A 52610-nucleotide genomic window follows, 5' to 3' on the forward strand; every position below is an offset into this window, starting at 1 on the left:
ATCCCTTTCTCAACCAGGAGGTCCATTACAGTGTTCAGTGAATTTACTGGTATTTCAAAGTCTAGCTCTGGCATTAAGCAACCCTCCTGCTTTGCTAGTTCTTTTTAAAATATTTTAAAACTTTTGTCTTTGATTTTCTTGTAACAAATATATAAAGAAAACAGTACAAAACGTACATCTTCTTCCACTCAGTTCTCCCGGAGGGTCGGGCCTTATTTACAGCACGGTGATTTAACCCCCATATTCAAGACGGGGGTGCCCCCCGCTTGTTAAGTTTTGGTCTTCATCGTATATAAGCTTTTTCCCGAAAATTGTGGGATTTTTAATATTTGCTAAAAACTTTTCCAATTTGATAAAAATTATTCAAGATCTCTGACTGCGTCTTCTTCGAACTTTTTAATTTCCTCTTTTGTGCCCACCCACACGACTATAACCGGCTCCACGGTTATCATTCCATCCTTAATCATGGGCTTTATCTCGCATATCGCCTTCTCTATTTTGTGTCCCCTATCAACGACTTCGATAACTACCGGAAGATCCGTTGAGAGCCTCATTATGTCCGCCGAGTGAACCCTGCTCTTCTTTCCAAACCCGTAGATTCCTCGATACACTGTGGCGCCTGCCATCCCCATCTCGCGGAGTTTCTCAACTATGGCCTTGTAGAGGGGTTTTCCATTCCAGCTGTCGTTCTCTCCTATGTAAATTTTAAGCCTGAGTGTGTTCCAGTGCTCAACCTCAACCATTAGATCACCTCCTGGCCAGAACAAAGCCCACAAAAACTAGGGCTATCGTTATTATAACGTTTGCCAGAATGTTTAGGGTTGCGAGTAGATATTCCCGGTCGCGGATTAGAGAGAAAGTCTCGTATGAAAACGTTGAAAACGTGCTTAAAGCGCCACAGAATCCCGTTCCAAAGAAGGCCCTCCATGAGCTGGGTACATCAATCCCCCAGAACAGGAGACCGTAGATATACCCCAAGAGCAAGCTGGCCGCACTGTTTACCATCAGCGTACCCAGAGGGAAGCCTTTGTAGACTGGGAGAAGCCCCGAGATATAGAATCTGAAAAGGGCTCCAAGTGCTCCTCCTGCAGTTATTGCCAGTATTATTCTTAGGTTCATAGTGTTCACCCCTGCTTCAAAATCCACGTCAACTCGTCAATAACGGGAGGCTTAAAAAATTTTGAGTGAATTTCATACTAACTCAAAACTTCACCCGTCAATAACCCTCGAAAAGCCTCTCGGCCAGAAACCTTGGTAGGCCCGCCTCAATTATTTTTCTCGCAGCCTCTTCAACGTCGTATTCAACGCGGTGGAATTCCACGTTGTCGGGGGGCTCTTCTTCCGTGTCAATAGTCGCATAACTTGCCCTCCAGTCACCGTCGCGGGGCTGGCCTACCCCACCGGGGTTGATTATCCTCCTGCCGTCTATGACTTTCAGCATCGGAACGTGGGTGTGACCCACCAGCAGGTCGTCCTGCCTGACGTAGCTCAGAACTGCCTTGAACTCGCTATCGGGGAGCCATGGGAAGAGGTACTCATCAAGGGGTGCCCTAGGGGAGCCGTGGATTAAAAGGTAGCTCCGCCCCCTATCGTCAGTGAAGAGCTGCCTCACGGGGAGCCTTCTCAGAAATTCAAGGTTCTCGATGCTCATTACCCGCTGGTGCCACCTCACAGCTTCCCTCGCGTAGGGGTTGAAGCCCCAGTCGGCACCGAAAGCGACAGCGTTGTCGTGGTTTCCGCGAACGCAGAGGAAAGTTCTCTTTTCCATCTGCTTTCTCACGAACTCAACGACCTCGTTTGGAGAAGCTCCGTAGCCCACTAAGTCCCCCATGCAGAGGATTGCATCGGCTTTCTTAACTTCCTTCCAGACGGCTTTAAGGGCTTCCCAGTTTGAGTGGATGTCTGAGATGAGGGCGATGATCATGGTATCACCAGTTTAGTGTCTGGTATAATAAACTTAACCCTACTTGGAAAACGTTATTAATGCTAATGCATTTCTCTACTAGGGGAGAATGGTGAGTAAAGTACGAGAATGGATTGCAGAAGTAACTATTAAAGAGGCCATCAGAGGGATAATGTATTTCATATTTGCTGCAGTAGTACCTGCTGCAGTAGCAGTATTGTACCATAACGAGACTTTGAATTACATGATGATAACTTTGATCAGTGTAATTTTTATCATTTTGGTATTTTGGCTAATTCGAAAAGAGAACCAGAGGAGACGAGGAGGTATTTATTTCCCTTGCTTTCCGATGGATGAAGAAAGTTTGAATCATATAAAGAATATCAAAGAGTTTGGGGTTATATGGCCAATCTACATAAACCCCATAGAATATCTTGATCCAGATATCACCCTAGGAATTCGCACTCCCCACTTATACATTGGACGGCCCAAATGTCCAGAATGTGGCGCAGAACTAGAAGAAAAAAAGAGAAGATTGGGAAAAAGATACTTATGGAGTTGCCCCAATCCTCAATGCTCTTTTAAAAAAGACAGTGAAATAAGCATGTGCGTTGCAAAGAAAAAGGTGGAAAAGATACACCTAAAAAGGCTCCCAATAGGATGAATGTTTACTCCTTCTTCTGCTTTGCCTTCCACCTGCTCCAGCGGTAGAGGGCCGCCAAAGCCTTTATCGCCCTCTCCGGCTCTGGATAAGCCGGAATGCCCTCCTCGTTGAGCCTGTCAATAGCTTCTTTGGCCTCTATTCCGCCGACGATGGCAACGACGAGCGGCTTCTTCCTTCCGCTCTCGTTGTACTCGCGTATCACTATGTCCGCTAAGTCCCTCGGGTCGAGAACGGCAGTCTGGCAGTAGAGGACGGCTATGCTGTGCATATCGGGGTGGGCGAGTGCATCTCTGATAGCTCCTTCATAGCTCTCGGCCCCGGCCATACCGGTCAAGTCAACTGGGTTCTTGTAGCTTCCGAAGGGCGGCATGTGGTTTGCAAAGACCTTGAGCTCCTCCAGGTTGTCGTAGAGGTGCAGGCCTGCCTCCTCAGCGGCATCTGTGGCCATAACACCTATTCCACCGCCGTTGGTGATTATGACGAGGTTCTCGCCGGCAGGCTCAGGCAGGTTGCTCAAAGTTCTCGCATAGTCGAAGGCCTCTCCGATGGTGTAGGCCCTTATTATGCCCGCCTGCTTGAAGGCCGCGTCGTAAACCTTGTCGCTTCCGGCCAGCGAACCGGTGTGTGAGGCGGCCGCCTTTGCACCGCGCTCGCTCCTTCCGGCCTTGATGATGACTATCGGCTTTACCTTGCTGACCTTCTTTGCAGTCTCCATGAACCTCCTTCCGTCCTTGACACCCTCCATGTAGATGAGGATGGCCTTGGTGTTCTCGTCCTCCTTGAAGAACTCGAGCAGGTCGGCATCGTCTATGTCACTCTTATTTCCAACACTGACGACTGCCGAAAGACCGACTTTCTCAAGTATAGTCCAGCCCATAAGGGCTATTCCCAGAGCCCCGCTCTGGCTGATAAGAGCAAGCGGTCCGGGGAGAACGTCCGTTGGACCAAAGGTGGCGTTGAGCTTCTCGGGTGTGTACACAACGCCGAAGATGTTCGGGCCCAGGATTCTCATACCGTATTTTCTTGCGGTCTCGACGAGCTGCTGCTCGACCTTCTTGCCCTCCTCACCAAGCTCGCCGAAGCCAGAGCTGATTATCGGAAGAACCTTGACACCCTTCTTTCCAGCCTCCTCAACGACCTGTGGGACGAACTTGGCCGGGACGACGATGACAGCCATGTCAACCTCGTCGGGAACGTCGAGGATGCTCTTGTAGACGGGGAACTTCCTTCCGCTGATCTCTATCTCCCCGCCCTTTACGTTGACGGCGTATATCTTGCCCTCATAGCCGTACTCAACGAGGTTCTTCATAATGGCATAGCCTATCTTCCCGGGCTTTCCTGAAGCGCCTATAACTGCGACGCTCCTCGGCCTGAAAAGGGCTTCAATGTTTGGGTCAGCCATTTTTATCACCTCGGATGACATTCACGCTTTTACGTCTGTAAAAGGCAGTTAAAACCTTTCCCTTCTCTTTTTGCCGATGAGAAAATCGACGGAAGTTAAAATCAAAAAAGAATTTGTGATCAAGAGTTTTTGGCCAACCTAACTCAAATTGAGTCTCGGCAGGTTATACCTTTTACTGGAAATTGCTCGGAGTGTTGGTGTTGGAGTGAGAAAATCTTTAAAAGCGAACTAACAAAAAAATTAGGGTGATCTAATGGCAATACTACCTAAGCCCAAGAAAGAGCTAACGCCGCTTGAAAGCACTGCCCTCAAGTGGATGAACTTTTCTTTCGACCTGGTTGTGATAGTCTTAGCCCTTCTAACGATGGCCTATGTGATCTACGCGATATACGACCTCATTGAAATCATGTTTCATGGTTTTGACGTCGAGGAGGCGCTTCACGAGTTCCTGCTCGTCATCATACTCTTGGAGCTGTTTGAGCTTCTCACCCTCTACATAAAGGAGCACCACGTTAGCATGCGCCGTGTGGCCGAGCTGGGCGTGGTTGCCATAGTGAGGAAGCTCGTGATAACAGTTGATTACAAATCCCTCGGCTGGGAAGTCATGCTTGGAATGGCCGCCCTGATATTTGTCCTTGGCTGGATATACGTCCAGGAAAGGCGGAGGGTTTCAGAGGAGGAGAAGTTCATCGTCGAGCATGGGCTGGACCGATGATGACCCTTCCCCTCCCCGAGCGGTGAGGAGCAATCCGGTAGGCTGAGGCAAAGGCTAAATACTTCCCTTCCCTATCTTTTTCGGTGGTGAGCATGGGAGTTCAGATAGGTGAGCTTGTGCCAAGGAAGGAGATCGAACTTGAAGCTCTCTACGGGAAGAAGGTTGCGATCGATGCCTTCAACGCCATGTACCAGTTCCTCTCAACGATAAGACAGCGCGATGGAACTCCTCTAATGGACTCGAAGGGCAGGATAACCTCCCACCTCAGCGGCTTCTTTTACAGGACGATCAACCTCATGGAGGCCGGAATAAAGCCCGCCTACGTCTTCGACGGAAAGCCGCCGGAGTTCAAGAAGAAGGAGATAGAGAAAAGGAGAGAGGCAAGGGAAGAAGCCGAGGAGAAGTGGTACGAGGCCCTTGAAAAGGGTGACTTGGAGGAAGCGAAGAAGTACGCGATGAGGGCAACCCGCGTTAACGAGCAACTCATAAACGATGCCAAAAAGCTTCTCGAACTGATGGGGATTCCAGTCGTGCAGGCGCCGAGCGAAGGTGAAGCTCAGGCCGCATACATGGCCGCCAAAGGAAAGGTCTACGCCTCCGCCAGTCAGGACTACGATTCGCTCCTCTTCGGCGCGCCGAGACTTGTAAGGAACCTCACGATAACGGGAAGGAGAAAGCTCCCCGGAAAGAACGTCTACGTCGAAGTGAAGCCCGAACTCATCGTTCTGGATGAGGTTCTCAAGGAGCTCGGCATAGACAGGGAAAAGCTGATAGAGCTGGCGATTCTGGTTGGAACCGACTACAACCCCGGCGGGATAAAGGGTATCGGGCCCAAGAAGGCCCTGATGATAGTCAAGAGAACCAAAGACCCGCTCAAGAAATACCAGAAGGAGAGCGACGTTGACCTCTACGCTATAAAGGAGTTCTTTCTCAACCCGCCTGTTACCGACGACTACGAGCTGAGATGGCGCGAACCCGACGAGGAGGGGATTCTGAAGTTCCTCTGCGACGAGCACGACTTCAGCGAAGAGCGCGTTAAAACCGGCCTTGAAAGACTGAAGAAGGCGGTAAAGAGCGGAAAACAGAGAACACTTGAAAGCTGGTTCACACGGTAGTCAGGTCGTGGGGACCTTCAGGTTCAGTTTTTCGACCAGTTCTTTGTACCTGTTTCTTACCGTTACTTCCGTGACCCTTGCCACCTCGGCAACTTCCCTCTGGGTTCTGCGCTCTCCTTCCATCAAGCCCGCTATGTAGAGAGCCGCCGCAACCAGGCCAGCGGGGCTCTTTCCACTTGTTAGTCCTCTATTGTAAGCTTCCTCGAGCAGTTCTATAGCCCTCTTTCTGACCTTTTCACTCAATCCCAGTTCGTCCGCAAATTTATTGACGTAGTCGCTGGGCTTGACGAAGAGCTTCTTGGGAGTAAGGTTTAGGTGCCTCGCTATGAAACGGAAGCTCCTTCCTATCTCTTTCTTATCTACTTTTGAAACCTCTGCTATCTCGTCCAGAGTGCGTGGTATTTTGAGAAGCCTGCAGGCGGCGTAAACACAAGCAGCTATGACGCTCTCTATGGACCTTCCCCTGATGAGGCCTTTTCTAACTGCCTCACGGTAGAGCCTTGCTGCCTCTTCCTCGACGTGCCTCGGGAGGGCTAGATGGCTTGCCAGTCTGTCCAGTTCGCTTAGGGCGAAGGCGAGGTTTCTCTCGGCGGCGTCGCTCACCCTGAGCCTGGACTGCCACTTCCTGAGACGGTACATTTTCTCCCTCATTAAGCCCGTGAGGGAGCGGTCAATGCCAATGTCAGTGGAGAGTCCTTTATCATGGAGAAGAATGCTTTCGGGAGCACCAACGCGCGCCCTTTTTTCTCGCTGTGCGGGGTCGAAGGCTCTCCATTCGGGGCCCTCATCTACAACGTTCTCCTCGATAACGTAGCCACACTTGGCGCAGACGATTTCCCCCCTACTGGGGTCGTATATAAACTCTGTGGAGCCACAAACAGGACAAACCCTTCTTTTTTCCACCCCAACACCCCCACGGCGGGCCCTATCTGGATGCACCTTATAAACCTTCTCCCCTCTTGGGGATGTAGCGGAGAATCCAGACTAAGTCCTCTTTCTTGAAAGTGATCTTCTCCAGTATTCGGACATCCGGCCCGTCTTCGTCGACAACGTTGGCATACACCCACAGGAAAACCGGATCGTCATCTGATCCAACGTGAAGGTTCTTATAAAGTATATCAACTGTGCCGTCACCGTTCTTTTTGACGGAGACGGCCTTCCACGTTTCCCTGCTTACAAGGTTTCTCTGGTAGATTAGCTCAACAATGTCTCTGGCGTCCATGAGGAGGCGTCACCACCCGCTCTACCATTTTATCCTGAATTCCTTTCTAGTTCTTGCTTCTATCTGGGCCAGTATTCTCTTCAGCTTTTCATCACTTAGAGGTTCCCTTATCTGACCTGCCTGATAGAGCTGAGCTAAAAGGAGTTCAACCTGTCTGGCTAGTTCGGGCCTCACAAGTTTGACTCTCCCAAGCCTTTCCCGGGCCTCAGGAGTTAAAACCCTCCTCATTATGGCGTTGAGCTGTGCTTCAAGTTCCATCTCCTGCTTTATCGCTTCTTCCTGAGCCTTTTGCTGTTCGAGGTACTTCTTCTGAAGCTCCATGAGTTTTCGCTTTCTAATTTCCTCTATGTCTTCCGCCATTCTCTCACCTCCATGCTAAGGTTAGGGATTGGGTTAAAAATGTATTGCATCTGCGTTAGCCATTTAAAGGAGAACGGAACTAAGAGGTTGGGAGGAGGTATGGGGGTTCTCCTCAAGGGCATCATAAAGTTAATCCTCGTGATCCTCATAATCTCGGCCATCATCTACGATAATCAGACGGGCGTAATCACCGTGAAGACTTCTGTTCTCCTCCAGAAAGCGGGGATAAACACCATCGATCACGACGCCTATCTCAAGAAATACTCCGAGGCCTTTGACTGCTCAAAGCCCTACTGGAGGAATTGGGGGCCGGGAATAATCAAGTGCGACATCAATGAAAGTGAGATTAAGGCGATAATGCCCGTTGCGGAGAAGGTAAAGGGCCGGGACATCCTTGAGACAGCATGGAACCTCCACAAATGGGAAGTCGAGAACACTGAATACGACTACGAGAAATTCATGACGCTCGAAGGGGGCACCCTCCTTCCCCACGAGTTCCTTCAGAAAAAGAAAGGAGTATGCAGGGACTACGCGGTTTTCAACTACGCGGCTATGAAGGCCCTGGGTTACAGGGATATATACCTGGCCCATATCAGTATGTCAAGTTCTATTTGGGGCCACGCGGTTTTGGTCTTTAAATACAACGGAACCTACTACGCGCTCGACTGGTGGGGACCGCAGAAGATAGGCGCACATTACGCCGAGAGATGGGAGGGGAGCCTTCCGATAGTCATCTTCAACGATAAGGGCGAGGTTGTTTCGTACGTTGGGGTTACGCCATCGGAGGTAATCAACAGGCTGCCTCAGCTGACTGTGATGGTGGTTGGTATATTGCTAATTGTCCTGGTGTTAAAATACTAAACCGAAAGCTGCAAACAAGAAGCAAGAATAGAGGAGCTCAGTACTTCTTGAGCTCCGGAATCTGCTCCTCGAGCTCCTTCTTGAGTTCGGTGGCTATTTTGTCAAGGAAGCTCTGGCCCTTCGGAGTTACGACCCTTCCCTCGCCCGGAACCTTTTGGACGAAGCCAGCCTGTTCAAGCTGCTGGAGGGCCTTCCTGATTATGCTTCCGCCGGCCTTGTAGAAGTGCTCCGGAGCGTGTCCGCGGTTCTTCCTGCCGCCGTACCAGGTGCGAAGCCTCTCGATTCCGACGGGGCCGTCTATGTAGACCTTCCTGAAGACGCTAGCAACGCGGTAGTACCACCAGTCTTCCTGCTCTGGAAGTCTCTCCTTGTGCCTGCCGGTCTTGACAAACTTGGCCCACTCTGGGGGCTTTATCTCCTCAATCTCCTTGAGCTTTTCCGCGACCCTCTCAACGAGCAGGTCACCGGGAACATCATAAACCGTAGCCATCCTTCAATCCCTCCCCTTCTTGAACTTCTTCCTAAAGTTAGCGATATCGAGCCTGACTTTACGGACGGGCTTTTCTTCCCGCTTTTCTTTCGAAAGCTCCTTTCTCTGGAGCTTCCTTAAATACTTTTCCCAGCCTTCCCTCGGCTTGAACAATATAAACCTTTTGCCCCTGACCTCGATGAGCTCACTGTCCGTAAGTTCAGCCACCCTCTCCGCGAGGGCTTTTCTGTCGAGACCCGTGGAGATGAGCGCGCCCTTTCTTATCTCAACCTTTAGAATGCCGTCTTTCTCAAGCTGAGTGTTGATTTCCTCTATTACACTCTCAGCTAAACCTTTCTTGCCAATCCACGCTCGCGGTTCTATATCGTAATACCTCGCGCGGATTGCTCTCCTCACCTTACCGGGTAAGCGTTTCTCCATGACTCTCACCACTAACCCCTCGCTGGAGATGGTCTTATAAAAGTTGGCCTTTTAAAGGTGTTGGAGCGTTCAGCTAGACCCAAACTTTTCCATGAACTCAGCTGGTGTATAAACCTCGGGAAGCCACTCGAAGTGCTTTTTGTTGTTGGTAACCAGTGGAGCGTTGAGTTTTACCGCGAGCGAGCCTATCATGTAGTCCCTCGCATTCTTGGAGAAGTCCCATCGACCGAGGGCGCTTTGGACAACGATTTCCGCCGATTCCTCGTCAAAATCCATGATCTCCAGAGAGATCGATTCAAACACTGCCTTCACCTTGCTCTTGGCTTCGAGCAGTCCTTTTCTTCGCGCATACCTGTAAAGAACCTCCATGTAGACCCCTGAACTCGTCACGGGTTGAAACGGAGACTCTATAAGCCACTCAAGAAACCTTCTGTCATTGAAAACGTTGGTATCGAGTACGACTTTCACTTTTCTCCCTCCAGCTCCTTTAGAGTCCTTTCGATGCCCCTGGCGAGACCTTCTCTCGTTTCCTCTATGGTCTCGTCGATGTCTTTCATTATCTCCGTAAACTCCTGAAGGAGATCCTCAAACTTCATCAGGACATACGAATTCCCCTGGCGCACAAAGACAACCTCATCTCCTGCCTTGATCCCAAGGGCTTCCCGAACTTCTTTCGGGATCGTTACCTGGTATTTCTTCGTCACAACTGGCATTACGTTCACCATTAGGGTATTACATATTTCGGCTTAATAATACTTTCGTGGGAAAGGGTTTAAGAGACCAAACCCAAAACCACGCCGGTGGTAGAATGCTCGTCCATCATCTCTACTCGGGCGGTAAGGACTCCAGTCTGGCCGCTTGGATACTAACAAGGCTCGGCTATGAGGTAGAACTTGTAACAATCAGCTTTGGTCTTCTGGATAACTGGAGGTACGCAAGGGAAACCGCCGAAACACTGGGCTTCAGACACAGGGTTGTTTATCTGCCCGGAGAAATCCTTGAAAATGCCGCAAAGATGGCAATTAAAGACGGCCACCCAAACAACGCTATACAGTTTATCCACGAGAGGGCTTTGGAGTACGTCGCCTCGATGCCGGAAGTCGAGAGAATAAGTGACGGCACCAGGAGGGACGACAGGGTTCCGCTTCTTGACCTGCCAAAGGCCCGCTCACTGGAGGACCGCTTTGGCGTAGCCTACATAAGGCCCCTCCTCGGTCTCGGCTACAAGACGATTAGAGAACTCACGGAGAGGCTCTTCGTCGTTGAAATCCGCGAGAGTGAGCAGCTTAAGAAGGCCGACTATGAAGTAGAGCTGAGGCACCTTCTCCGCGAGAAGGGCATCGACCCGCTCACAATCTTCCCAAAGAGCCATTATCAATCGAGGGTTTTGGGCTGGAGGGAGCAACTGTGATCTTTGACCTCAAAAAGACGGTTCACGAGATGATAAGGAACGGCACCTGGAAGTTCGAGGGTGGTGTATTCTACCAGGCCCTCCGCCTTCCCAGTGGGAAACTCATCGTTGCTGGCTACGACGGTGAAGACTTTCTGCTTCCCGGCGGGCTTGGGAAAGAGGACAAAAAGTTCGCCAAGGAAAAGCTCTCCTTCATCCTCGGCCTTGACACTGACTTGGACTCCTTCTATGCGGAGATAAGCGATTCGCCCTTTGCATTCCTTGCGGAGGAGTTCCGGGGTTTAACCGTCCCTGCCGCCCCAAGCCCGTACCAGGCGCTGATGGAGGTCATAGCACAGCAACAGGTGAGCTTTGACTTCGCCCAGAAGACGATTGCAAACCTCGTGAGGCTCGCTGGAAAGCGGGTTGGAGAGGTCTACGCCTTCCCCACTGCTGAGGACATAGCGGGACTGAGCGAGGCAGAGCTTAGGGAGACGAAGCTCGGCTACCGCGCCCAGTACATAAAGAACCTGACGGCACTCTACCTTAAGGAGAAGCTCAACCTCGACCTGTGGGAGTGGAATGTGGAAGAGGCCATAAAGTACCTCACGAAGTTCAGAGGAATAGGAAAGTGGACGGCCGAGCTCTTTTTGGCCTACGGCCTGAGGAAGAATGTCTATCCTGCTGGCGACCTCGGGCTTAGAAGGGGAATAGCTAAGATCTTCGGGAAGAGAGTGAAGGACGTGAAGGAAAAAGATGTGCGGGAGATAATCGAGCCCTACGGGAAGTGGAAGGGCCTGCTGGCCTTTTACGTGACCTGCTACGACAGGAAGACGGAGCCGGAGAGGAGGAAAAAATGAGCGAGATGATTGTAGTTCTGCCAAAGGAGAGGTTCAAAGCCATCAAGGGCAAAGATATAAACGCCCTCCTCAGAGAAAACCTGCCGAAGGCGGAGGAGACACTAAAGGCCGAGCGGGAAGAGTTCCTCCGTGAGAAGGTTGCAAAACTGGAGGAAAAGCTCCGCGAGATGGAAAGTGAGATTGAAGAGCTCAGGGAGTTCTACGAGAAAGCCTTGAAGGATAAGGAGTTAATGATGTCTGAGCGCGAGGGGCTGAGAAAGGAGAACGCCGAGCTGAGGGCGAAGGTTGAGGAGAGGAGAAGTGAACTGGAGAAAGTTCACAAATCGTGAACGAATCGTTCATGGAGCGTGAACGAAATGAAGCTCATCATCAGACCCGAGAAGGGCCTTGGTAAGATCGAGGTCGAGCTAGATGAAGGGCTTGAAAGGGAAATTCTAGAGCTGGCAAAGCGCTACGGCGTTCCCCCTGAAAGGGTTATCGAGGTTGCTTTAACCCAAGAGTTCAAAGAAGCAAAGGAGAACGTTGACGAGCTTGTGAAAAAGGCCCGGGAACTTGAAAAACGGGTGTGGGAGCTGGAGACGGAGTACGCCCCGCTTAGATACAAGGCCTATGGCATCAGTGAAGATAACAAAATCCTCGCCATCGAGCTTTCTGGCCTGATAGCGGAGAACAACCAGCTGAGGCGCTTCTTAAGGCTTCCTCTGAACAGGAACCCCGAGCTGAGAAAGCTTATATCCTACTACCTCCAAGGCTAAACCGCGGATGATGACAGCGAATTGCACTGATGTTGATGACGAGGACTGGCCCTGACGCCGTCCCGGGCGGGCCGTGAGGAATCCAAGACGGGATGAGCGAAGGCGATGATATACCCTATGAGCGCCGAGCCCGTCCGGGGCGTTAAACTGCCCCGGCCTTCTCCAGGACTCTGGGAATCTCGGCAGGCTCAAGTGCGCTCTCGACCATGTAGCCCTTCTCAACGAGTATCCTTGAGATGAGCTCGTCCCTCGTGTAGCCGTCGAGCGTTTTATCGCCGTAGAACATGAGCTCTGGAAGAAGTATCAGGCCGATGTCTACCTCGGGAAGGCCTTTGACGGTTCTCAGAACGTCCCTGCCGGTGAGGAGGCCTGCCGTCCCAATGTTGCCCCCGAAGAACTCGTTCTTCACTATAACCACTGGAATCCTCGGGAAGATTCTCCTGAGCTCTGGGTATGCCAGCTCGCCGGTGAGGATGTAGGTCGGAATGGTCGGCTCAACATCAAAGGGCCCAACGTCGAGCCTCAGTTCCCCGAGGAGGGCCTTGAATACCGGCGGAATGACGACCTTTATGCCCGTTTCCTTTCCAGCTTCGAGAGCCCTTTCCTTAACGAAAACCAGCTCTTCCTTCGTGAGCGGTCTGACGTCTTTGTTGTACTTTGTTACGCCAACGGGAAACAGCCTGACCTCAGCGACATCCATCGAGGCCAGATCCCTTATTATCTCGCCTATGTCGTCAACGTTGTAGCCCGGGGTGAGGATTATGTCCGCTATGACCCTGAAGGTTCTGGCAACCAGCGGGAGAAAGTCTATAAGCCTGCCCGCAAGCGGGCTTCTCATCAGCGCAATCCTCTTCTCCTTCTTCGTCGTGTGGATTGAAATCTGCATCTCGTCGAGGCCTGCCCTGGAGAGGCTCTCAACCCTCTTCTCGTCGAGCCCAACGTTTCCAGCGGTATCTGTAACGCGAATCCACAGTTCCGGGTAGTGCTCGCTGACGTAGGCTATTCTCTTCTCAAGCTCCGGGTCGTTGAGGGTGTCGTGGAAGGAGACGCGGTAAATCATCTCTGGCGGATTCTGGCGGAGGTAGCAGAAGAGGCAGTAGCTCCCGCAGGGGCCGGCCCTGCTCGACGGAGGGATAACTACTAAATCCTCCCTCTCATCAACCCCATCGAGCTCGTACTTCGTGATCTTTCTGAGTTTAAAGTCCTCGGTGAACTCGTACATGGTGGGAACTCCGGGCAGGCTTTTAAAAGCTTGAGGGTAAAGACCTCCTGGTGATGGCATGATAATAGCGGTAACTGGCACACCCGGAGTTGGAAAAACGACGGTTTCAAAGCTTTTGGCTGAAAAGCTCGGCTATGAATACGTAAATCTCAGGGACTACGCGATAGAAAAGGGGATCGGCGAGATGAAGGGCGATGAGCTTGAGGTTGAGGTCGATGAGCTGGCCTACAACTTCGAGAAGGACTTCGCCGGAAAAGATGTTGTCGTTGACGGCCACCTGAGCCACTTCCTCAAGGCGGACCTCGTGGTTGTTCTGCGCGCCCATCCGAAGCTTGTAGGAGAGAGGCTGGAGGCGAGGGGTTATCCGAAGGAGAAAGTTGGGGAAAACGTTGAGGCTGAACTCGTTGATGTCATCCTTGTCGAGGCTCTTGAGGAAAACGAGAACGTAATCGAGGTTGACACGACCGGAAAGACGCCGGAGGAAGTCGTTGAGGAGGTTCTCGAGCTCATCAAGGAGGGCGTTAAGAGAAGGGTCGGCATCGTTGACTGGAGTGAGGTTTACGATGAGGTTGTCCCCTACCTACGCCTTTGACGCCTCTTCTTCCTCGGGATCAGCCTCACGGGGCTTCCGCAGTCGGGGCAGACCCCATCCGGGGGCATCTCCTCGAATTTTTTTCCGCAGCCGATGCAGACGTAGTTCCAGCGGATTACCCTTTTTATACCGCGCTTTAGCGTTCTGAACTCTATGCCAAGGGTTTTGGCTACGTTCTGGAGGTTGTAGTCGTCGGTGAAGAGAACTCCTTTGAGCTCGTAGGCCAGTGCAAGAACCTCCAAATCGGCCTCGCTCAGCTCGTTCAGCTCGCCCGTCCTCCTCGCGGCGTCTTTAACGGCCTCGACGCTCTCCTTCGAGGGAACCAGAACCCTGACCTTGCCCGCGCTGATCAGACCCTCCAAGAACAGCCTCGACTCCGGGTCCTTCACCTCTTCGACGACCTTGGGAGTGGTTACGCCTTCTACGTCAACGCCCTGTATGAATATCGCCGCGTCAATTACTCTGACTTTTCCGTCATCTCTCATGGTCTCAACTCGGAGAAACACTTTTTTAGATTTCCGTCGAAAGGGGGGCGGTGGGAACATGAAGGTTGACCTCAACTCCGACCTCGGCGAGAGCTTTGGGAGGTACAAGCTCGGCCTAGATGAGGAGGTTATGAAGTACATCAGCTCAGCTAACGTCGCGACCGGCTGGCACGCTGGAGATCCTCTCGTTATGCGAAAGACTGTGAGGCTCGCGAAAGAGAACAGCGTAGCCGTTGGCGCACACCCTGGCTATCCCGATTTGCTTGGCTTCGGGAGGCGGTACATGAAGCTTTCTCCAGAGGAAGCGAGGAACTACATCCTTTATCAGATCGGTGCACTTTACGCCTTTGCCAGAGCCGAAGACCTTGAACTCCAGCACGTTAAGCCCCATGGTGCCCTCTACAACGCCCTCGTGAAGGAGGAAGAGCTCGCGAGGGCTGTCATTGAAGGGATAGCTGACTTCGATAAAAAGCTCATCTTCGTGACCCTCTCCGGCTCAAGGCCTGCTGAAATAGCGGAAGAGATGGGCGTTAAGGTTGCCCACGAGGTCTTTGCCGACAGGGCCTACAACCCGGACGGAACGCTCGTCCCCCGCTCGAAACCCGGTGCTGTGATACACGACAAAGAAGAGATAGCGGAGCGCGTGGTCTCGATGGTCAAGGACGGCGGGGTTAGGGCGATAAACGGCGAGTGGATCGAGCTGAAGGCCGACACCATATGCGTCCACGGGGACAACCCGAAGGCGGTTGAAATAGCGGCCCACGTGAGGAGGGCACTTGAAGAGGAGGGAGTGAAGATAGTGCCGATGAGGAAGATAGTCCGTTAGGTTTTAAGGTCAGATGACCAAGTAAGTGTGGTGGGAGTATGGGAGTTGTGGAGGCAATTTACGAGAACGGGGTTTTCAAGCCGTTGAAAAAGCTCAACCTTCCTGAGAAGAGAAGGGTGAAGCTGATAATCCTGGACGAATTCATCAAAGACCTAGACGATGCCTTTGGGATACTAGAGGAGGACATAGATTTGGAGAAGCTCAGGAAGGAGTGGGACAGGGATGTATCTTCTTGATACCGACGTTCTGATCGATGTTCTCAGGGGTGTTGATGAAGCTAGAGAATTTTTGATAGGAGTCGTGGAGAGAGGGGCATTTATTTCCACCGTTACAATAGCGGAGCTGTTCTCGGGCAGGGAGACGAGAGATCCAATCAAGAAGGAGAAGATAACGAGGCTCCTTAGTCACTTTGAGGCCCTGCCGGTAACTCCGGAGGTGGCAATGCTCGCGGGAGAGATTAGAAGGGACTACCAGGTGTCCCTTGGAGATGCGATCATAGCCGCCACCGCGGCTGTTCATGGGCTTACCGTTGTCACTGGAAATATCAAGCACTTCGCAAGGATTGAAGGCATTTCCGTACTGAAACCTCCATACCGGTGAACCCCCATGAAACCAGAGCTAAAGCCCGCCGGTGACTCTGCCCTTCTGATCTCCTTTGGTGAGACCATAGACGAGGAGATAAACGAGAGAGTTCACGCAATAGCAAGGGCGATAGAAAAGGCAGGCTTTGAGTGGCTGGTCGAGACGGTCCCGGCTTACTCCTCGCTCTTGGTGATTTACGATCCTCTTAAAGTCACCTACGCCCAGGTCGAGGCCTCAATAAAGCCCCTGCTGAATGCCGAGGGGAGTGCCTTCGAGGGCAGGCTCGTTAAAATACCTGTGGTTTACGGTGGTAAATACGGGCCGGACATCGAGTTCGTGGCAAAACACAACGGCCTCACCGTTGATGACGTCATCGAGATTCACTCCAGGCCGGTTTACCGCGTCTACTTCCTCGGCTTCCTTCCCGGCTTTGCTTACCTCGGCGGCATGGATGAGAGAATAGCAACGCCCCGACTGGAAAAGCCTCGCCTGAAAGTTCCGGCCGGTTCGGTTGGCATAGCGGGAAAGCAGACTGGAATTTACCCCCTCGAAAGCCCCGGCGGCTGGCGGCTTATAGGGAGGACACCTTTGAGGCTGTTCAACCCTGCAAAAGAACCGCCAACCCTTCTTCAGCCGGGCGACAGGGTGAAGTTCGTGCCGATAGACGAGAGCGGGTTCAGGGAGCTGTACGGGAAGCAATGAGGTGAAGGCGTTGATTGAGCTCCTTAAAGTTCCCTCCCTTCTGACGGTGCAGGATTCTGGCAGGAAAGGCTACAGAAAACTCGGCGTCCCCGTCTCTGGTTACATGGACGATTACTCAGCGAGGATAGCCAACTACCTCGTCGGCAACCCCGGTGATGCACCCCTCCTAGAGTTCCTCCTCACCGGGCCGACGCTGAGGTTCAACGCTTCAGCAGTCTTTGCCGTTGCGGGGGACGTTGATTTGAAACTTAACGGCCTTCCAATTGAACCCTGGGAGAGCCACTGGGCGAAGAGGGGCGACGTTCTTGAGGTTGGAACTTTAAGGAGTGGCCTTTACGGCTACATAGCCTTCGCGGGCGGAATAAAGTGTGAAAAGTTACTTGGAAGTTGCTCTACTTACTCAAGGGCGAACCTTGGAAGGCCACTGAGGGCAGGGGATAGACTCACTTTGGGTTATGCCATCCTGACCGGCAGGGAGGGGCGCTATCTTCCCGGGGAGCTTAGACCGGATTATTCGGGCAACGAGAGAGAAATAAGGGTTGTCCTCGGGCCGAACCTTGAGCACTTCACCGAGGAAGGCATCGAGACGTTCCTAAGCGAGACCTACACCGTAACCCCCGAGAGCGACAGGATGGGCTATCGCCTAGACGGGCCGACAGTAGGGCACTCTCCCCTTGGAGCCGATATCGTAACCGAGCCGCTTGTGCCCGGAGCCGTTCAGGTTCCCGCAAATGGAAAGCCAATAGTGATGATGCGCGACGCTCAGACAACCGGCGGCTACGCGAAGATAGCGACGGTGATAAGTACTGATTTGCACCTCCTGGCACAGAGCAGGCCGGGGACGAGGGTGCGCTTTAAACCTGTAAACGTTGGGGAAGCCCAGAAAATCCTTAGAAGGCGCGAGAAAACGCTGGAAGCTATAAAGGCCTTTTTGGGGGGAGAGATGAGGGCGTATAAAGTGAAGGTCAGCGGGAAAGAGTTTACAGCCTTCGCGGGAAAGGTTAAATACTGACCGTTCCCCCTTTGCCCGGGTGAGGAAAATGAAGATAAAGGCGATTTCGCTCGACATAGACGGTACGATAACCTATCGGGATAGAACGCTGAGTATAGATGCCCTTAAAGTGATAAGACTGGCCGAAAGATTGGGCCTTCCGGTTATGCTCGTTACCGGTAATTCTGTCCCCTTTGCCGAAGCTGCCGCCGTTTTCATAGGCACCAGCGGGCCGGTTATAGCCGAGGATGGCGGCGCGCTCTCCCTAAAGGGCGAGGGGACAATGAGGAAGCGCGTTTTTCTCACCGACATGGACGAGGAGTGGATCCTCTGGAGCGAGCTGAAGAAACGTTTTCCGGAGGCAGAGCTGAGCTACTCAACGATGGAGCGGAAAGCCGGCCTCGTGATAACGAGGAAGGTTCCCGTTGAGGCCGTGAGGGAGCTTATAGCGGAGCTCGGACTAAATCTCGTCGCCGTTGATTCCGGCTTTGCGATACACATCAAGAAGCCCTGGATAAACAAGGGCGCCGGCATAGAGAAGGCCTGCGAGTTTTTGGGAATAAGCCCGAAAGAGGTCGCCCACGTAGGTGATGGTGAAAACGACCTCGATGCCTTCCGCGTCGTTGGCTACCGTGTTGCCATAGCTCAAGCACCTGAGAGCCTCAAGGAGAAGGCCGACTACGTTACCGAGAAGCCCTACGGCGACGGCGGTGCCGAGGCGGTAACCCACATCCTGAAGAAGTTCGGCTACCTCGGTGAGGGGGATGGTGGTCAGGAGGGCAACACTTGACGACGTTAAATCTATAGTGCACGTCCACACCGCCGGTGAAGACCTTTCTGCCCCCTCCGTGAGGGAACGCTACCTACGCGGCGGCCCGTGGATGAGCGTCGAGACCTGCTCGGTCCACCTCAACAACCTTCTCCTTGAGGGCCAGCTCCCGGTTGTTGCAGAGGTGGAGGAGAAAATAGTCGGAGAGGCAGAGGTTCTTTTCTCCGAGGAGCCCGCAGGCGGAAAAACGCGGAGGATAGCGCACCTCGACGTCATCGAAGTCCACCCGGATTTTCGAGGCCGGGGCATTGGAAGGGCGCTCGTCGGGTTCATAGAAAAGGCCGCGAGGGAAAGGGAGGCTGAGTTCATAACCACCCAGCCGGATGAGGAAGCTTTGGGGTTTTACAGAAAGCTGGGCTTTGATGAGGTCCTTTACAACGGCCTCCTCGTTGAGATTCACACCGAGGAATTCGAGCCAGTGGATGCTAAGCCCCTTCAGTTCTTCCCGTGGGAAGCCGTTAAGTCCCTCCAGCTCGTTGCCGGCCGCTTCCAGAGCTCCTACGGCATGTGGTTTTCGAGCTTCAGGGACGTCTTTGCTGGGATTCACGAGGTCGCAGAGGCCGGAAAAGCCGGAGAGTCCTACTACGTCCTAAAGCCCCTCCCTGGGAGACTTGGAAAGGCGAGCCTCTTCCTCTGGGGGCGGGAGGAGGACATCCCCAAAGCCATCGCCAGGGCCAGGGGGCTCGGCTTTGAGAAGGTTCTGACCGTTCTGGATGAGGAAACTGCGGAGGCCTTAGGGGCAGAAAAGAAAGGGAAAGTCCAGATAATAGGAAAGAGGCTCCCTTAACTTCTCAAAAACTCGAAGGCCAGGGCAACTTCCATCGCGGTGCCGAGGTAGAGAACTTCCTCATCCACGTCGAACTTCGGATGGTGGTGCGGGTAGATTATCCCTTTCTCCTCGTTCCTGATTCCCAGGGCAAGGAAGGCTCCAGGAACCTTCTGGAGGTAGAAGGCGAAGTCCTCGGCACCCATCGTCGGAGGGACGTCGCCGTATTTGAGGCCGTACTTCTCTGCCACCTTCCTCGCGAAATCAGCCATTTCAGGTGAATTTATCGTGGGTGGTGTGAGTTCTTCGATGCTCAGCTCGTACTTGGCTCCATGGGCCTTCGTCACGCCTTCCAGAATCTCGCGCATCCTCCTCTGGATGAGCTCGCCGATTTCGGGCTTGAAGAAGCGGAAAGTGCCCTTGAACTCCACCTCCTCTGGGATGACGTTGAAAGCAGTCCCGCCGTGCACACTCGTGACGCTGACAACTCCCGTCTCTATCGGCGGAACGTTCCTGCTCACGATGGTCTGGAAGGCAAGAATCGCTTCGGCCATTATCGGAATCGGGTCGACTGTCTCGTGGGGGGAAGCACCGTGGCCGCCCTTTCCGATTATTTTTCCGCCGAATATTCCCGCTCCTGCTAAGAAGGGGCCGTCCCTTATTCCTATTATTCCGCTCGGCAGATCCATCCAGACGTGAAAGCCGAAGATGGCGTTGACTCCTTCTAAGGCCCCTCCCTCGATCATCTTAACAGCCCCGTTGCCACCTTCTTCAGCAGGCTGGAAGATGAGCCTTACCCTGCCGTTGAGTTCGTCTTTGTGCTCGGCTATTATCTTCGCCGCCCCCAAAAGCATCGCCGTGTGGGCGTCGTGGCCACATGCGTGCATCTTGCCTGGGATTTTCGATTTGTATGGAACGTCGTTCTCTTCCTGGACAGGCAGAGCGTCCATGTCGGCGCGGAGTGCTATGGTTTTCCCTCCCTCTCCAATGTCGGCAATTATTCCGGTACCAATGCGCTTGATCGAGTAGCCCCACTCGCGCAGGTGTTCTTCCACGATCTTAGAAGTTCTCACTTCTTCATAGCCAAGCTCCGGGTGCATGTGGAAGTCCCTGCGCCAGGCTATTATCTCCCTTTCAATCCTCTTGGCTTCAGAAACGGGGTCGAGGCCCATGCTACCACCTGAGAAGGATGGCAAAAGGTGGATATTAACTTTTCGATGGAGGTCTTAATGCTCAGTGCCTTCCATGCTTCTCGTACCAGCCCCACTCCTTCTTTGGCCCGAAGGCCCTAACTCCCTTCTTCGCCAGGGTAATCCTGAGATCCTTGGCCATCTCCGGCGTTATCTCACCCCTCTCTTCCATCCAGTTTATTATTTCGAGGGCTTCCTCCTCGGTCTCGCATCTCCTCAAAAAGTCTATTATCGTGGGATTGTAGCCTGAAAAGTCCTGAAGTTCAAGTTCTTCGTCTTCAAGAGCCTCTTCCTCCGAAGTGCGGTAGGCTGTTATCCTGAGTTCGGGCTCGCTGTCCAGCTCTCTTGCCAGGGCAGGGAAGTTCCTCTCGAACTCCTCTCTATCGTACTCCTGCCAGGCGAAGTCATCTATAGGCTGCTTCTTTTTCTTTTCATCTACCATTCCTTACACCACTTCTAACTGGTGGTTAAGGGTTTATAAATGGTAGGCCGCAAGGGGGTTCCATGAAGGGTTCCTACTTCCTCGTGATACGGCTTGATAGGGATAGAAAAATAAAAACAAAGGCCAGAGAGTTCTTCCTGAAGGGAGGTTACTACGTCTACGTGGGTTCTGCCATGAACTCCCTTGAAAAGAGGGTTAGACGTCACTTCTCAAAGGAAAAGCGGCTTCACTGGCACATAGACTACCTCCTTAAGGAGGCCGAGCTTTTGAGGGCATATCTGGTTCCGAGCGAGGAAAGGCTTGAGGAGAAGCTGTCCATTGAAGTGGCAAAGTACGGCGAGCCAGTTGAGGGCTTCGGCGCCGGCGACGTCAAGGTGAGCACGAACCTCTACCGGTTTGAGGAGGAGCCTGACGAGGTTTTAGTGGGGATCCTGAAGAAGCTCGGCCTGGGTTGGAAAAGGGTTAAAAGTGAGAGGGAAATTAGGGAGTTCGGTGAAAGAAAATGAAGCTTCAGCTTGGGAAGGTCGAGTCTTACATCCACGAAAAACTCAAGAAAGAAAAGCTCCACTTCGTCCTCCTTGATCCAGATGATGTTTCTCCGGAAACCGCTGGAAGAATAGCGGAGATGAGCGAGGAGGTTGGCGTTGACGCTATAATGATAGGCGGCTCCACAGGGGCAGAGGGGGAGGTTCTTGACAACGTTGTTAAAGCCATTAAGGAATCCTCATCGCTACCGACGATACTCTTTCCCGGTTCCCACGGAGGGATAAGCAGGTACGCCGACGCCATATTCTTCATGAGCCTGCTCAACTCGCGCAACCCCTTCTTCATCACCGGCGCCCAGGCACTGGGGGCGTTTCAGGTGAAGCGCTACGGCATAGAGCCCATCCCTATGGCCTATCTCATCGTTGAACCCGGTGAAACCGTTGGCTGGGTTGGCGACGCAAAGCCAATCCCGAGGCACAAGCCGAAGATAGCGGCCGCCTACGCCTTAGCCGGCCAGTACCTCGGAATGAGGCTCGTTTATCTGGAAGCGGGTAGCGGTGCTCCTCAGCCCGTCCCGCCGGAGATGATCGGTTTGGTTAAGCGCGTTATCGACGTCCCACTGATAGTCGGAGGAGGCATAAGAACGGAGGAGCAGGCCAGAACTGCAGTTGAGGCTGGCGCCGACATAGTCGTTACGGGGACGGCAATAGAGAAGGCCGGTTCCCTTGAGAAAGCCAGGGAAAAACTTGAGGAACTGAACAGAGGAATAAAGGGCTAAGCTGAGAGAACTTTTACTGAAATTTTTCCGTTTTTAATTGTCCCCTTAAGCTCTTTTATGAGTCTCTGGGCATCGCTCACGAGGAGCTCAAGCCTGACCTCGCTCAGGCCCTTCGCGTTGGGCGGGAAGAAGTGTACGTCCCTAACCTTACCTCTCACCCTCTCAAGTATCGACTTCAAGATTTTTCCTCTACTCTCGTAGGGCAGGCTAAGGTTGATTTCCACGATTTGCATACTCATCACCGGTTTATTCTATGAAAAAAGGGCTATATAACCTTTTTCATGCGCCGTGGTAATGAGCTGGAAGAGTTGATATTCCTGTGGGTTATTGATGCAGGATCAGCGTTGCGGCAAACTTATATAAGAAGTGCTGCCATTTTCGGTTTTAGGTGTCGAGTATGCCGTACATCGAGAAGATTGAAATGAAGGGCTTCAAATCTTACGGTAACAAAAAAGTCGTGGTTCCGCTCTCAAAGGGCTTCACCGCCATAGTCGGCGCGAACGGTTCTGGGAAGAGTAACATCGGCGATGCCGTTCTCTTCGTTCTGGGTGGGCTGTCAGCCAAGGCCATGAGGGCAACGAGGATCAGTGACCTCATCTTCGCCGGCAACAAGGCTGAGCCTCCTGCCAAATACGCTGAGGTTGCCATGTACTTCAACAACGAAGACAGGGGCTTTCCCATAGACGAGGACGAGGTCGTCATCAAGAGGCGCGTTTATCCGGACGGGAGGAGCGCCTACTGGCTCAACGGGAAGAGGGCGACGAGGAGCGAGATACTTGATCTTTTAAGCGCGGCGATGATATCTCCGGAAGGCTACAACCTCGTTTTGCAGGGGGACATAACGAAGTTCATCAAGATGTCCCCAACCGAGAGGAGGCTCATAATCGATGAGATATCTGGAATAGCCGAGTATGACGCCAAGAAGGAGAAGGCCCTGGAGGAGCTGAAGCAGGCCGAGGAGAACCTGGCTAGAGTTGATCTCCTTATAAAGGAGGTCAAGAAGCAGCTGGACAAGCTCGAAAAGGAGCGCAACGACGCCCTCCGCTACCTAGACCTCAAGGAGAAGGTCGAAAGGGCAAGGGTAGCTCTTCTCCTGGGGGAGATAAAGAGGCTCGAGTCCCTGATAGCCGGGACTGAGGAGAGGGACGGCGTCATTGAAGGTGAAATAAAATCCGTTGAGGAGAGCCTGAAAGTCCTCATCAAGGAGATAATAGCGAAGGAGCGCGAGCTGAACGAGGTTGAGAGGGAGCTGGAGGAAAAGAGCGAGGACGGCATCCTGGAGGTCACCCGGAGGATAAGCGAGGTCAAATCCAAGATAGAGATGGCGAAGAGAAACATCGAAAACGCGGAGAAGGAGATAGAAGAAGACCAGAGACGGCTCGTCAAGGCCAAGGAAGAACTCAAAAAGGTCTCGGACGAGATAGAGAAGAGCAAGGGGGCGATAGTAAGGTGGAGCAAGAGGCGGGAGAAGCTCCTCGTAGAGATCAAGGAGAAGGAGACTGCTAGGAACAAGCTGTTGGTTAAACTCGGTGAGATAGACAGGAGTTATGCCGTCGCCAGGGAGGAGTTCGATAAGGTTGTTAAGGAGCTTGAGGATGCCAAAAAAGAGCTCTACACAAGGGAGGCAGAAGTGAATAAGTTCACGGAGGAGATAGAGAGGGCCAAAGCCAGAATAGTCCAAGCAAAGGTCAGGAAGAAGGCTCTAAAAGAGGCAATAGAGGAATCCAAAAAGGCCTTAGAAGCCAAGAGGTCTGAACTTGCCGAGATAGAGGGCAAGATGGGAAAGGCACAGAGCCGTCTTAAGAAAGCTGAGAAGGAACTTGAAGAGAAAACAAATGCATTGAAGAAGGTTGAAAAAGAGCTGGCAAGGGCGAAGGAAGAGCTGATCAAGGCAGAGGCTCAGACGGAAGTTAGGGGGAACAGGGCCGTCGAGTTCCTCAAGTCACAGCAGATTCCAGGCCTTTATGGAACCCTGGGGGAGCTCATAAGCGTTCCGGATTCGACTTACGCTATCGCCGTTGAAGTGGCCCTCGGCGGAAACTACGATAACGTTGTTGTTGAAGACGACCGTGTGGCTGAAAAGGCGATAAAGCTCCTCAAAGAGAAAAAACTGGGAAGACTGACCTTCTTGCCCCTCAACAAAATAAAACCCAGATCAATGAAGGAAAGGCCAAAGCTTGGAACTCCTGCCATGGATGTTGTTCAATACGATCCAAAGTTCAAGAAGGCTGTGGCCTATGCCCTTGGGGATACGCTCATAGTCGAGGACATGGAGGAAGCGAGAGCGGTCGGTATAGGAAACGTCAGGATGGTTACCCTTGGAGGGGAACTTCTGGAGAAAAGCGGTGCCATAACAGGTGGACATTACAAACCCAGGGGCAAGTTTGGCGTTAACGTGGATGAACTGAAGAAGAAAGTTGAGGGGCTGGAACGGGAAAAGGACGCCCTTGAATCCGCCATGAACGCCCTGAAAGCCGAAATTAGGGGCCTCGAAAATGAGCTCTTTGAGCTGCGCATGAGGAAGAGCGACGTGAACAAGGACCTGGAGGTACTCCAGAGGGACCTTGAGAGGCTTCTCCGAGAGGACAGGGGAATTGACGAAGAGATCAAGAGCGCCGAAGTGGCAATCGAATCCCTCAACGCTAAGATAGAGGAGTACCGCGGTGAGATGGCCAAACTCAGAGGCAGAATCGAGAGGCTTGAAAAGAAGCGCGAGAAGCTGAAAAAGGCCCTTGAAAACCCGGAGGCCAGGGAGCTGAACGCGAAGATCAGGGAAGTCGAAGCGGAGATAGCCAAACTCCGCGAGGAGCTCAGCAGGGTGGAGAGCAAGCTTGAGGGCCTTGAGGGCAGGATAAACGAGGAACTTCTCCCAAGGAAGGCCGATCTTGAGGAGGAAATCGAGGGCCTCGTGAACAGGATAAACGCGCTGAGGGCCAACATAAGGGAGAACGAGGAGGCCATTAAGAGGCTCGAAGGCGAGATGGAAGAGCTCAAGAAGGCCGAAGAAAGCGTAAAGGATGAACTCAAGGAGCTCCGCGAGAGGCGCGAGAGGCTCAAAAACGAAATAGTCGAGCTGAGGGAGAAGAAGGACGAACTATCAAACAAGCTCAACGAGCTCCGCATAGAGGCCAACACCCTGAAGATAAAGCTGGCCCAGTACGAGACCGAGTTGAAGGAGAAGCAGGCCGAGCTCAAGCACTTTGATGGAAAGCTCGTGAAGTCAATAAAGCCCGAGGAGATACCGGAACCTGAAAAACTCGAGGAGCTGAAGAAAGAAATCGAGAAGATGGAAGAGGAGATCCGCTCACTTGAGCCCGTTAACATGAAGGCGATAGAGGACTTTGAGGTCGTTGAGAGGCGCTACATGGAGCTCAGCAGCAAACGCGAGCAGGTTCTGGCGGAGAAGGAGAGCATAGAGGACTTCATTGCGGAGATAGAGGGACAGAAGCGCGAAGTTTTCATGAAAACCCTTAACGAGATAGCCAAGAACTTCTCCGAACTGTTCGCAAAGCTCTCACCAGGAGGAAGCGCGAGGCTTATCCTCGAGAACCCCGAGGATCCGTTCGCCGGGGGCCTTGAGATAGAAGCAAAGCCAGCGGGAAAGGACGTCAAGAGGATCGAAGCTATGAGCGGCGGCGAGAAGGCCCTGACGGCTCTGGCCTTTGTCTTCGCCATACAGCGCTACAAGCCGGCACCGTTCTACCTCTTCGACGAGATAGACGCACACCTCGATGATGCAAACGTTAAGCGCGTTGCAGACCTCATAAAGGAGTCCTCCCAGTCGAGCCAGTTCATAGTCATAACCCTCCGCGACGTCATGATGGCCAACGCGGACAAGATCATCGGCGTGAGCATGAGGAACGGGATAAGCAGGGTGGTATCGCTAAGCCTTGAGAAGGCCATGAAGATCCTTGAGGAAGCCAGGAAGAGGAGCGAGGCAGAGCACGCGGAGATGTTCGGTCACCTGGCGGGGTGAAGATGGATGGAATCCCGATTTGAAGCCGAGATAACGCCCGTTGATATACTCCTCCAGCTCGTCAAAATGGGAAAGGTCGACCCCTGGAACATCGACATAGTGGATTTAACCGAGAAATACATCAAAATGCTCCGCGAGATGCAGGAACTGGACCTCAGGGTCTCTGCCAGGGCCATTCTGGCGGCTTCCATACTGGTCAGGATGAAAACCGAGGCACTACTCAACGAAGAACAAAACCAGAATGAGGAAGAAGAGACTGAAGAGCGTGTTAGGGTCGAGGTTGAGCCGCTTGCGCCGCCCATAAGAAGGAGCGAGCGCTACTACACCTTTGACGACCTGCTGGAGGCCTTAATGGACGCTCTGGAAGAGGCCGAGAGGAGGAAACCGAAGAAGAGGAAGAAGGAGAACATCGAGGAGCAGGTCTTCGTGGTGGACGATTTCCGCGTCGACATAGAGAAGCACGTCTACAGGCTTCACAACATCGTGGTGGAGCTCTACCGGGAGAAGAAGGAGCCAATAAAGTTCTGGGAGCTCGTCTTCGACCCGAGCCCAAAGATAGTGGCGAGGACTTTCCTCTACCTCCTCTTCCTATCCAATATGGGCAAGGTCGACCTCATTCAGGAGGAGCCCTTTGGGGAGATCCTGGTCGTTCCGCTTGAGAGCTCTGAGAGTAACCAGCCAGCCTGAGGGAAGAAGCTATCTTTTCCTCCTCTTCCACACTTATCCTGTCCTCCTCAAGGGCTTTCTCCAGCAGGTACTTACCCATGAAGCACTGGACGAGAAGTGGTCAGCTTGAGCTTCCAGAGGATTAACTATCCCTTGCGCCGACTAGTTTTCTCAGATTCCTCTTTGCGTCTAGAAGATAAGGATTTTGCCAGATCCCTCTCACCCTTCTTCGCTGGCCTGAAGGTTATTGCCAGGAGGGGAGGTTCGCTTCCGATGTAGAGGGCCCTCTTTTCCCGGTTGAGGTAGAAGCAGTAAACGCCTTTGGGAACTAGGTCAAGGAATTTCCCTGGAACGGTCTTCCTCGCGAGCCTCCCATCGAAGAAGACGCACTCGTATGGATGTTTTATTCCTTCAACCCTGTTCTTAATCTCCTCCAGCGAAAGCCTCTCACAGTCGAGTTTAGCGCAGACGAGGCTCTTCCTTCCGTCCGTGAAAATCACGATCCTCCCGTTTACATCCATCCTGATCGAGCGATCCAAAAACTCCCAGAGCCTGGAATAAACCCTTTCGGGCTTCCTTCTCTTTGCGAGCCTCTTGATGAGCCTCTCCTTCGCGTGCCTCGTGAGGAGCATGCTTGCGGTTACGTTAAGGGCTTTAAACCCTTGCTGGCCTACATGGGTACCTACATATGTAGGTTCTGACTAAGGCAGAAAGTATTAAGATTTAGCGAGAAGAGAGGTGTGGTTGAAATGAAGGGTGGAATGAGGATGCTAAAATATGCCATCCTCTTCGCGGTGTTTTCGCTTATCGACGCTCTAACTACATGGATAGGCACCCATAGGGGCTTCGCTGAGGCCAATCCGGTGCTGGCGGAAAGGTTATCGAATCCCCTCCTGTTTTTCGGGAGCTTTACGCTCTTCACGCTCCTCGGGGTGGGAGTCATAGCCTTCTCGTTTTATCTGGCTAAGAGAGTCCCGGCCATGAACTACTTCCCGGCGCTCTTTGTGGCCCTGAAGGCCCTTCCTGTGCTGAACAACCTCATCCTTCTAACTGGCCTCCCCCCGCTGAAGTTAACGTTAGCGGCAACGGCCCGGTGGCTTTTGGGCTTCGCATGAGAAGCTTTTTATTCTCCGCAATCGTTTTTGAAAATATGAGCTATCTCCGCAGGGATTTAATCGAGCCTCGCGTTTACCAGGAGGTCATCTACGCGAAGTGTAAGGAGCGAAACTGTCTCGTCGTCCTCCCCACGGGATTAGGGAAGACGCTCATAGCCATGCTCATAGCTGATTATCGGCTCTCAAAATACGGCGGAAAAGCTCTCATGTTAGCTCCGACCAAGCCCCTTGCAGTTCAGCACGCTGAGAGCTTTAGAAAGCTCTTCAACCTCCCGCCGGAGAAGATCAACGTCCTGACCGGCGAGCTTTCCCCTGAAAAGAGGAGGAAAATCTGGGAGGAGAGCGTTGTAATAACTGCCACACCACAGACGATTGAGAACGACGTCTTAACCGGTAGGATTTCCCTCGAGGATGTCGTCCTGCTCGTCTTCGATGAAGCCCACAGGGCCGTCGGCAACTACTCCTACGTCTTCATAGCGAAGGAGTACCTGAAAACGGCAAGACACCCGCTTGTTCTGGGTCTAACCGCATCACCGGGAAGCGACGAGGAGAAGATAAGGGAGATAGTAAGAAACCTTGGAATAGAGCACATCGAAATAAGGACGGAAAGCTCGCCCGATGTGAAGCCTTACGTCCAGAAAATAGCCTTTGAGTGGGTCAGGGTTGATCTTCCTGGAATCTACAAGGAAGTCCGCTCAATTCTCAGGGAGATGCTGAAGGAGAGCCTCAAACCGCTCGCAAACGCTGGCCTCGTCAGTTCCGCTTCAGCGGACATACCCAAGAGGGAAGTCCTCCAGGCGGGTTCGAGGATAAACCAGGCGGTCGCTAAGGGCGACTACTCGCTCGGTTCCCTTATGAAGCACCAGGCGAAGGCGATGAAACTCCACCACGCCATAGAACTCCTTGAAACGCAGGGTTTGACAGCTTTGAGAGCCTATCTGAAAAAACTCCGCGAAGACCGCTCCAAGTCGAGCAGGGAACTCATGGAAGACCCCCGCATGAGGAAGGTGATTTACCTCCTAGTTCAGGCAAAGGAACTCGGACTGGATCACCCGAAGATGGAGAAGCTGAAGGAGCTCATAAGGAGCCAGCTTGAGAAAAAGCCCGATTCAAAGATAATCGTCTTCACAAACTACCGTGACACCGGGAGGAAAATCATAGAAGAGCTTAGGGCCATGGGAATTTCGGCAGAGCGCTTCATAGGGCAGGCGAGTAGAGCTAATGACAGGGGGATGAGCCAGAGAGAGCAGAAGGAGATACTCGATAGGTTCTCCCGGGGAGAATTCAGGGTTCTCGTGGCGACCAGTGTTGGCGAAGAGGGCCTGGACGTCCCGGAGGTTGATCTCGTGGTTTTCTACGAGCCCGTGCCTTCGGCAATAAGGAGCATCCAGAGGCGCGGAAGGACGGGGAGACACAGGCCCGGAAAGGTCGTCATCCTGATTGCGAAGGGAACGCGCGATGAGGCCTACTACTGGAGCTCGAGGAGAAAGGAGAAGGGAATGTTCGAGGCCATAAAGAAAGTTGCCAGGGAGCTTGAGAAATCAAGACCGAAAGAGGAGAGGGTTGAAATAAGGGAAAAAGCCCCGGGGAGTGTTGAGATGAGCAGGGGAAAGATAACCCCCTTGGACGCGTTCCTGAAGCCGAAACGGGGGGAGAAGAAGGAATCCCCCAAGGCGAGTGAAAGTAAAGAAGAGGAAAGTCCGAAGGCCGAAAAAGGCAAAGCTGAAGTTGAAAAGCCCACAGAGGATGCCAAGGAACTCCCAATAAAGCCGGTCTTTGTTAGGAAGCCCAAGGGCATAGTCGTCTACGTTGACTCGCGCGAGCTGAGGAGCGGCATTCCAAAGCTTTTGAAGGAGCTTGGCGCGGAAGTCGAGGTCAGGACTTTGGACGTTGCCGATTATGTTGTCAGCGAAGAGGTGGGAATAGAAAGGAAGAGCGCTAACGATTTCATACAGTCTATCATAGACGGCAGGCTCTTCGATCAGGTTGAGAGGCTGAAAAGGGCTTACGAGAAGCCGGTAATAATAATCGAGGGCGAGCTCTACGGCATAAGGAACGTTCACCCCAATGCTATAAGAGGAGCTATAACAGCGGTAACGCTCGACTGGGGTGTTCCAATTCTGTTTTCCTCGGGCAAGGAAGAGACCGCACAGTTCATCTACTTGATTGCCAAGCGTGAGCAGGAGGAGAGGAAGAAGGAGGTTCGCCTCAGGAGCGAGAAGAAGGCCCTAACTTTGGCGGAGAGGCAGCGCTTGATAGTTGAAGGCCTGCCCAACGTCTCAGCGACTCTGGCGAAGAGACTCTTGAAACACTTCGGCAACGTGGAAAGGGTTTTCACTGCCACGGAGGAGGAGTTAAAGGAGGTCGAGGGGATAGGCGAGAAAAAGGCGAGGGAGATAAGGAAGGTCATTACCGCGCCCTACGTTGAAGAGGACAAAGCTTAATAACTCCGACGGAATCATTCAAACATGCGCCCTCAAGCTGGGAAAGATTCAGTGATCTACGTTGGAGCAACTTACGTCGGCAATTTTATCGACAAGGAGGTTATATTTGACATTTTCGATGAGGCAAACCGTTATTTCAAAGAAAACGATCTTCCCATCAGGTTCGTTTACTTCGGCAAACTTGAAGTTGGCCCGGGATACCTAATAAACATCCCAACCGAGGAGGGAAACGTTAAGGGTTATCCCCTTGAGGCCGTTATTGAGGCCCTCTACGCCAAGCTAGTGTCGGAGATCCAGCGGGACAGCTCTTTCCCAGTAAACAGGATATTTGGTCTGACTACTTTTCCCCTCGTTTCCAGAAACCCTTACTTCCACATTTACGAGAAGTTCCTGGGAATACAGCAGGAAATAACAGGGATGAGGATCATGGTTCTTTCAATTAAGCCCTTTGAGTCGGATAACCTTGTCCTGGTAAAGAACCGGGTTCTTAAGGGTGTGCTCCACGAGCTCGGCCACGGCTTTGGCCTTGAACACTGTTCCAACAGGTGCGTTATGAACCCGCCCCGCGACCTTGACGACTGGGACGGGAGGCCTCTGTCCTACTGCTCATCCTGCATGAGAAACCTCAGGAGTGCCCTTCTGGCTGAGATAACCCTTAAAAAATGAAGAGGTCGGAAACGGCAGGGCTCTTCATTGCCTTGCGGCTCGCCTAGCGAAATTCTCGTCATCCCTCCTCCATCATCTAAGCCTCTGGTATGCGGCCCACATTCTCTGGACGACGGTTATCCACGCGAGTATTCCGACCAAGTAGACACCGTATTCCACGTATTTTGCCCCGGCAAGGGAAAACGCTATGATGATGAGCAGCCTCTCGGCCCTCTCAGCGATGCCAACGGCAAGCTTCCCAGATCCGGCGAGTTCAGCCCGACAGCGCTCGTAGCTCACCAGGTAGGCGCCCATGAACGTCAGGAACGCCCAGCGCCAGTCAGCCAAACCACCGAGGGCTATGCCGAACAGAAGGGCCCCGTCGCTTATCCTGTCGAGGGTGGAATCCAGGAACGCTCCGAAGCGGCTTACCTTTCCGGTCATTCTGGCTAGGGTTCCATCGAGGGCATCTATGAGCGAGCCGAGGAGCAGAACAAGTGCAGCAAGCCTCGGCTCGCGGAGGTAGAACAGGTAAGCCCCTACAAGGCTTATCAGCAGTCCCAGAACGGTTATAGTGTTCGGAGTAACGCCAATTTTAGCGAGGGGCCTCACGATCGCTTCAAGGTACCCCTTAACGTTTTCTCTGTATCTGTTGAGCACCATCCCTACCACCGCTCAGAGCTCGATAACCTTCTTCCCTCTCTCCTGGGGGATTATTTTGAGCTTCGCGTTCTTGAACTCCTTTCTAAGGCCCTCACCATCGAGGAGCCTGTCGAGGAAAACGGCCAAAGCCGCAACCTCGCTGTGGGGCTGATTGCCTACGGCCACGTTATAGTCGGCTATTTCGTAAACTTCCCGCGGAACTTTCTCGGCTCCGACTACGACCATGACGTTCATCCCCGCTTTCAGCTCCTCCCTTATCGCTGGCAGGGCGTCGTCTATGTGAATCCCGTACATCGTCAGGTGAACTATAACTCCGCCGTTTTCCTTCCACTCTCTCATTGTCTTCTTCCAGCTCGGGTTGAACTCTATTTCAAAGGGGCCTCCCCATCTTCTCACGACGTCCTCAACGCTCTCCTTAACGTGTTCATCCTCTTCTGCCGCGATTATTATCCTATCTGCCCCAAAGGCCCTCGCCGTTAAGGCGACGTGCGTTGTGATCCTCTTATCCCTCTCGGGCCTGTGTCCGAGTCTGAGTACTACTATCATGCTCCCCCTCCGGCAACCTCTTAAGGCGAGACAAATAAATCCTTTCCGGTGGTTGGGATGATAACGCTCACGACTGACTTCGGGCTTAGAGGCCCCTACGTAGGCGAGATGAAGGTCGCGATGCTCAGGGTAAACCCGAACGCGAAGCTCGTTGACGTTACCCACGCGATAACCCGGCACTCCATCGTTGAGGGCTCCTTTGTGATGGAGCAGGTAGTCAAGTATTCGTCAGAAGGAACCGTCCATGTTGGCGTTATCGACCCCGGCGTTGGGACAGAGAGGAGGGCCATAATAGTTGAGGGCGACCAGTGGCTCGTCGTTCCCGACAACGGTTTAGCCACGCTTCCAATGAAGCATATAAAGCCCAGAAGGGCCTGGGAGATAGACCTTGAGAGGATTAGGCGCTTCACGGGGTGGAGAATAAGCTCGACCTTCCACGGCAGGGACGTCTTCGGGCCGGCCGGGGCGCTGATAGAGAAGGGCGTTTCTCCAGAGGAGTTCGCAGAGGAGGTTCCCCTCGATTCTCTCGTTAAGCTCGATTTGGAGCCGAAAAAAGAGAAAGACCTCTGGCTTCTGAAGGTTATCTACGTTGACGACTTCGGGAACGTTATACTGAACCTCGAAGACTGCGGAAGGCCGAATGCAGTTGAGCTCCCGGACTTCGGCCTCAGAATCCCCTACCTGGACACCTACGGCCAGGTTAAGCCTGGCGAGCTTTTGGCCCTGCCCGGAAGCCACGACTACCTGGAGATAGCGGTCAACCAGGGGAGCGCGAGTGAAAGGCTCGGCCTCAAGGTTGGTGATGAGGTGAGGGTGAGGCTCGTTCAAAAATTTTAAACGGATAGTTCAAAAATTTTGAACATGGTCGGCTCGGGCTGAGAAGGTTTATCTACCCTTATCCAAAAATTTTAGTGGTGGATAAAATGGGGGAAATAACTGTGAGGGTTTCAGTTCCGGATGGACTTGAGGAGGTATTTAAAAAGGAGCTGAAGGCCCTTTCAGCAGGCCTCTCACGGCTGAAGAAAAAGCCATCGGTTACCGTTGATGACGTCTTCGGCATTATGCCGTCCAAGAAGTCCGCAAAAGAGATGAGGTTGGAGATGTATGAAGAGTTATTTGGTTGATTCCTCAGTCATCCTTGAGGCTCTTAAAGGCAATCCTCGGGCAAAAGACATCCTCAAGAGTCTGGGGGAGAATCCAAAATTTATAAACTCCGTGATATTCAGCGGGGTGCTTTTCATATTCCTGAAGAACATCACCGGAAAAAGCTACCTCTCGTTGAGGGGCAACAAAAAGGAATTTCTTAAGCATAGAGAGAAAATTTCCAAGCTCTACCGGTTTCTCAGGGAAAACTTTGTCGAAGTCCCATTGACCGAGGAGATAAGCGACATGGCATTTGAGTTGATGACAAAGCACGCGCTTCTTCCAAATGATTCGCTGATTCTTGCCACGGCAAAGTTCTACGGGCTAACATTGGTAACCCTTGACTCAGATTTTGAGGAACCGGCTAAAGCAGAGGAAATTTCCCTGTTTGGAGGTGAAGCTGATGGTTAAGCGCGGTCTCTTCGTCGGCCGCTTCCAGCCGGTTCACAATGGACATATCAAGGCTCTCGAATTTGTTTTCTCGCAGGTCGATGAGGTGATAATAGGCATCGGAAGCGCCCAAGCAAGTCACACTCTCAAGAACCCCTTCACGACGAGCGAGAGAATGGAGATGCTCATAAGGGCTTTGGACGAGGCAGGATTGACCAAAAAACGCTACTACCTCATCCCGCTCCCGGATATCAACTTCAACGCCATCTGGGCCACCTACGTGGTCAGCATGGTCCCGCGCTTCGACGTCGTCTTCACTGGAAACTCGCTCGTTGCCCAGCTCTTCCGCGAGAAGGGCTACGAGGTCATAGTCCAGCCCATGTTCAGGAAGGACATCCTCTCGGCGACCGAGATAAGGCGGAGAATGATAGAGGGCGAGCCCTGGGAGGAGCTTGTGCCTAAGAGCGTGGCGGAGTTCATAAGGGAAATCCACGGCGTCGAGAGGATTCAGATGCTCGCGACGAATCTTGAGAAGAACGAGAAAGAACTCCAGGCACCGATAAGGATTCCGGAGTTCTGAGGTGGGAGTTTGAACCCTAGAAAACTCTTACTTCCCCTCTATTCCCTCCTTGTTTTAATCGTTGAGCTTGTCCTTGGAATGAGCTGGAAAATCGTTGATCTCTACATGAAGACCGAGAGAATAGGTGAGGCTCCGTGCGTTGCGTTCTACTGCACTGAGCCGAGCTGGGTTCTCGCGCTAGCCGTACTGCTCTCCCCCGTTCTCCTGGGCTACCTATTCGTTGAGAGGTGGGACTTAATCAGGGGGCACGCTAAAACTCATCTTCTCTTCGGCCTCCTCGTCCTCCCAGCCGGGATGTGCGGTCTCTCCTCCGGCGGTCTCCTCGGCGTTCTGTATTCCAACGTCCTCGCCGCCGGCCTTGCGTACTACCTCCAGGATGAGCATTACAGGAGAAACCTTCCAGAACTGGCTCTAGTTTCAGTCACGTGGCTGTTCATTGGCCTCGTTTTAGCGCTCAAGCCATGGGCCTGCTGAGTGCTCACCCCTGACCGGAAACCCTTTAGGATTGAGCAAACAAATAACCACCATGCCCGGTGAAGACCTCGCCAGGGAAGTCCAGGAGCTCAAGAAGGCCCTCGAAGCGATGAGGGCGAGCTTCGAAGTAGTCTCCAAGATGGCCCAGGCATACCTCAGGCTCCTCAACGTTTATGCGGAATATGGGGGCCTGAGCATAGACGTGGTAATCCCTGAGATAAAGCACGACCCGATAGCTAGGGAGATTGTAAAGATTCTCTTCGACCTCAGGAGGGCGAACGTGAGCCAGATAGCGCGCGAGCTGAAGGGCAGGCGAGGAAAGGCCTCAAGGAACACGGTCCGGGCGAAGCTGGAGGAGCTTGAGAGGCTCGGTGTGGTGAAGAAGCTCCCTGCCGAAAGGGGCAAGGTCTACGCCCTCTCCAGGGATGTGGTCAAGAGGTGGTTAGAGCTGATCGGAATGCCGATTAGGTTTGAGCAGACTAACGAGTATTGAGGTGGTTGATATGACGAACGTTGAGGAAGTTGAGATTGAGAAGAAGGCCCCGGCCCAGCTTGAGGAACTCCTTAGGGAGCTGACTGAGGAGATGAAGCGGGCAAAGACCAAGGAGGAGCTTGAGGTACTTGAGAAGAAGGTGGAGATCGTGGAGGACCTCATAGAGGCCTACTACGGCGACAGGGACATCGAACAGGCGGCAAAGCTCATGGACAAGGTAGGACCGATGATAGAGGACATCCTTGAACCGCTGAAGAACCTCCTGAGCGAGCTCTACAGCCCTGAGAAGATGCAGGCCATGGGCAAAAGCGTGGCGGAGTTCTACAAGAACCTCGTCGAGGCAGGTATGGACAAGGAAACGGCAACCGAGCTCACCAAGGAGTACATGAAGAGCATCAACGCTCCCAAGGCCCTCCTTGAGGCATTGACTGGCCTGATGAAGGGAAAGGGTCTGCACCCGCCTCATCCACCGCACCCGCCGATGCCCCCCATGCCTCCCGAAGCACCGAGGCCGCCCAGAAGACCCGAGCATGAAGAGGAGAGGGAGGAAGAGTGAGAACCGCCCGTCCCTTTCTTAAATTTCTCTTCTTCCATCTTCCGAGAATCCTGTTTCAGGTTGCCGGCCTATTCCGGGTCATAAACCGGGGCAAGAGGGCCTTCAGGAAGGGCCTCGAGAGCGAAGACCTCCCAAAAGAGCTCGTCGAGGAGCTTCTGGGGGAGTTTGACCCCCTTGAGGGCTTTGGTCTGCGGGAGGTTTTGAGCTTTCCGAGGGGAAGGAAAAGGGGCAGGGGCTGATCAATGTCTCAGCTTCTCTTCTTGGAGATCATCACAAACATGCTTCCCGCCAGTAGGAAGAAGGCCAAACTAAAGACATAGGGCAGCGTTGCATGAATGCTCGCTAGGGCACCGGCGATAAAGGGCGCGACGATGCCGATTACCTTTCTATAGCTCGATATCGCCGCGTGGAACTCGCTCGCCCTCTCCTTTGGAATCAGCTTGAACATCCAGGCCCTGTAGAATGGGAACCAGAAGGTGGTGCCGAAGTCCCCGAGCGCGTAAACTGCTAAAACAATCCAGAACGGCGGGGATAAAGCCATTATCAGGGCGTAGAATGCGTTGAGGAGCATGCCGAAGGCAATAGCCCGGAAGCCCTTCCCCTTCGGAACGCGCTCGCTTGCGTAGGTTCCCAGAATCGAAGCCAGACTGCTGGCGACCGCCACGAGGGTCACCTCAAAGACTGTCTTTCTCAGAGTAAAGACGACGTAGTTGATGAGGACTATCTCTGGCGCGAGGGCCCATGCCAGAGTTAGCAACGCCTCAAACGCCAGGAGAAGCTTAAATTCACCCGCTCTAAACGTAAAACCCTCCGGCGTTATCCTTTCATCTTTCCCAATGCTCGGAAGGAAGAGCCAGAGGTATGCCACCGTGACGGCCGAGAAGAGGCCGAAGATGATGAAGGCCCAGCGGTAGCTCTCGGGGCCCGGGTAGACGTAGCCCAGTATGTAGCCCATAACCGGGAACGTGAGAACCCTTGCTATTTCCGGCAGGCGTAGGTGCCAGGCGAATATCTCCTCATATTTGTCCTCGGGATAGATTATCTGCTCGTAAGCCCGATATAGGGGGTAGAGCATGGTGGAGAGCTTTTCTACGGCCCTGCCTGCGAAGAGCAAAACCGAAGCGACAGCGCCCTTGGCTAGGCCGTACAAAACGTAGGCGATGCCATCGAGGACGTCAATCGCGATGAGGCCCTTCTTTATGTCCCATCGGTTGAATGCCCTGCCGAAGAGGTAGGTTAGGGGAATCGAGGCGAGGTTGACCGCTGTAAAGAACGCTCCAACTTCGAGGATGGAGTAGCCCGTCTCCATCAGGTAGAGCGGGAAGAGAATCCAGACTATCAGGCCGGGAGCGATGAGCGTGTGGTAGAGCATGTAGGCTTTAGCGTCGCGGGGGATTTCACTCCAGCGCATGTTTTCACCATCAGCTTAAACGGTTTTAGGCAGAACGTTTAAAAAGATTTAGACGCTCTTTGTTTGGGGGAGTTACAATGCGGAAAGATAAGATACTGGCCGCGCTGTTGGTGGCTCTTCTCCTCTACTCGAGCTTTGCGACCTGGAAATGGGAGGAGACCGAGAAGTCCAGGGATAATGCAATTAATGCTCTGGAGAGAGCTGCCAGCTCTGAGATGAAGTGTTTTGAATCCTCTGGCATTTTAGTTTCGCTGGCTGAGGAAAATGCCTCCAATGCAGCGCTCATCAGTTTTTCGCTAATGCTCGCGCATTGTGCATACAACCTTGAGTCCACTGCATATTCCCTCCGTTCCCTCACCAATGATCCCAAGTACTCAGATCTCGCTGCCTTTGGGGTAAGTTTGGGGATATTCTTCCGCAGGGTGGAGAACCGCTTCTGGGAATCGAGGGAGCTCGTGCTCAAGAACAAAGACCGTCTTGTAAACCTCGCCCTAACGATTGATAACCTGACGGTGGAGAGAAAGGGACTCCGGAACCTGACTCCAGAGGACATCAAGAAGCTGAAGAAGATGGCAGAGGAGATTGAATCGGGCTGATGCCTCTTTTCTTCACCTTTTGAGGCACCTGGCGTAAATCAGCGCCTCCTTATTCATTCGAGGTGGGTCTACTAAAGCGAAAGCCAACAGAGCTTCTCTCAGGCCTCTCCACTCTCCCCAAGCCTTGTCTTGTGGAACCATTCCGGCAAAGTCTTCGCTATCCCAAGGCAGGCGAGCCTTTCATCTTCGGTTTCGAGTGGTTTGATCATCATACCGACCGCTCCGGTAGTTTCTTTCTAAACACCAGCACGTTCGGCTCATCGGTCTCGTCCCAGAGGAAGAGGCCAAGCCTCCTCAGGCCTGGAAGAACGGGCTTCATTCCCCCGGGAAGCATCAGGTCGAACTCCTCCCGGCCTTTCTCCCTTGCCACCCACGCCATCGCCGGCAGCATCGCCCTTATGCACCCCAGGCCCGTTGAGAGCGGCGTGAAGGTTGCCCCGTCTCTGGTGGCGAGGAACTTAAAGTCGTTCACTTCATAGGCTTCCCCCTTCTCTCTGAGCCACTCCAGCGCTTCCTCGCTCCGGTGAACGAACTTCCAGCCGAGGGGGATTATTCCGAGGGTCAGGTCATTCATCCCAAGCTCCACCGGGTTTGGTTCCTCCGGCTGGAAGTCCTCCACCCTTGCGCCGAGGTTGAAGAACCTCGCCATAACCGAGAAGCCGTCCTTCCTGGCCATCGCTATGCTCTCTCTGTTCAGGAAGTAGGTGGCGAACTCAAGGGCCTCTATCTTTCCCTCCTCGGCTAGCCTTCTCCCGAGGTCGATCATGAAGTTCTGGATCATCCTCCCGTAGCCTCTCCCCCTGTAATCCGGGTGGACGCGGAGCCCCTCAAGCCAGCCGACCCTTCCCGGCAGGAGGGTGAGCTTTGCCGTTCCGATCACCTTTCCCTCAAGCTCAAGGACGTAGAAGTTGCCGTCTTCTACCCAATCGTCGAACACCCTCGCCAGGTAATCTTCACCGCCCCATGTCAAACGCGCTATTTCCTGGATGAAGGGCCTGTCTTCGGGTCTGGCTTCGCGGATTATCGGGTTCATGCCATCACCGTGTAACCATAATCGCCGGAGGTTTTAGGCTTTCCTCTCAGACGGACATCTTAACAGGCAAATATTTATAAAAACGGAACCCTACTCCTCTACCATGGGAGAATCGCTCAAAGGGCTGGCCAGACTGCTGGGGTATCTGAGGGGACACGCCCTCCACTTCTCGCTGGGCATGGTTATGGTACTCCTCATGTCATACACCAGCGGAGTGGTTCCCGTCCTCATAAGGGAGGCCATAGACAGGGGCGTGACTGCTGGAGACTACGGTCAGGCCCTCGAGTATGCACTCCTCATACTCCTCGTTGGCGTCCTCAACGGGGCCTTCAGCTTTGCTGGGAGGTATCTCCTCGTCAAATCGGCCCAGCATGCGGTTTACCACCTCAGGATGGACGCTTTTAGGGCAATTCAGCGGCAGAGGATGGAGTTTTTCGACAAGACCTTCTCAGGCCAGCTGATAAGCAGAATAACCAACGACACGGAGAGGATAACGAGGTTCCTCTCATTCCGGCTGAGGATGTTTGTGTACTCGCTCTTTCTGATAGCGGTCTCGCTCTACTACATGATCCGGATGAACACCCTCCTGACTGCCGTGGCCCTGGTTACCATAGGGATCGTTGTGGCCCTGAACTCGGCCTACGCGATGAAAGTCCGCCCCATCTACGACAGGATCAGGCACCAGACCGGGGTAATAGCCTCCACGGCGACAGGGACGATAGCCGGGATAAAGACGATAAAGGCCCTTTCGGTGGAGGAAGAAATCCACGAGAAGTTCGAGAGGGAGAACGAGGAGCTCTACTCACTCAACGTCGAGGCCACTAGAATAGTGGCGATATACGGAAACGCTTCCTTCCTCGTCCTTGGAATAGCGATGAGTGCGATGCTCTACTTTGGTGGAAGGGCCATCATAGTGAACACGCTGACGGTTGGAGAGCTCGCGGCCTTCCTCACGTACATGCTCACGATGACCTGGCCCCTCAGGGCGCTCGGTTTCACAATAGCCGACATCCAGAGGAGCTTGGCCGCGGCTTCGAGACTTTTTGAGGTTGTGGATTCCGCTCCCGAGAGCGTTGATCCTCCAGACGCGGTCGAGCTGAAGAACCCAAGGGGCGAGGTGGAGTTCAGGGACGTGTGGCTCACCTACCACACGGGGAAGACCGTGCTCAGGGGGCTGAGCTTTAAGGTGAGGCCCGGGGAGAAGGTCGTCATAACCGGACCGCCGGGCTCGGGGAAGAGCACGGTTCTTAAGCTGATAGCCAGGTTCTACGAGCCCGAGAGGGGAGAGGTGCTCCTGGACGGGATTGACGTGAGAAAGATAAAGACGGAGAGCCTGAGGAAGACTGTAGCCTACGTCCCGCAGGAGCCCTTCATCTTCAACAGGAGCATAAGGGAGAACATCGCCCTTGCCAAGCCGGACGCGACGATGGAGGAGATAGTAAGGGCCGCCAAGATAGCGAAGATACACGATTTCATAGCCTCTCTTCCAGAAGGCTACGACACGGTCCTCGGCGAGAAGGGGGTAACCCTTTCGGGCGGACAGAGGCAGAGGATAGCGCTGGCGAGGGCCCTGCTCCTCGATCCAAAGGTAATCCTCCTCGATGATCCTGTCTCGAACCTCGACGCCGGAACCGAGAAGCGGCTCGTGGAGGACTTGAGGGAGATACTGAAGGACAGGACGGCGTTGATAGTCTCTCAGAGGCCGTCGCTCGTAAAGCTCGCCGACAGAGCTATCGTGATGGCCGAGGGCAGAATAGTGGAGGACGGTAAACCGGAGGAGCTGGTCAGGAAAGGTGGAGCCTTCAGCGAGATGCTCAGGGCGGTGGGAGGAAATGAATGAGTCGTCGCTCTCGCTCATAGTGCGCTTCGTAAGGGAAGCCCTCTCCGAGAGGAAAACCCTCGCCATAGTGGTGGCGAGCATCATAGGTTCGGCCCTAGCCAACCTGGCCTCCCCCTACCTCCTGAGCGTGGCGATAGACCGCTACATAGTGCCCGGGAGATACGAGAAGCTAGGGTTCATCGCGGCCCTCTACCTCCTCGCCCTCGCCGGCCAGTGGTTCTTCATGACGCTCCAGACGTACTATACAGAGGTTTTCGGCCAGAAGGTTCTCAGGAAGCTCAGGAGCAGACTGCACGAGAAAGTTCTCTCAGCGAACCTCGACTTCTTCAAAGAGAAGTCTACCGGCGACCTTGTGTCGAGGATAATCAACGACACCGGCGTGGTGAACGACGTCCTCGTTTCCGGCCTGCTGGGCGGGCTCGGGAGCCTGCTGAGCCTGGCGGGCATAATAGTTGCCATGCTCATACTCGACCTCAGGCTGACCCTCGTAACCCTCACCAGCGTGCCGCTCATGGTGTTGGTTGCCTACTACTTCGGGGGAAAGATGAGGAAGGCCTACCGCGAGACGAGGAGGAAAATAGCGAGGATTTCCAGCGTGGTCGAGGAGAGCGTTGCTGGAATAGAGACGATACGCGCCTTTGGAAGGGAAGGCCAGGTCGAGAGGGAGTTCTCAGAGGCGTCGCTGGAGACGATAAAGGCCTACCTGCGGGTCGCGGTTTACATGGGCCTCTTCTGGCCCCTCATGAACATAACGAGCCTCCTCTCGGTTGTGGTGGTCATAGCCTACGGCGGCTACCTCGCCTACCAGGGGAGCGTCAGCATAGGAGTCGTCGTGGCCTTCATCCAGTACGCCCAGCGCTTCCGCGGGCCGATAAACAACGTTGTAAGCATGTATGACAGCCTGCAGTCCGCTCTGGCCGCTGTGGAGAGGATATACGGGGTCCTGGACGATGAGAGGGTGGAGGACTACAGCGGAAAACCCGTGGAAAAGCTGAGAGGCGAGATAGAGTTCAGAGACGTCTGGTTCGAGTACGAGAAGGGAAGGCCCGTGCTCAAAGGGATAAACCTCTCGATTTCCTCTGGCTCAAAGATTGCCCTCGTGGGAAGGACTGGGGCAGGAAAGACGACCATCGCGAACCTGATAATGCGCTTTTACGACCCGACCAGGGGCTCAGTCCTCTACGACGAGATCGACGGGAGGGAGATAAGCAGGAAGAGCCTGCGGAGGAGGATAGGCTACGTCCCCCAGGAGACCTACCTCTTCCCTGGGACGATAATGGAGAACATCCTTATAGCGAACCCCAAAGCGAGCGAGGAGGACGTGGTGAGGGTCTGCAGGGAGCTTGGGATCCACGACTTCATAATGAGGCTCCCCAAGGGGTACGAAACCCAGGCAGGGGAGGCCGGAAAACTGCTCTCCGTCGGGGAGAAACAGCTGATCTCGCTCGCGAGGGCGATGCTCAAGGATCCGGACGTGATTATCCTCGATGAGGCTCTCTCGAGCGTTGACCCCAAGACTGAGAGGCTCGTTCAGGACGCGATGCTGAGGCTCATGGAGGGCAGGACGAGCATAATCATAGCCCACCGCCTTGGCATAACCCGCTTCGTGGACAGGGTTGTCGTGGTCGAGGACGGGGAGATCGTTGAGGAAGGCTCTCCAGAGGCCCTACTCGAGAGGAAGGGCCGCTTCTACCGGCTCTACACCTCCCAGCTCAGCGGGGCTGAAGTGGACTGACGGTCAATGGATGGAACGCAAAATAGGCCGTGGAAGAAATGGGGATAGCTCAGACCGTACCCTTGATGGGGCTTCAGGGCAGGAATACTCTCGATGGCATCTCTAGCGGTCCTGAGGGTTAATGTGGGCAGGTGAAGGTTGTAGAGGTGGCGGTTCATGGGAGATTCCTTTATAGTTTTCTGTTCTGTTATGTATCAATAAAACATTATCTCTTGATCAGCCAACAATTTTAGAAAATTTTATGAGGGCGTTTTTGAAAAATATACTGGAGGAGATTGATATTGAAGGGTTGTCTAGAAAGAAAATAAAAAGGAACTTAAATGGTGAGGGAATCATGGGTATCCTCTCTAAATTTTTCGGCAAAAAAAATCCTATGGATGTATCCTTGGACGTATTGAGAGAAACTCAAGCAACGCTTGAGATTCAAATTAGAAAAATTGAGAATGAGATAGCCAGCATAGATCGCGAGATAGCGGCGCTCTTTGAAAGGGCAAAGAGCGCGAGGAGCAAGAGCGAAGAGCTCACCATAGCGACGAAGATAAAGACCCTTAACCAGCGCAAGAAGAACCTCCAGGCAACACACATGCAGCTCAACAAGCAGCTCATGCTCATAAGCAACCTGGCCATAATCAAGGAGAACGAGGCCATCCTGAAGGGAACGCCAACTTGGGAGATGCTCCGCAACATGTCACCGGAGGAGCTTGAGAGGAACCTGACGACCATGCAGCTGGATGCGCAGAACTTCAACGAGAACCTCAACCAGATGCTCGGCATAACTGACCAGACGCTGGGCGTTGGGGCTGACTTCGAGGAGGACGAAGAGCTGGCCGAGATAATGAAGACCATCCACGCGGTTAAAGAGGGTGAGCTCGAGCCTGAAACAGAATCAATTGTCAAGCTTCGTAGTATATTGTTAGATATCCAAAACAATTATGAGTTAGTACGTTTTAATTTGATCGAATTTTTGAGGAAAGAATTAGGATTCTCAAAAGAGACAATAGAAGAATTGTTGTATATACTTGAAGATATACTTAACGATTGGGCAAGAATCAGGGGGGCTAAGAAGATAAATTCTCAAACGTTGAATCTGCTCACTATAGAATTCTTGATTCGTTTGATCCTACCATACCTAAAAACAAAACATATACCCCCCGGGAATGAAATTAAAAATCAGCTTGAACAACTACAACAAGTGGCTTACTGTGTTAAAATTCCTAGCAAACATGAGTATTGTGAATATTTATCTCTATATGAGCAGATCTCACTATTAATGTCCCCTACAACGAGAGAATGCGTGGAGAACATTCTAAAGACTGCAAAACACGTCATTGACAATAGCACAAAGATTGCAAAAATGGACTTTTATCTACGAGTGAACCTCTGGAATGAGCTACAAGAAAAATACATGTTATATGAAAAAGGGGTGTGTGGGCAATTTCCAAAACATCTAGATCTAGTTAAGTATTTAGATAATTATATAAGAATCCACCTAGAAACGGCATTGGCATTTCTGGCTTTAACCTTCAAGGAAAATAAGGAGGAATATCCCCCAGCAATAGATAGATTTAGTGAGTCAGAGCTTCATACAATTAAGTTGATACGTGAATATGATATCTTTGGCAAATTAGAATCAGAAGAAATTATGAGGAGAATCTTGGCTAATGATGAACATGTAAAAACATTACTCAAGTTATATCCCACTATGGAGGAGCATATTATCTCATCATGCTCTAACTGGTATCTTTATTGGTATTTGATGTGTTCTTGGGAAAAACAGAAAGAGAGAATAGACAAAAAGGTGAATGAAATCTTGGATCAGTTATTAGAGCATAATCTAACTACTAACGGCTCAATGTTAAAATCAAACCCAAATCAGGAAGTTTTAGCGATACCTTTTAGAAATTTTTTTGAAACCGTTTCCATTTACTTGATAGGCACTAAAAAATTATCGAAGAGAATCTCTAAGAAGCTTTCTAATATGGCGAGAATTCTTGCAATGTCCTCTGAATTCACGCGTAGTATAGGGTGGGGATTCCTTAAGCATCTCGATAAAAAACCTAGTAGCATAACTCAGGAAGGGGAGTTATACATAGAGAACGAGATTATTCATGAAGAATTAGAGGAACTTCTAGACACCGGAAAGAGCGATGTTCTCAGCTCATTTTAATATCATTCACTTTGTTCATGTTTTGTTTTTGTAATAAAGAGTAATATATACAAGATATTGTCTCTTATATAATATTGGGGGAGCAGTTTAAAGTTCCTCTTAAATACAACATCAGAGAATTTTAGGGCAGTTCTCAATTTGTCTTTGTAGGGTTTTTTTAAATTTATCAAAATTTTAGCTTCGAAAAGTTTTCGTTGAATTTTTATTAGGTGTTCATATACATGTAACACGTTAAAATACTGGAACAACGAAAGAAAGAGTACTATCTGTAGACCTTCCATAATTAAAAATCCCTCTATCATATTGTACCTGATCAAGACTTTAAGGAGATAATAGATATCAACTATAGATTGTATAACATTGGTAGTAAAAAGAATGAGAACTGGAGACAAAAGATATAACAGGTAGGGACTATCACTAGAACTAACTTTGAAAATTTTTTGAATATTCTTTTCTATTGAAATTAAAGAGAGCATTATAATAAATAATAGTATTAAATTTAATTCCAGCACTCTCCTACTCAGTGGGTAATAGGATAAATTCAATATTGAGAAGAGAGTAAGAATCGAAATAAAAATAGTAAGTCCTCCAATTAAAAATAGAGTTTCAAAAAAAGATTTTGTGTTCTCCTTGCGTACATCCAATAAATATGAAAGATATTCTAAAGAAACACCTCTTTTTAAAAGTCTAGAAAAATATATTATCCCCCATATCACATGCATGAGATACACAAAAACAAAAAACGATACAAGAATTGAATTTGAGATTAACCAATAAACCCACTGTCTCAAATATAGCACGGATAACCCAAATGACGCCAACAACAAACTTATAGTAGTTAAAAGGAGGATATTAGGACTCTCTATTGTATCTAAGAGGGATGATATTTTCTGAAGTTCTATGTCTATAATTCTCTCTACCTCATTATCCCCCAACTTAATTTGATGACCCATAATTTAGTTATTCACAAGGTTAATTTAAAAACTTATCCTCTGTAGATCACACTGTTAGAAATGAAATTAGACAGATTATTTACGCTCTAATTCTCCTACAACATCCTCAACAAATTGGTGAGGAAGTCTATTGCATATAACTGGTGGGGCGTGTGGAGTGGGACTTCGACTCCTGGGCAGAAACCTACGACGAAGACGTTGGGGTAGAGAATTGGCTTCACACCGATTGCGGGGGTTCTAAAGCTCGTGGCGAAGATTTTCTTTTCTAGGCCCTTGAGAATGTAAGGTATCACGGCACACACCCCTAAACCCTCTCGACCACTATAACCGTCTTCCCCTCTTCCTCCTTAACCCCGAGTGCAACGCCCTTTCCTAAAACCTCGACCCAGCCGCGCTCCCAGGGTTCTCTCTTCCAGAGGATTTCCCCCTTCAGGTCGAGCTTTATCACCGCCGCTTTCCCCTCGACTTCGCCCCCAATGAGGAGACCGTCTTTGGTTGGCAGGAGCGAGGTTGCCGAGCCGTTCGGGAGCGTTACCTCCCAGTCTCTGCCCCAGACCCACAGGTCACTCCCTTTGTAGCCACCCAGAATTATTTTCCCTCCCATTTCGGCGGCCGTTAGGGCGATTCCCTTCCCGAGCTCGCTTTCCCTTATCAGTTCCCCGTTCTCAGTGAACTCAAACGCTTTAACCTTCCATTTCTCCTCCTTCACGCTTCCGACGAGGACGGGCTTACCGTTGAGTTCAAACAGGCCGGAAATCACGGCATCACCCAGAGACCTAGGGTCTTGAGCCAGAGGAGTTCGCCGTCCAGCGTGATTCTCCCGACGAAGAAGCCCCTGCCTTTCCCATCCGAGGTCTCTCCAGCGATGAAGGCCCCGCCCTCGGCTGGCAGAATGGAGTAAACGCATTCATTGCCAAGGATTTCCAGCTTTTTCTCCCAGAGGACTTCAAGGTTCCCGTTAAGCCTCGCCACGTAGCCCTTCCATCCCTCGCCGCCCTCAGGTGTGGCCTTCCCCTCAACTGCACCGCCGATGAGATAGCCGTCTTTGAGCTTTGCTATGCTGTGCCCTTCCTAGTCGTTTTTGCCTGATATGAACTTCAACTCCTTTATATCCTCCTCGTCGAGCCTTGCGAGCATTATTTTGTAGGCCTTTCCGTCGTGGACGCTCCCGACGAGCAGGTCACCGGCGAGTGCAACCGGAACCGTCTCAACGCCGAAGGAGTAGGTTTTCATCGACAGTCCCCCTTTGATGGTTTGAGTTTCCAATCAAAGAACATGGCAAAGGTTTTAAGATTTTTGCCAGTTAGTAGTAAACAGGTGATATGGATGATGAGGAAAAACCTGGCCGGGTTTCTAGTGGTTCTGCTTGTCCTTGCCCTGCTCCTCTCTTCATACTCCCTGTGGAACTGCCGGAAAGACGAGGAGAGCCTTTTGAAGGCCCTTTACTTATATGGTCTGAAAGACGCCAGAGAACTTTCGGATGTCGGCGGAACCTTTGACTACCTCCTTCGCGAGAACGCTTCGGATAACCTTATAGTCACCTATGCCCACGCATACTCTATCAGAGCCGAGCACCTCCAGGACACTTTTGGTCTTCTCCAGGCGTACACGGATGATGAAAGATTTCAGCTAATGTTTTCGGCCATGTCCAACTACCACTTGTTTCTTCAAGTAGTCAGCTTCAGCAACTCAACGACAAGAAAAGTTCTCATTGGGAAGAACCTTGAAACGCTCAAGGAGCTTGACAATCTCATGAAGAACGTAACAAAATACCAGAGTCCGAATGATTTGCCTGAAGAGCTCGTTGAGGAGATTCTCCATACCTCTGAGGAGCTGGAGGTTTGATAATGAGAGTCGCCTTAATCCCAATGCGCGTCAAAACCGGGGACTTCAACACAAACTGGGCTGAGTTCAAGAAGCGATTCGACGATGTCTTAGCGTATAACCCTGACTTCTTGGTCTTCCCCGAGTACTGCTTGACGGGCTTCGAGGAGTGGGACTTCAGCGGGGCGGAGCTTTACGATGAAATTGTCAAAAGGGTAAGCTCGCTGGTAAGGAAAAACGGCGTTTACGTCGTCTTTGGCCTTTTAGAACCCTACAAAAACTGCGTCTACAACTCGGCCCTTTTAATCAGCAGAAACGGCGAGGTTCTCCTAAAACACAGAAAGTTCCAGGAACCTTACAAGTTCTGCACCAGCAACACGGTGAGGACAGCTCGGACGGAGTACGGAAAAGTTGCGATAATCATCTGCGGCGACCTCTACAACAAGCGTATTTTGAAGTGGGTGAGGAGGAAAAGGCCTGACTACCTCTTCGTGCCGATGGAGTACTCGCCCGACTACGGTCAGCCGAACGAGGAAGACGTTGAAGCAATGGCCGAGCGAGTTAAGCTCCTCGGCGCTAAAGCCTTCATCGTGAACAGCTATCCACCGGGCGGTGCATGGGTCTTCGACGCCGATGGAACCCTTCTCGCCTCGGCAGAGGGTGACAAAACCCTCCTCTGGGAGGGACAACCCTAAAATACATTGCCGCATAACTGTCCCCGGTGGGTTCGATGGAGCTCTACGACGTTGATGAGTTCTGGAAGTTTGACATGCGCGTTGGCCTCGTGAAGAAGGCCGAGAAGCTGAAGAGGACGAGGAAGCTCATTAAGCTTGAGGTCGACTTCGGGAGCGAGGAGAGGACGATAATCACCGGAATAGCCGACCAGTATTCGCCGGAGAACCTTGAAGGGAAGAAGTTCGTCTTCGTCCTCAACTTAAAGCCCAAAAAGCTCTCCGGCGTCGAGAGCAGGGGAATGCTTATCGTCGCGGAGACAGAGGACGGAAAGGTTTACCTCCTCCCGGTTCCGGAAGAGGTTCCAGTCGGAACGAGGGTGTGGTGAATGTGGCCCTCGGCGAGGTTCGTTGACGAGAGCGTAGCCTTTTCAAGGATGCCAACAGAGGGAGAGCTCGACGAGGTGGCGAGGGACTTCGACACTATCGTTGTCCTAGTAGAAGACTATGAACTACCATACTCGCTCGAAGAATGGGAGAAGAGGGGAGTTGAAGTTCTCCACAGCCCCATTCCAGATTTCACCGCTCCGAGCCTTGAGCAGCTCCTTGAAATCCTCCGCTGGATCGATGCCAGGGTTCATGAGGGAAAGAGGGTCTTAATCCATTGCATGGGCGGCCTCGGCAGGAGCGGGACTGTCGCGGTTGCCTGGCTCATATACTCGAAGGGACTCCCGCTCAGGGAAGCGCTGAGACGGGTTCGCTCGCTGAGGCCAGGTGCCGTCGAGACCTACGAGCAGATGGAGGTTTTGGGGGAACTGAAGGGGTTCCTCAGAAGCCGTTGAAGCTAACAACCTCCTCCAGCCTCTTCCTCTCGTACTTCGGCTTTGGATCGGCTGGATAACCAACCGGCAGAATCGTCTGGAGCTTGTACTCAGGAGGAGTTTTCAGCAGCTCCTCAACTGGTTTTGGGTTCGGCGGCGTGTAAGTGACCGTCCCAAGGCCGAGCTCTTCAAGGGCAAGAAGCAGGTAGCCAACGGCTATCCATGTTGACTGGAGCCAGTAAGGAGCTTTGGTGTGTCCAAAAACGAGGATTAGGTAGGGCGCCTCGCTCAGAAATGGCTTCTCCGGCTTGAAGCCCTTGGCGTTCAGCCAGGCCATCAGGTCGCCCTTAGTCCTTGAGTAGAACTTCTTCTCCTCGGCCTCGCAGAGCTCCCTTATCTTACCCTTAAGCCACTCATCATTGATTACCACGAACCTCCAGGGCTGGGCATTCATACCCGAAGGGGCTTCTTTCGCAGCTTTAATCGCCTTCAGGATGTCCTCCTTTGGAGGTCTGTCTGGGAGGAACTTCCTCACGGTCTTCCGCCTCTTGGCTAATTCGAGAACGCGCATGCCACCACCGTAGAAAGTTGGTTTTTCTCCAAAAGGCTTTTACGGTTCTTGAGAACTCACTTCGATGAGGAGGTATCCCCTGTCCTCTGTGTTCATCGTCCTGCTAGTTGTGGGGTTTTTGGTGTGGCACGGGAAGAGCACTCCCAAAACCTCACTGGAGTATCCCTTGAATTCCTCAACGCTACGCTCCTTCCTCGAATCACAGTACGTTCCCGAGGCAGGACTTCTCAGGGCAGCCGTTAAAGCCCATCCGGACAACGAGACGATTTACGTAGCGAACGACAACCTCTTAGCCTCGCACGCCCTCGTTGCCCTCGGCTCCCCGATTGGGAGGCGCGTCCTTGAGAACTTCAACGCCAACTATTCAGGGGGCTGGAGCGGGAAGGTGGATCCCCTCCTCGGGAGGCCCATCACGGGATTTTACTGCCCCCGAGACCCAAAATCTTGGCAGGGTTTACTCCAGGACGTTCAACGCAACGTTCGAGATAAAATACGAAATAACCAACACCTCATGCAGGATGAGCGACTGGGAATCCTACGCTGACCTCCTGGTTTACGGGGCTTTAAGCGAGCTCATAACTGGCAACAGGAGTGGTGCTCTTGAGTTGTATTCCAGGCTTCTTGGGATGTGGGACGGAAACGGCTTCCGGGATAGAGCCTTTGATGGAACGTATCAGACCTACAAGTGCGCTCTGTTCGTATACCTTTACCGTGCTCTTGGAAAGCCCAAAGAGGGCAGAAACGTCTATTCAAGCTGTCTTAACGTGATCTCTTCTATGCAGGCCGAGAACGGGGGAATAATAACTGGCTACAAAGTTGAAGGTGAGAGAATAATTTCGGTGGGAGACACCAACACGGAAACGACTCCATCGCTGTCTTGGCCCTCTACTCTGACTATCCTGAGAGAATTGGAAAGTTTACATGATAATGCAAAAATTCGTGGACAGGGAGAGGGGCTTTCAAGGCCGGGAGAGGCATTTGAGAGAAATTATTTAGGATTGAGAGCGAAAAAAGTTTCAGGATTTTGCGGAAGATTTTTAGACTAAGAGTCTTTACCTTCCAACCATGAGGGTTGCGGTTATAACCAGAGATGCCCGGGCGTATTATCAAGCCGTAAAAACCCTGAAAAAGTACGGGATAAGCTTTCACAGTTTAATGCCGGGAGATAAGATCCCTTTTGACGTTGAGGTCGTTCTCGTTGACGAGAGTACTTTCAAACAGATTGACTTTCCGGTTAAGATCCTCATTAAAGAGGATTTCATAGACGAACTTTTGGCCGTCCTCGAGGGAAGGGAGAGATTTAATAAGGTTTACATAGCTATAGACCCGGGTGAAAGGCCCGGATTGAGCGTAATAGCCGATAACAGGGTTCTTGAAGTCCGCAGGCTTAAGGGGCCCAAGGACGTGGAACCTATCCTTGAACTTCTGGAAAAGTACCCCGGAGCCAGGATAAAAATTGGCCATGGAGCCAAAAGGCAGAGGGTTCTTATGCTAAAAGCTCTTGGACAGTATCTGGGCTACGACTACCGTCTAATACTCGTCAACGAGTCAAGGACAACCCCCAGAGTTGGTGATACTGAATCAAAGGGTGTTCAGGATATAGTGGCCTCGATAAACATCGGTCTGAGGCACGGTAGGGAGGTTAGCATACGGGAGCTTCTGGACTTAAAGGAGCCAACGAAGAGAGAAATTGACGATATAAAGAGAAGAAGCCGCGAGCTCAGTGGAAATATCACCATTTCATCAGACCTGGCTAGAGAAGTTGCCCTTGGAAACATAACCCTCGAAGAAGCACTTGAGAGACAGAGGAGAAAGTCCAAACTCGGGAGGCAGTAGCAAGGTATTTTAACCCTAAAACATAGTTTCTGAACGTGGAGAGAAAAGGCTGGAGGTGCTGGCATTGATATTCGGGCGCGAAGAACCCGTTGATGAAATAAAGTTGAGGGTTGCTGAGGCCCTTAAGGTTGATGTTGGCCGGGGAATAGTCAGGTTTGACAAGCCTTACCAGAGGAAGCTCGGCGTCTCAGCTGGTGACATAGTTGAACTTATCGGCTCTCGTTCAACGGCTGCGATAGTTGCGAACGCTCATCCAGACGACAGGGGGCTGGACATAATAAGGATGGACGGTTATATCAGAAAGAACGCGGGAGTAAGCATCGGCGACTACGTTACGGTCAGAAAGGCCCATGTTCAGGAGGCAAAGAAGGTAGTCCTCGCCCCCGCACAGAAGGGGGTAATCCTCCAGATCCCCGGAGATCTCGTGAAGCAGAACCTCCTTGGAAGGCCCGTTGTAAAAGGTGATATAGTTGTCGCGAGCAGCAGGGGAGAGACGGGTTACTACGGTGGTTCTCCCCTGGACGACCTCATAAGGGGTCTATTTGAGAGTATGCCCCTAGCTTTTGGAGAGCTCAAGTTCGTCGTCGTTAACACTGTTCCAAAGGGGATAGTCCAGATAACCTACAACACCGAGGTCGAGGTTCTTCCGCAGGCAGTTGAGGTTCGTGAGGAAGCGATTCCAGAGGTTACCTACGAGGACATAGGCGGTTTGAGCGATGCCATACAGAAGATCCGCGAGATGGTAGAGCTCCCGCTCAAGCATCCAGAACTCTTTGAAAGACTGGGCATTGAGCCGCCGAAGGGTGTTCTCCTCTACGGTCCGCCCGGAACCGGTAAGACCCTCCTTGCCAAGGCCGTTGCCAACGAGGCGAACGCCCACTTCATAGCCATCAATGGTCCAGAGATAATGAGCAAGTTCTACGGCGAGAGCGAGGAGAGGCTTAGGGAGGTCTTCAAGGAGGCTGAGGAGAACGCTCCGAGCATAATCTTCATAGACGAGATTGACAGCATTGCACCAAAGAGGGAAGAAGTTGTCGGAGAGGTTGAGAAGAGGGTTGTCAGCCAGTTGCTGACGTTAATGGACGGTTTGAAGAGTCGTGGAAAGGTTATAGTCATAGCCGCGACCAACAGGCCGGATGCCATTGACCCGGCCCTGAGGAGGCCTGGAAGGTTTGACAGGGAGATTGAGGTTGGCGTTCCCGACAAGCAGGGAAGGAAGGAGATACTCCAGATCCACACCAGAGGAATGCCTCTGGAACCTTCCTTTGAGAAGGAAGAAGTGCTTAAGGCTCTCGATGAGGTTGGAAGTAGGGTGCTTGAGCCTGAAGTTTTAATGAGACTGAAGCTCCAGATAGAGAGGGCAGGAAGCAGTGAGGAGATAAAGCGCATCCTGCAGGAGTACGGCGAGATATA

Annotated in this window: 70 protein-coding genes (2 of these 70 only partly in view); 43 read left to right on the forward strand and 27 right to left on the reverse strand. The window is 52.2% G+C overall.

What is annotated here, in order from left to right:
* The 4 genes from A3K92_RS02200 to A3K92_RS02215 form a co-directional block, all read right to left on the reverse strand.
* Positions 1–74, reverse strand: the beginning of a protein-coding gene (locus A3K92_RS02200) for a hypothetical protein (protein ID WP_088884715.1). 304 nt of this gene lie to the left of the window's left edge; only the first 74 of its 378 coding nucleotides appear in the window; its start codon is at positions 72–74; its stop codon lies beyond the left edge, outside the window.
* Between the two features lie 285 nt (positions 75–359).
* Positions 360–743 (reverse strand): DUF190 domain-containing protein, encoded by a 384-nt coding sequence (locus A3K92_RS02205; RefSeq protein ID WP_088884716.1) that lies wholly within the window; start codon positions 741–743, stop codon positions 360–362.
* Between the two features lie 4 nt (positions 744–747).
* Entirely contained in the window at positions 748–1119 is a 372-nt protein-coding gene (gene crcB / locus A3K92_RS02210; protein ID WP_088884717.1) for a fluoride efflux transporter CrcB, read from the reverse strand.
* A 97-nt stretch (positions 1120–1216) separates the two neighbouring features.
* Positions 1217–1924: a metallophosphoesterase family protein gene (locus A3K92_RS02215; protein ID WP_088884718.1), complete on the reverse strand. Its 708-nt coding sequence runs from the start codon at positions 1922–1924 to the stop codon at positions 1217–1219.
* 88 nt (positions 1925–2012) lie between these two features.
* Between A3K92_RS02215 and A3K92_RS02220 the strand changes: the two genes are divergently transcribed.
* Positions 2013–2567, forward strand: a complete 555-nt coding sequence (locus A3K92_RS02220; protein WP_157722410.1) for a hypothetical protein — start codon at positions 2013–2015, stop codon at positions 2565–2567.
* A 4-nt stretch (positions 2568–2571) separates the two neighbouring features.
* Here A3K92_RS02220 and acs read toward each other — a convergent pair whose 3' ends face one another.
* Positions 2572–3969 carry an acetate--CoA ligase alpha subunit gene (gene acs, locus A3K92_RS02225; RefSeq protein WP_088884720.1) on the reverse strand — a complete coding sequence of 466 codons (1398 nt, stop codon included), beginning with the start codon at positions 3967–3969 and terminating at the stop codon, positions 2572–2574.
* Positions 3970–4222: 253 nt separating this feature from the next.
* On the opposite strand from acs, the gene A3K92_RS02230 reads away from it, so the two are divergent.
* Both A3K92_RS02230 and fen read left to right on the forward strand, forming a co-directional pair.
* Positions 4223–4684 (forward strand): phosphate-starvation-inducible PsiE family protein, encoded by a 462-nt coding sequence (locus A3K92_RS02230; protein ID WP_088884721.1) that lies wholly within the window; start codon positions 4223–4225, stop codon positions 4682–4684.
* 92 nt (positions 4685–4776) lie between these two features.
* On the forward strand, positions 4777–5799 hold the full coding sequence (gene fen / locus A3K92_RS02235) for a flap endonuclease-1 (protein WP_088884722.1): 1023 nt from the start codon (positions 4777–4779) through the stop codon (positions 5797–5799).
* On the opposite strand, the gene A3K92_RS02240 is transcribed toward fen, so the two are convergent.
* Genes A3K92_RS02240 through A3K92_RS02250 form a run of 3 tightly spaced genes read right to left on the reverse strand, consistent with a single transcriptional unit; the run spans position 5800 to position 7381 of the window.
* The gene (locus A3K92_RS02240; protein WP_088884723.1) at positions 5800–6702 is read right to left on the reverse strand and encodes a transcription initiation factor IIB; all 903 of its coding nucleotides are present in this window, start codon (positions 6700–6702) and stop codon (positions 5800–5802) included.
* 37 nt (positions 6703–6739) lie between these two features.
* Entirely contained in the window at positions 6740–7021 is a 282-nt protein-coding gene (locus tag A3K92_RS02245) for a hypothetical protein (RefSeq protein WP_088884724.1), read from the reverse strand.
* Between the two features lie 21 nt (positions 7022–7042).
* Positions 7043–7381, reverse strand: a complete 339-nt coding sequence (locus A3K92_RS02250) for a DNA-binding protein (RefSeq protein WP_088884725.1) — start codon at positions 7379–7381, stop codon at positions 7043–7045.
* A 99-nt stretch (positions 7382–7480) separates the two neighbouring features.
* Here A3K92_RS02250 and A3K92_RS02255 point away from each other — a divergent pair, with 99 nt between their 5' ends.
* Positions 7481–8242 (forward strand): transglutaminase-like domain-containing protein, encoded by a 762-nt coding sequence (locus tag A3K92_RS02255; RefSeq protein WP_157722411.1) that lies wholly within the window; start codon positions 7481–7483, stop codon positions 8240–8242.
* 37 nt (positions 8243–8279) lie between these two features.
* Here the strand turns inward: A3K92_RS02255 and A3K92_RS02260 are convergent, their stop codons facing one another.
* The 4 genes from A3K92_RS02260 to A3K92_RS02275 all read right to left on the reverse strand — a co-directional run bounded on the left by A3K92_RS02260 (position 8280) and on the right by A3K92_RS02275 (position 9877).
* Positions 8280–8732 (reverse strand): 30S ribosomal protein S19e, encoded by a 453-nt coding sequence (locus tag A3K92_RS02260; RefSeq protein WP_088884727.1) that lies wholly within the window; start codon positions 8730–8732, stop codon positions 8280–8282.
* Between the two features lie 3 nt (positions 8733–8735).
* Positions 8736–9152, reverse strand: a complete 417-nt coding sequence (locus A3K92_RS02265; protein WP_088884728.1) for a YhbY family RNA-binding protein — start codon at positions 9150–9152, stop codon at positions 8736–8738.
* A gap of 69 nt (positions 9153–9221) precedes the next feature.
* Entirely contained in the window at positions 9222–9620 is a 399-nt protein-coding gene (locus tag A3K92_RS02270; protein WP_088884729.1) for a type II toxin-antitoxin system VapC family toxin, read from the reverse strand.
* Entirely contained in the window at positions 9617–9877 is a 261-nt protein-coding gene (locus A3K92_RS02275; protein WP_232460891.1) for an AbrB/MazE/SpoVT family DNA-binding domain-containing protein, read from the reverse strand. Before A3K92_RS02275 ends, A3K92_RS02270 begins: the two co-directional genes overlap by 4 nt.
* A gap of 83 nt (positions 9878–9960) precedes the next feature.
* On the opposite strand from A3K92_RS02275, the gene A3K92_RS02280 reads away from it, so the two are divergent.
* From A3K92_RS02280 to A3K92_RS02295, 4 genes are read left to right on the forward strand one after another with little or no spacing between them, the layout of a single operon-like run.
* Entirely contained in the window at positions 9961–10563 is a 603-nt protein-coding gene (locus A3K92_RS02280; RefSeq protein WP_088884731.1) for a DUF7411 family protein, read from the forward strand.
* Positions 10563–11402, forward strand: coding sequence for a DNA-3-methyladenine glycosylase family protein (locus A3K92_RS02285; RefSeq protein ID WP_232460928.1), 840 nt, complete (start codon positions 10563–10565; stop codon positions 11400–11402). Before A3K92_RS02280 ends, A3K92_RS02285 begins: the two co-directional genes overlap by 1 nt.
* Positions 11399–11731 (forward strand): coiled-coil domain-containing protein, encoded by a 333-nt coding sequence (locus tag A3K92_RS02290; protein WP_088884732.1) that lies wholly within the window; start codon positions 11399–11401, stop codon positions 11729–11731. The genes A3K92_RS02285 and A3K92_RS02290 overlap by 4 nt, the downstream gene beginning before the upstream one ends.
* 27 nt (positions 11732–11758) lie before the next feature.
* Positions 11759–12157: a hypothetical protein gene (locus A3K92_RS02295; RefSeq protein ID WP_088884733.1), complete on the forward strand. Its 399-nt coding sequence runs from the start codon at positions 11759–11761 to the stop codon at positions 12155–12157.
* A gap of 142 nt (positions 12158–12299) precedes the next feature.
* Here A3K92_RS02295 and A3K92_RS02300 read toward each other — a convergent pair whose 3' ends face one another.
* Positions 12300–13379: a DUF512 domain-containing protein gene (locus A3K92_RS02300; RefSeq protein WP_088884734.1), complete on the reverse strand. Its 1080-nt coding sequence runs from the start codon at positions 13377–13379 to the stop codon at positions 12300–12302.
* Positions 13380–13437: 58 nt separating this feature from the next.
* On the opposite strand from A3K92_RS02300, the gene A3K92_RS02305 reads away from it, so the two are divergent.
* The gene (locus A3K92_RS02305) at positions 13438–13971 is read left to right on the forward strand and encodes an adenylate kinase family protein (RefSeq protein WP_088884735.1); all 534 of its coding nucleotides are present in this window, start codon (positions 13438–13440) and stop codon (positions 13969–13971) included.
* Here the strand turns inward: A3K92_RS02305 and A3K92_RS02310 are convergent.
* Positions 13956–14456 carry a type II toxin-antitoxin system VapC family toxin gene (locus tag A3K92_RS02310; protein ID WP_088884736.1) on the reverse strand — a complete coding sequence of 167 codons (501 nt, stop codon included), beginning with the start codon at positions 14454–14456 and terminating at the stop codon, positions 13956–13958. The genes A3K92_RS02305 and A3K92_RS02310 overlap by 16 nt on opposite strands.
* Before the next feature lie 58 nt (positions 14457–14514).
* Between A3K92_RS02310 and A3K92_RS02315 the strand changes: the two genes are divergently transcribed.
* Genes A3K92_RS02315 through A3K92_RS02345 form a run of 7 tightly spaced genes read left to right on the forward strand, consistent with a single transcriptional unit; the run spans position 14515 to position 19173 of the window.
* Positions 14515–15282 (forward strand): LamB/YcsF family protein, encoded by a 768-nt coding sequence (locus A3K92_RS02315; protein WP_088884737.1) that lies wholly within the window; start codon positions 14515–14517, stop codon positions 15280–15282.
* Between the two features lie 38 nt (positions 15283–15320).
* The gene (locus A3K92_RS02320; RefSeq protein ID WP_088884738.1) at positions 15321–15518 is read left to right on the forward strand and encodes an antitoxin family protein; all 198 of its coding nucleotides are present in this window, start codon (positions 15321–15323) and stop codon (positions 15516–15518) included.
* Complete coding sequence (locus A3K92_RS02325) at positions 15505–15882, forward strand: type II toxin-antitoxin system VapC family toxin (RefSeq protein ID WP_088884739.1); 378 nt, start codon at positions 15505–15507, stop codon at positions 15880–15882. Before A3K92_RS02320 ends, A3K92_RS02325 begins: the two co-directional genes overlap by 14 nt.
* Before the next feature lie 6 nt (positions 15883–15888).
* Positions 15889–16566 (forward strand): 5-oxoprolinase subunit PxpB, encoded by a 678-nt coding sequence (pxpB, locus tag A3K92_RS02330; RefSeq protein ID WP_088884740.1) that lies wholly within the window; start codon positions 15889–15891, stop codon positions 16564–16566.
* 10 nt (positions 16567–16576) lie between these two features.
* Entirely contained in the window at positions 16577–17578 is a 1002-nt protein-coding gene (locus A3K92_RS02335) for a 5-oxoprolinase subunit C family protein (RefSeq protein WP_088884741.1), read from the forward strand.
* A gap of 28 nt (positions 17579–17606) precedes the next feature.
* Complete coding sequence (locus A3K92_RS02340) at positions 17607–18347, forward strand: phosphoglycolate phosphatase (protein ID WP_088884742.1); 741 nt, start codon at positions 17607–17609, stop codon at positions 18345–18347.
* Positions 18322–19173 (forward strand): GNAT family N-acetyltransferase, encoded by an 852-nt coding sequence (locus A3K92_RS02345; protein WP_088884743.1) that lies wholly within the window; start codon positions 18322–18324, stop codon positions 19171–19173. The genes A3K92_RS02340 and A3K92_RS02345 overlap by 26 nt, the downstream gene beginning before the upstream one ends.
* Here the strand turns inward: A3K92_RS02345 and A3K92_RS02350 are convergent.
* Positions 19170–20324 (reverse strand): M20 metallopeptidase family protein, encoded by a 1155-nt coding sequence (locus A3K92_RS02350; RefSeq protein ID WP_088884744.1) that lies wholly within the window; start codon positions 20322–20324, stop codon positions 19170–19172. The genes A3K92_RS02345 and A3K92_RS02350 overlap by 4 nt on opposite strands.
* Positions 20325–20385: 61 nt before the next feature.
* The gene (locus A3K92_RS02355) at positions 20386–20784 is read right to left on the reverse strand and encodes a DUF2095 family protein (protein ID WP_088884745.1); all 399 of its coding nucleotides are present in this window, start codon (positions 20782–20784) and stop codon (positions 20386–20388) included.
* Between the two features lie 62 nt (positions 20785–20846).
* Between A3K92_RS02355 and A3K92_RS02360 the strand changes: the two genes are divergently transcribed.
* Positions 20847–21290, forward strand: coding sequence for a GIY-YIG nuclease family protein (locus tag A3K92_RS02360; RefSeq protein ID WP_088884746.1), 444 nt, complete (start codon positions 20847–20849; stop codon positions 21288–21290).
* Positions 21287–22048, forward strand: coding sequence for a geranylgeranylglyceryl/heptaprenylglyceryl phosphate synthase (locus tag A3K92_RS02365; protein WP_088884747.1), 762 nt, complete (start codon positions 21287–21289; stop codon positions 22046–22048). The genes A3K92_RS02360 and A3K92_RS02365 overlap by 4 nt, the downstream gene beginning before the upstream one ends.
* Here the strand turns inward: A3K92_RS02365 and A3K92_RS02370 are convergent.
* Positions 22045–22287 carry a hypothetical protein gene (locus tag A3K92_RS02370; RefSeq protein WP_335755194.1) on the reverse strand — a complete coding sequence of 81 codons (243 nt, stop codon included), beginning with the start codon at positions 22285–22287 and terminating at the stop codon, positions 22045–22047. The genes A3K92_RS02365 and A3K92_RS02370 overlap by 4 nt on opposite strands.
* A 158-nt stretch (positions 22288–22445) precedes the next feature.
* Between A3K92_RS02370 and smc the strand changes: the two genes are divergently transcribed.
* On the forward strand, positions 22446–26024 hold the full coding sequence (smc, locus tag A3K92_RS02375; RefSeq protein WP_088884749.1) for a chromosome segregation protein SMC: 3579 nt from the start codon (positions 22446–22448) through the stop codon (positions 26022–26024).
* 6 nt (positions 26025–26030) lie between these two features.
* A complete protein-coding gene (locus A3K92_RS02380) occupies positions 26031–26711 on the forward strand; it encodes a segregation and condensation protein A (RefSeq protein ID WP_088884750.1) in 681 nt (226 codons plus the stop codon).
* Positions 26712–26836: 125 nt separating this feature from the next.
* Here the strand turns inward: A3K92_RS02380 and A3K92_RS02385 are convergent, their stop codons facing one another.
* Positions 26837–27322 carry a hypothetical protein gene (locus A3K92_RS02385; protein WP_088884751.1) on the reverse strand — a complete coding sequence of 162 codons (486 nt, stop codon included), beginning with the start codon at positions 27320–27322 and terminating at the stop codon, positions 26837–26839.
* 117 nt (positions 27323–27439) lie between these two features.
* Here A3K92_RS02385 and A3K92_RS02390 point away from each other — a divergent pair, with 117 nt between their 5' ends.
* The 3 genes from A3K92_RS02390 to A3K92_RS02400 are packed head-to-tail and all read left to right on the forward strand — an operon-like array spanning position 27440 to position 30915.
* Positions 27440–27805 (forward strand): DUF5658 family protein, encoded by a 366-nt coding sequence (locus A3K92_RS02390; RefSeq protein WP_232460892.1) that lies wholly within the window; start codon positions 27440–27442, stop codon positions 27803–27805.
* 35 nt (positions 27806–27840) lie between these two features.
* The gene (locus tag A3K92_RS02395; protein WP_088886013.1) at positions 27841–30249 is read left to right on the forward strand and encodes a DEAD/DEAH box helicase; all 2409 of its coding nucleotides are present in this window, start codon (positions 27841–27843) and stop codon (positions 30247–30249) included.
* 24 nt (positions 30250–30273) lie between these two features.
* The gene (locus tag A3K92_RS02400; RefSeq protein ID WP_088884752.1) at positions 30274–30915 is read left to right on the forward strand and encodes a zinc metalloprotease; all 642 of its coding nucleotides are present in this window, start codon (positions 30274–30276) and stop codon (positions 30913–30915) included.
* A gap of 72 nt (positions 30916–30987) precedes the next feature.
* Here A3K92_RS02400 and pgsA read toward each other — a convergent pair whose 3' ends face one another.
* Positions 30988–31557 (reverse strand): archaetidylinositol phosphate synthase, encoded by a 570-nt coding sequence (gene pgsA / locus A3K92_RS02405; RefSeq protein WP_088884753.1) that lies wholly within the window; start codon positions 31555–31557, stop codon positions 30988–30990.
* A gap of 12 nt (positions 31558–31569) precedes the next feature.
* Positions 31570–32103 carry a tRNA (cytidine(56)-2'-O)-methyltransferase gene (locus tag A3K92_RS02410; protein ID WP_088884754.1) on the reverse strand — a complete coding sequence of 178 codons (534 nt, stop codon included), beginning with the start codon at positions 32101–32103 and terminating at the stop codon, positions 31570–31572.
* 57 nt (positions 32104–32160) lie between these two features.
* Here A3K92_RS02410 and A3K92_RS02415 point away from each other — a divergent pair, with 57 nt between their 5' ends.
* From A3K92_RS02415 to A3K92_RS02450, 8 genes are all read left to right on the forward strand, one after another.
* A complete protein-coding gene (locus A3K92_RS02415; RefSeq protein WP_088884755.1) occupies positions 32161–32940 on the forward strand; it encodes an SAM hydrolase/SAM-dependent halogenase family protein in 780 nt (259 codons plus the stop codon).
* 86 nt (positions 32941–33026) lie between these two features.
* Complete coding sequence (locus A3K92_RS02420) at positions 33027–33227, forward strand: hypothetical protein (protein WP_088884756.1); 201 nt, start codon at positions 33027–33029, stop codon at positions 33225–33227.
* Entirely contained in the window at positions 33208–33657 is a 450-nt protein-coding gene (locus A3K92_RS02425) for a type II toxin-antitoxin system VapC family toxin (protein ID WP_088884757.1), read from the forward strand. Before A3K92_RS02420 ends, A3K92_RS02425 begins: the two co-directional genes overlap by 20 nt.
* Positions 33650–34216: a nicotinamide-nucleotide adenylyltransferase gene (locus tag A3K92_RS02430; protein ID WP_088884758.1), complete on the forward strand. Its 567-nt coding sequence runs from the start codon at positions 33650–33652 to the stop codon at positions 34214–34216. Before A3K92_RS02425 ends, A3K92_RS02430 begins: the two co-directional genes overlap by 8 nt.
* 9 nt (positions 34217–34225) lie before the next feature.
* The gene (locus A3K92_RS02435) at positions 34226–34690 is read left to right on the forward strand and encodes a hypothetical protein (protein WP_088884759.1); all 465 of its coding nucleotides are present in this window, start codon (positions 34226–34228) and stop codon (positions 34688–34690) included.
* A 52-nt stretch (positions 34691–34742) separates the two neighbouring features.
* Positions 34743–35183, forward strand: coding sequence for a helix-turn-helix domain-containing protein (locus A3K92_RS02440; protein ID WP_088884760.1), 441 nt, complete (start codon positions 34743–34745; stop codon positions 35181–35183).
* 10 nt (positions 35184–35193) lie between these two features.
* On the forward strand, positions 35194–35739 hold the full coding sequence (locus A3K92_RS02445; protein WP_088884761.1) for a hypothetical protein: 546 nt from the start codon (positions 35194–35196) through the stop codon (positions 35737–35739).
* Entirely contained in the window at positions 35736–35978 is a 243-nt protein-coding gene (locus tag A3K92_RS02450; RefSeq protein ID WP_088884762.1) for a hypothetical protein, read from the forward strand. The genes A3K92_RS02445 and A3K92_RS02450 overlap by 4 nt, the downstream gene beginning before the upstream one ends.
* Positions 35979–35986: 8 nt before the next feature.
* Here A3K92_RS02450 and A3K92_RS02455 read toward each other — a convergent pair whose 3' ends face one another.
* Entirely contained in the window at positions 35987–37150 is a 1164-nt protein-coding gene (locus A3K92_RS02455) for an MFS transporter (RefSeq protein ID WP_088884763.1), read from the reverse strand.
* Positions 37151–37227: 77 nt separating this feature from the next.
* Between A3K92_RS02455 and A3K92_RS02460 the strand changes: the two genes are divergently transcribed.
* Positions 37228–37746 carry a hypothetical protein gene (locus A3K92_RS02460; RefSeq protein ID WP_088884764.1) on the forward strand — a complete coding sequence of 173 codons (519 nt, stop codon included), beginning with the start codon at positions 37228–37230 and terminating at the stop codon, positions 37744–37746.
* A 208-nt stretch (positions 37747–37954) separates the two neighbouring features.
* Here A3K92_RS02460 and A3K92_RS02465 read toward each other — a convergent pair whose 3' ends face one another.
* Positions 37955–38779, reverse strand: coding sequence for a GNAT family N-acetyltransferase (locus A3K92_RS02465; RefSeq protein WP_088884765.1), 825 nt, complete (start codon positions 38777–38779; stop codon positions 37955–37957).
* A gap of 103 nt (positions 38780–38882) precedes the next feature.
* On the opposite strand from A3K92_RS02465, the gene A3K92_RS02470 reads away from it, so the two are divergent.
* The 3 genes from A3K92_RS02470 (at position 38883) to A3K92_RS09510 (ending at position 44521) form a co-directional block, all read left to right on the forward strand.
* Positions 38883–40619 (forward strand): ABC transporter ATP-binding protein, encoded by a 1737-nt coding sequence (locus A3K92_RS02470; protein WP_088884766.1) that lies wholly within the window; start codon positions 38883–38885, stop codon positions 40617–40619.
* Entirely contained in the window at positions 40612–42354 is a 1743-nt protein-coding gene (locus A3K92_RS02475; RefSeq protein ID WP_088884767.1) for an ABC transporter ATP-binding protein, read from the forward strand. Before A3K92_RS02470 ends, A3K92_RS02475 begins: the two co-directional genes overlap by 8 nt.
* 241 nt (positions 42355–42595) lie before the next feature.
* Positions 42596–44521 carry an SNF7 family protein gene (locus A3K92_RS09510; RefSeq protein WP_232460893.1) on the forward strand — a complete coding sequence of 642 codons (1926 nt, stop codon included), beginning with the start codon at positions 42596–42598 and terminating at the stop codon, positions 44519–44521.
* A gap of 1048 nt (positions 44522–45569) precedes the next feature.
* Here the strand turns inward: A3K92_RS09510 and A3K92_RS02490 are convergent.
* The 4 genes from A3K92_RS02490 to A3K92_RS09525 all read right to left on the reverse strand — a co-directional run bounded on the left by A3K92_RS02490 (position 45570) and on the right by A3K92_RS09525 (position 46707).
* On the reverse strand, positions 45570–45767 hold the full coding sequence (locus tag A3K92_RS02490; RefSeq protein ID WP_088884769.1) for a hypothetical protein: 198 nt from the start codon (positions 45765–45767) through the stop codon (positions 45570–45572).
* Between the two features lie 11 nt (positions 45768–45778).
* Entirely contained in the window at positions 45779–46234 is a 456-nt protein-coding gene (locus tag A3K92_RS09515) for a hypothetical protein (RefSeq protein WP_232460894.1), read from the reverse strand.
* A complete protein-coding gene (locus tag A3K92_RS09520; RefSeq protein ID WP_232460895.1) occupies positions 46231–46446 on the reverse strand; it encodes a hypothetical protein in 216 nt (71 codons plus the stop codon). Before A3K92_RS09520 ends, A3K92_RS09515 begins: the two co-directional genes overlap by 4 nt.
* 99 nt (positions 46447–46545) lie before the next feature.
* On the reverse strand, positions 46546–46707 hold the full coding sequence (locus A3K92_RS09525) for a hypothetical protein (RefSeq protein ID WP_232460896.1): 162 nt from the start codon (positions 46705–46707) through the stop codon (positions 46546–46548).
* An 84-nt stretch (positions 46708–46791) separates the two neighbouring features.
* Between A3K92_RS09525 and A3K92_RS02500 the strand changes: the two genes are divergently transcribed.
* The 4 genes from A3K92_RS02500 to A3K92_RS02515 are packed head-to-tail and all read left to right on the forward strand — an operon-like array spanning position 46792 to position 48811.
* Positions 46792–47319, forward strand: coding sequence for a hypothetical protein (locus tag A3K92_RS02500; protein WP_157722412.1), 528 nt, complete (start codon positions 46792–46794; stop codon positions 47317–47319).
* 2 nt (positions 47320–47321) lie between these two features.
* The gene (locus A3K92_RS02505) at positions 47322–47993 is read left to right on the forward strand and encodes a carbon-nitrogen hydrolase family protein (protein ID WP_088884771.1); all 672 of its coding nucleotides are present in this window, start codon (positions 47322–47324) and stop codon (positions 47991–47993) included.
* A 35-nt stretch (positions 47994–48028) separates the two neighbouring features.
* Positions 48029–48358 (forward strand): methionine--tRNA ligase subunit beta, encoded by a 330-nt coding sequence (gene metG, locus A3K92_RS02510; protein WP_088884772.1) that lies wholly within the window; start codon positions 48029–48031, stop codon positions 48356–48358.
* Positions 48359–48811 carry a protein-tyrosine phosphatase family protein gene (locus A3K92_RS02515; RefSeq protein ID WP_088884773.1) on the forward strand — a complete coding sequence of 151 codons (453 nt, stop codon included), beginning with the start codon at positions 48359–48361 and terminating at the stop codon, positions 48809–48811.
* Here the strand turns inward: A3K92_RS02515 and A3K92_RS02520 are convergent.
* Entirely contained in the window at positions 48798–49361 is a 564-nt protein-coding gene (locus A3K92_RS02520) for a nitroreductase family protein (protein ID WP_088884774.1), read from the reverse strand. The genes A3K92_RS02515 and A3K92_RS02520 overlap by 14 nt on opposite strands.
* 64 nt (positions 49362–49425) lie before the next feature.
* Here A3K92_RS02520 and A3K92_RS09530 point away from each other — a divergent pair, with 64 nt between their 5' ends.
* The 4 genes from A3K92_RS09530 to A3K92_RS02535 form a co-directional block, all read left to right on the forward strand.
* Complete coding sequence (locus tag A3K92_RS09530) at positions 49426–49905, forward strand: hypothetical protein (protein WP_232460897.1); 480 nt, start codon at positions 49426–49428, stop codon at positions 49903–49905.
* The gene (locus tag A3K92_RS09535; RefSeq protein ID WP_232460898.1) at positions 49880–50407 is read left to right on the forward strand and encodes a hypothetical protein; all 528 of its coding nucleotides are present in this window, start codon (positions 49880–49882) and stop codon (positions 50405–50407) included. The genes A3K92_RS09530 and A3K92_RS09535 overlap by 26 nt, the downstream gene beginning before the upstream one ends.
* A gap of 19 nt (positions 50408–50426) precedes the next feature.
* Complete coding sequence (locus tag A3K92_RS02530; protein ID WP_088884775.1) at positions 50427–51197, forward strand: hypothetical protein; 771 nt, start codon at positions 50427–50429, stop codon at positions 51195–51197.
* A gap of 64 nt (positions 51198–51261) precedes the next feature.
* Positions 51262–52610, forward strand: the 5' portion of a protein-coding gene (locus tag A3K92_RS02535; RefSeq protein ID WP_088884776.1) for a CDC48 family AAA ATPase. It continues 1159 nt past the right edge of the window; the window shows 1349 of its 2508 coding nt (coding positions 1–1349); the start codon lies at positions 51262–51264; its stop codon lies off the right edge, out of view.

The organism is Thermococcus gorgonarius, assembly GCF_002214385.1.
Lineage (GTDB): Archaea > Methanobacteriota_B > Thermococci > Thermococcales > Thermococcaceae > Thermococcus > Thermococcus gorgonarius.

Bases quoted from the DNA above. Each gene is read 5' to 3' on its own strand.
- A3K92_RS02205 (WP_088884716.1), bottom strand. From the start codon at position 743: ATGGTTGAGGTTGAGCACTGGAACACACTCAGGCTTAAAATTTACATA.
- crcB (WP_088884717.1), bottom strand. From the start codon at position 1,119: ATGAACCTAAGAATAATACTGGCAATAACTGCAGGAGGAGCACTTGGA.
- A3K92_RS02215 (WP_088884718.1), bottom strand. From the start codon at position 1,924: ATGATCATCGCCCTCATCTCAGACATCCACTCAAACTGGGAAGCCCTT.
- A3K92_RS02220 (WP_157722410.1), top strand. From the start codon at position 2,013: ATGGTGAGTAAAGTACGAGAATGGATTGCAGAAGTAACTATTAAAGAG.
- acs (WP_088884720.1), bottom strand. From the start codon at position 3,969: ATGGCTGACCCAAACATTGAAGCCCTTTTCAGGCCGAGGAGCGTCGCA.
- A3K92_RS02230 (WP_088884721.1), top strand. From the start codon at position 4,223: ATGGCAATACTACCTAAGCCCAAGAAAGAGCTAACGCCGCTTGAAAGC.
- fen (WP_088884722.1), top strand. From the start codon at position 4,777: ATGGGAGTTCAGATAGGTGAGCTTGTGCCAAGGAAGGAGATCGAACTT.
- A3K92_RS02245 (WP_088884724.1), bottom strand. From the start codon at position 7,021: ATGGACGCCAGAGACATTGTTGAGCTAATCTACCAGAGAAACCTTGTA.
- A3K92_RS02250 (WP_088884725.1), bottom strand. From the start codon at position 7,381: ATGGCGGAAGACATAGAGGAAATTAGAAAGCGAAAACTCATGGAGCTT.
- A3K92_RS02255 (WP_157722411.1), top strand. From the start codon at position 7,481: ATGGGGGTTCTCCTCAAGGGCATCATAAAGTTAATCCTCGTGATCCTC.
- A3K92_RS02260 (WP_088884727.1), bottom strand. From the start codon at position 8,732: ATGGCTACGGTTTATGATGTTCCCGGTGACCTGCTCGTTGAGAGGGTC.
- A3K92_RS02265 (WP_088884728.1), bottom strand. From the start codon at position 9,152: ATGGAGAAACGCTTACCCGGTAAGGTGAGGAGAGCAATCCGCGCGAGG.
- A3K92_RS02275 (WP_232460891.1), bottom strand. From the start codon at position 9,877: ATGGTGAACGTAATGCCAGTTGTGACGAAGAAATACCAGGTAACGATC.
- A3K92_RS02280 (WP_088884731.1), top strand. From the start codon at position 9,961: ATGCTCGTCCATCATCTCTACTCGGGCGGTAAGGACTCCAGTCTGGCC.
- A3K92_RS02290 (WP_088884732.1), top strand. From the start codon at position 11,399: ATGAGCGAGATGATTGTAGTTCTGCCAAAGGAGAGGTTCAAAGCCATC.
- A3K92_RS02295 (WP_088884733.1), top strand. From the start codon at position 11,759: ATGAAGCTCATCATCAGACCCGAGAAGGGCCTTGGTAAGATCGAGGTC.
- A3K92_RS02300 (WP_088884734.1), bottom strand. From the start codon at position 13,379: ATGTACGAGTTCACCGAGGACTTTAAACTCAGAAAGATCACGAAGTAC.
- A3K92_RS02305 (WP_088884735.1), top strand. From the start codon at position 13,438: ATGATAATAGCGGTAACTGGCACACCCGGAGTTGGAAAAACGACGGTT.
- A3K92_RS02310 (WP_088884736.1), bottom strand. From the start codon at position 14,456: ATGAGAGATGACGGAAAAGTCAGAGTAATTGACGCGGCGATATTCATA.
- A3K92_RS02315 (WP_088884737.1), top strand. From the start codon at position 14,515: ATGAAGGTTGACCTCAACTCCGACCTCGGCGAGAGCTTTGGGAGGTAC.
- A3K92_RS02320 (WP_088884738.1), top strand. From the start codon at position 15,321: ATGGGAGTTGTGGAGGCAATTTACGAGAACGGGGTTTTCAAGCCGTTG.
- A3K92_RS02325 (WP_088884739.1), top strand. From the start codon at position 15,505: ATGTATCTTCTTGATACCGACGTTCTGATCGATGTTCTCAGGGGTGTT.
- pxpB (WP_088884740.1), top strand. From the start codon at position 15,889: ATGAAACCAGAGCTAAAGCCCGCCGGTGACTCTGCCCTTCTGATCTCC.
- A3K92_RS02340 (WP_088884742.1), top strand. From the start codon at position 17,607: ATGAAGATAAAGGCGATTTCGCTCGACATAGACGGTACGATAACCTAT.
- A3K92_RS02345 (WP_088884743.1), top strand. From the start codon at position 18,322: ATGGTGGTCAGGAGGGCAACACTTGACGACGTTAAATCTATAGTGCAC.
- A3K92_RS02350 (WP_088884744.1), bottom strand. From the start codon at position 20,324: ATGGGCCTCGACCCCGTTTCTGAAGCCAAGAGGATTGAAAGGGAGATA.
- A3K92_RS02355 (WP_088884745.1), bottom strand. From the start codon at position 20,784: ATGGTAGATGAAAAGAAAAAGAAGCAGCCTATAGATGACTTCGCCTGG.
- A3K92_RS02360 (WP_088884746.1), top strand. From the start codon at position 20,847: ATGAAGGGTTCCTACTTCCTCGTGATACGGCTTGATAGGGATAGAAAA.
- A3K92_RS02365 (WP_088884747.1), top strand. From the start codon at position 21,287: ATGAAGCTTCAGCTTGGGAAGGTCGAGTCTTACATCCACGAAAAACTC.
- A3K92_RS02370 (WP_335755194.1), bottom strand. From the start codon at position 22,287: ATGAGTATGCAAATCGTGGAAATCAACCTTAGCCTGCCCTACGAGAGT.
- smc (WP_088884749.1), top strand. From the start codon at position 22,446: ATGCCGTACATCGAGAAGATTGAAATGAAGGGCTTCAAATCTTACGGT.
- A3K92_RS02380 (WP_088884750.1), top strand. From the start codon at position 26,031: ATGGAATCCCGATTTGAAGCCGAGATAACGCCCGTTGATATACTCCTC.
- A3K92_RS02385 (WP_088884751.1), bottom strand. From the start codon at position 27,322: ATGCTCCTCACGAGGCACGCGAAGGAGAGGCTCATCAAGAGGCTCGCA.
- A3K92_RS02390 (WP_232460892.1), top strand. From the start codon at position 27,440: ATGAAGGGTGGAATGAGGATGCTAAAATATGCCATCCTCTTCGCGGTG.
- A3K92_RS02395 (WP_088886013.1), top strand. From the start codon at position 27,841: ATGAGCTATCTCCGCAGGGATTTAATCGAGCCTCGCGTTTACCAGGAG.
- A3K92_RS02400 (WP_088884752.1), top strand. From the start codon at position 30,274: ATGCGCCCTCAAGCTGGGAAAGATTCAGTGATCTACGTTGGAGCAACT.
- pgsA (WP_088884753.1), bottom strand. From the start codon at position 31,557: ATGGTGCTCAACAGATACAGAGAAAACGTTAAGGGGTACCTTGAAGCG.
- A3K92_RS02410 (WP_088884754.1), bottom strand. From the start codon at position 32,103: ATGATAGTAGTACTCAGACTCGGACACAGGCCCGAGAGGGATAAGAGG.
- A3K92_RS02415 (WP_088884755.1), top strand. From the start codon at position 32,161: ATGATAACGCTCACGACTGACTTCGGGCTTAGAGGCCCCTACGTAGGC.
- A3K92_RS02420 (WP_088884756.1), top strand. From the start codon at position 33,027: ATGGGGGAAATAACTGTGAGGGTTTCAGTTCCGGATGGACTTGAGGAG.
- A3K92_RS02425 (WP_088884757.1), top strand. From the start codon at position 33,208: ATGAAGAGTTATTTGGTTGATTCCTCAGTCATCCTTGAGGCTCTTAAA.
- A3K92_RS02430 (WP_088884758.1), top strand. From the start codon at position 33,650: ATGGTTAAGCGCGGTCTCTTCGTCGGCCGCTTCCAGCCGGTTCACAAT.
- A3K92_RS02440 (WP_088884760.1), top strand. From the start codon at position 34,743: ATGCCCGGTGAAGACCTCGCCAGGGAAGTCCAGGAGCTCAAGAAGGCC.
- A3K92_RS02445 (WP_088884761.1), top strand. From the start codon at position 35,194: ATGACGAACGTTGAGGAAGTTGAGATTGAGAAGAAGGCCCCGGCCCAG.
- A3K92_RS02455 (WP_088884763.1), bottom strand. From the start codon at position 37,150: ATGCGCTGGAGTGAAATCCCCCGCGACGCTAAAGCCTACATGCTCTAC.
- A3K92_RS02460 (WP_088884764.1), top strand. From the start codon at position 37,228: ATGCGGAAAGATAAGATACTGGCCGCGCTGTTGGTGGCTCTTCTCCTC.
- A3K92_RS02465 (WP_088884765.1), bottom strand. From the start codon at position 38,779: ATGAACCCGATAATCCGCGAAGCCAGACCCGAAGACAGGCCCTTCATC.
- A3K92_RS02470 (WP_088884766.1), top strand. From the start codon at position 38,883: ATGGGAGAATCGCTCAAAGGGCTGGCCAGACTGCTGGGGTATCTGAGG.
- A3K92_RS02475 (WP_088884767.1), top strand. From the start codon at position 40,612: ATGAATGAGTCGTCGCTCTCGCTCATAGTGCGCTTCGTAAGGGAAGCC.
- A3K92_RS09510 (WP_232460893.1), top strand. From the start codon at position 42,596: ATGAGGGCGTTTTTGAAAAATATACTGGAGGAGATTGATATTGAAGGG.
- A3K92_RS09525 (WP_232460896.1), bottom strand. From the start codon at position 46,707: ATGAAAACCTACTCCTTCGGCGTTGAGACGGTTCCGGTTGCACTCGCC.
- A3K92_RS02505 (WP_088884771.1), top strand. From the start codon at position 47,322: ATGAGAGTCGCCTTAATCCCAATGCGCGTCAAAACCGGGGACTTCAAC.
- metG (WP_088884772.1), top strand. From the start codon at position 48,029: ATGGAGCTCTACGACGTTGATGAGTTCTGGAAGTTTGACATGCGCGTT.
- A3K92_RS02515 (WP_088884773.1), top strand. From the start codon at position 48,359: ATGTGGCCCTCGGCGAGGTTCGTTGACGAGAGCGTAGCCTTTTCAAGG.
- A3K92_RS02520 (WP_088884774.1), bottom strand. From the start codon at position 49,361: ATGCGCGTTCTCGAATTAGCCAAGAGGCGGAAGACCGTGAGGAAGTTC.
- A3K92_RS09530 (WP_232460897.1), top strand. From the start codon at position 49,426: ATGAGGAGGTATCCCCTGTCCTCTGTGTTCATCGTCCTGCTAGTTGTG.
- A3K92_RS09535 (WP_232460898.1), top strand. From the start codon at position 49,880: ATGAGCGACTGGGAATCCTACGCTGACCTCCTGGTTTACGGGGCTTTA.
- A3K92_RS02530 (WP_088884775.1), top strand. From the start codon at position 50,427: ATGAGGGTTGCGGTTATAACCAGAGATGCCCGGGCGTATTATCAAGCC.